65 protein-coding genes, 3 tRNA genes and 1 other RNA gene (2 of these 69 running past the window's edge) are annotated in these 56851 nt (G+C 34.9%); 17 read left to right on the top strand and 52 right to left on the bottom strand.

From position 1 onward, the window contains the following. The 5 genes in view from pheA to HYD3684_RS00645 are tightly spaced (at most 41 nt apart) and all read left to right on the top strand, a layout consistent with a single transcriptional unit that may run on beyond the window. Positions 1 to 30 carry the end of a prephenate dehydratase gene (gene pheA / locus HYD3684_RS00660; protein WP_015418770.1) on the top strand. 1041 nt of this gene lie to the left of the window's left edge, so the window shows 30 of its 1071 coding nt (coding positions 1042-1071); its start codon lies off the left edge, out of view; it ends in the stop codon at positions 28 to 30. Further along, positions 27 to 245 (top strand): AtpZ/AtpI family protein, encoded by a 219-nt coding sequence (locus tag HYD3684_RS00655; protein ID WP_015418769.1) that lies wholly within the window; start codon positions 27 to 29, stop codon positions 243 to 245. The genes pheA and HYD3684_RS00655 overlap by 4 nt, the downstream gene beginning before the upstream one ends. Beyond that, on the top strand, positions 241 to 996 hold the full coding sequence (trmD, locus tag HYD3684_RS00650; RefSeq protein WP_174256044.1) for a tRNA (guanosine(37)-N1)-methyltransferase TrmD: 756 nt from the start codon (positions 241 to 243) through the stop codon (positions 994 to 996). The genes HYD3684_RS00655 and trmD overlap by 5 nt, the downstream gene beginning before the upstream one ends. After that, positions 975 to 1106 (top strand): hypothetical protein, encoded by a 132-nt coding sequence (locus HYD3684_RS08475; RefSeq protein ID WP_255348075.1) that lies wholly within the window; start codon positions 975 to 977, stop codon positions 1104 to 1106. Before trmD ends, HYD3684_RS08475 begins: the two co-directional genes overlap by 22 nt. A gap of 41 nt (positions 1107 to 1147) precedes the next feature. Beyond that, a complete protein-coding gene (locus HYD3684_RS00645; protein ID WP_041112944.1) occupies positions 1148 to 1348 on the top strand; it encodes a CheR family methyltransferase in 201 nt (66 codons plus the stop codon). Between the two features lie 262 nt (positions 1349 to 1610). Here HYD3684_RS00645 and HYD3684_RS00640 read toward each other — a convergent pair. Beyond that, positions 1611 to 1684 (bottom strand) — tRNA-Met (locus HYD3684_RS00640). Between the two features lie 83 nt (positions 1685 to 1767). On the opposite strand from HYD3684_RS00640, the gene tsaE reads away from it, so the two are divergent. Then, positions 1768 to 2169 carry a tRNA (adenosine(37)-N6)-threonylcarbamoyltransferase complex ATPase subunit type 1 TsaE gene (tsaE, locus tag HYD3684_RS00635; protein ID WP_015418767.1) on the top strand — a complete coding sequence of 134 codons (402 nt, stop codon included), beginning with the start codon at positions 1768 to 1770 and terminating at the stop codon, positions 2167 to 2169. After that, positions 2160 to 3056, top strand: coding sequence for a tRNA (adenosine(37)-N6)-dimethylallyltransferase MiaA (miaA, locus tag HYD3684_RS00630; RefSeq protein WP_015418766.1), 897 nt, complete (start codon positions 2160 to 2162; stop codon positions 3054 to 3056). The genes tsaE and miaA overlap by 10 nt, the downstream gene beginning before the upstream one ends. On the opposite strand, the gene HYD3684_RS00625 is transcribed toward miaA, so the two are convergent. Continuing rightward, the gene (locus HYD3684_RS00625) at positions 3025 to 3303 is read right to left on the bottom strand and encodes a ubiquitin-like small modifier protein 1 (RefSeq protein ID WP_012513164.1); all 279 of its coding nucleotides are present in this window, start codon (positions 3301 to 3303) and stop codon (positions 3025 to 3027) included. The genes miaA and HYD3684_RS00625 overlap by 32 nt on opposite strands. Before the next feature lie 181 nt (positions 3304 to 3484). Between HYD3684_RS00625 and HYD3684_RS00620 the strand changes: the two genes are divergently transcribed. After that, on the top strand, positions 3485 to 3799 hold the full coding sequence (locus tag HYD3684_RS00620; protein ID WP_012513163.1) for a hypothetical protein: 315 nt from the start codon (positions 3485 to 3487) through the stop codon (positions 3797 to 3799). Positions 3800 to 3801: 2 nt separating this feature from the next. Here HYD3684_RS00620 and trpB read toward each other — a convergent pair whose 3' ends face one another. The 15 genes from trpB to HYD3684_RS00545 form a co-directional block, all read right to left on the bottom strand. Continuing rightward, a complete protein-coding gene (gene trpB, locus HYD3684_RS00615; protein WP_015418765.1) occupies positions 3802 to 5001 on the bottom strand; it encodes a tryptophan synthase subunit beta in 1200 nt (399 codons plus the stop codon). A gap of 14 nt (positions 5002 to 5015) precedes the next feature. After that, complete coding sequence (locus HYD3684_RS00610; RefSeq protein ID WP_015418764.1) at positions 5016 to 7064, bottom strand: DUF3536 domain-containing protein; 2049 nt, start codon at positions 7062 to 7064, stop codon at positions 5016 to 5018. After that, the gene (locus HYD3684_RS00605) at positions 7051 to 7668 is read right to left on the bottom strand and encodes a TetR family transcriptional regulator (protein WP_015418763.1); all 618 of its coding nucleotides are present in this window, start codon (positions 7666 to 7668) and stop codon (positions 7051 to 7053) included. The genes HYD3684_RS00610 and HYD3684_RS00605 overlap by 14 nt, the downstream gene beginning before the upstream one ends. Then, positions 7661 to 7924, bottom strand: a complete 264-nt coding sequence (rpmA, locus tag HYD3684_RS00600) for a 50S ribosomal protein L27 (protein ID WP_015418762.1) — start codon at positions 7922 to 7924, stop codon at positions 7661 to 7663. Before rpmA ends, HYD3684_RS00605 begins: the two co-directional genes overlap by 8 nt. A gap of 3 nt (positions 7925 to 7927) precedes the next feature. Continuing rightward, positions 7928 to 8218 carry a 50S ribosomal protein L21 gene (gene rplU, locus HYD3684_RS00595; protein WP_015418761.1) on the bottom strand — a complete coding sequence of 97 codons (291 nt, stop codon included), beginning with the start codon at positions 8216 to 8218 and terminating at the stop codon, positions 7928 to 7930. A gap of 96 nt (positions 8219 to 8314) precedes the next feature. Beyond that, positions 8315 to 8809, bottom strand: a complete 495-nt coding sequence (locus tag HYD3684_RS00590) for a GspH/FimT family pseudopilin (protein WP_015418760.1) — start codon at positions 8807 to 8809, stop codon at positions 8315 to 8317. 50 nt (positions 8810 to 8859) lie between these two features. Beyond that, a tRNA-Pro gene (locus tag HYD3684_RS00585) sits at positions 8860 to 8932 on the bottom strand. Then, on the bottom strand, positions 8933 to 9241 hold the full coding sequence (locus tag HYD3684_RS00580; protein ID WP_015418759.1) for an HU family DNA-binding protein: 309 nt from the start codon (positions 9239 to 9241) through the stop codon (positions 8933 to 8935). Continuing rightward, the gene (locus HYD3684_RS00575; protein ID WP_015418758.1) at positions 9238 to 10197 is read right to left on the bottom strand and encodes a sodium/calcium exchanger membrane region; all 960 of its coding nucleotides are present in this window, start codon (positions 10195 to 10197) and stop codon (positions 9238 to 9240) included. The genes HYD3684_RS00580 and HYD3684_RS00575 overlap by 4 nt, the downstream gene beginning before the upstream one ends. A gap of 102 nt (positions 10198 to 10299) precedes the next feature. Next, positions 10300 to 10986 carry a SprT family zinc-dependent metalloprotease gene (locus HYD3684_RS00570; protein WP_015418757.1) on the bottom strand — a complete coding sequence of 229 codons (687 nt, stop codon included), beginning with the start codon at positions 10984 to 10986 and terminating at the stop codon, positions 10300 to 10302. After that, positions 10970 to 14137, bottom strand: coding sequence for a type I restriction endonuclease subunit R (locus tag HYD3684_RS00565; protein WP_015418756.1), 3168 nt, complete (start codon positions 14135 to 14137; stop codon positions 10970 to 10972). Before HYD3684_RS00565 ends, HYD3684_RS00570 begins: the two co-directional genes overlap by 17 nt. Positions 14138 to 14172: 35 nt before the next feature. Beyond that, the gene (locus tag HYD3684_RS00560) at positions 14173 to 14463 is read right to left on the bottom strand and encodes a nucleotidyltransferase family protein (protein WP_015418755.1); all 291 of its coding nucleotides are present in this window, start codon (positions 14461 to 14463) and stop codon (positions 14173 to 14175) included. After that, on the bottom strand, positions 14460 to 15779 hold the full coding sequence (locus HYD3684_RS00555; RefSeq protein WP_015418754.1) for a restriction endonuclease subunit S: 1320 nt from the start codon (positions 15777 to 15779) through the stop codon (positions 14460 to 14462). The genes HYD3684_RS00560 and HYD3684_RS00555 overlap by 4 nt, the downstream gene beginning before the upstream one ends. 99 nt (positions 15780 to 15878) lie before the next feature. Further along, complete coding sequence (locus HYD3684_RS00550; RefSeq protein ID WP_015418753.1) at positions 15879 to 16991, bottom strand: Fic/DOC family N-terminal domain-containing protein; 1113 nt, start codon at positions 16989 to 16991, stop codon at positions 15879 to 15881. Beyond that, positions 16984 to 19422 (bottom strand): type I restriction-modification system subunit M, encoded by a 2439-nt coding sequence (locus HYD3684_RS00545; protein ID WP_015418752.1) that lies wholly within the window; start codon positions 19420 to 19422, stop codon positions 16984 to 16986. The genes HYD3684_RS00550 and HYD3684_RS00545 overlap by 8 nt, the downstream gene beginning before the upstream one ends. Before the next feature lie 201 nt (positions 19423 to 19623). Between HYD3684_RS00545 and HYD3684_RS00540 the strand changes: the two genes are divergently transcribed. After that, positions 19624 to 20025 (top strand): hypothetical protein, encoded by a 402-nt coding sequence (locus tag HYD3684_RS00540; protein WP_015418751.1) that lies wholly within the window; start codon positions 19624 to 19626, stop codon positions 20023 to 20025. Further along, on the top strand, positions 20018 to 21085 hold the full coding sequence (locus HYD3684_RS08235; protein ID WP_015418750.1) for a lipid-A-disaccharide synthase: 1068 nt from the start codon (positions 20018 to 20020) through the stop codon (positions 21083 to 21085). The genes HYD3684_RS00540 and HYD3684_RS08235 overlap by 8 nt, the downstream gene beginning before the upstream one ends. Here the strand turns inward: HYD3684_RS08235 and HYD3684_RS00530 are convergent. The 25 genes from HYD3684_RS00530 to speD all read right to left on the bottom strand — a co-directional run bounded on the left by HYD3684_RS00530 (position 21077) and on the right by speD (position 44631). Then, positions 21077 to 21149: transfer RNA gene (locus HYD3684_RS00530), tRNA-Pro, on the bottom strand. The genes HYD3684_RS08235 and HYD3684_RS00530 overlap by 9 nt on opposite strands. A 73-nt stretch (positions 21150 to 21222) precedes the next feature. Beyond that, complete coding sequence (locus HYD3684_RS00525; RefSeq protein WP_015418749.1) at positions 21223 to 22782, bottom strand: sigma-54-dependent Fis family transcriptional regulator; 1560 nt, start codon at positions 22780 to 22782, stop codon at positions 21223 to 21225. An 8-nt stretch (positions 22783 to 22790) separates the two neighbouring features. Beyond that, entirely contained in the window at positions 22791 to 23177 is a 387-nt protein-coding gene (locus HYD3684_RS00520; protein ID WP_012513151.1) for an SCP2 sterol-binding domain-containing protein, read from the bottom strand. 59 nt (positions 23178 to 23236) lie between these two features. Further along, positions 23237 to 23560 (bottom strand): DUF2173 family protein, encoded by a 324-nt coding sequence (locus HYD3684_RS00515; protein WP_015418748.1) that lies wholly within the window; start codon positions 23558 to 23560, stop codon positions 23237 to 23239. Between the two features lie 11 nt (positions 23561 to 23571). Then, on the bottom strand, positions 23572 to 23913 hold the full coding sequence (locus HYD3684_RS00510; RefSeq protein WP_015418747.1) for a DUF2173 family protein: 342 nt from the start codon (positions 23911 to 23913) through the stop codon (positions 23572 to 23574). A gap of 168 nt (positions 23914 to 24081) precedes the next feature. After that, a complete protein-coding gene (locus tag HYD3684_RS00505) occupies positions 24082 to 25170 on the bottom strand; it encodes a KamA family radical SAM protein (RefSeq protein WP_015418746.1) in 1089 nt (362 codons plus the stop codon). Continuing rightward, positions 25167 to 26966: a translation elongation factor 4 gene (gene lepA / locus HYD3684_RS00500; protein WP_041112942.1), complete on the bottom strand. Its 1800-nt coding sequence runs from the start codon at positions 26964 to 26966 to the stop codon at positions 25167 to 25169. Before lepA ends, HYD3684_RS00505 begins: the two co-directional genes overlap by 4 nt. 9 nt (positions 26967 to 26975) lie before the next feature. Next, positions 26976 to 28160: a formate-dependent phosphoribosylglycinamide formyltransferase gene (gene purT, locus HYD3684_RS00495; protein WP_015418745.1), complete on the bottom strand. Its 1185-nt coding sequence runs from the start codon at positions 28158 to 28160 to the stop codon at positions 26976 to 26978. 12 nt (positions 28161 to 28172) lie between these two features. After that, positions 28173 to 29300, bottom strand: coding sequence for a 1-deoxy-D-xylulose-5-phosphate reductoisomerase (dxr, locus tag HYD3684_RS00490; protein WP_015418744.1), 1128 nt, complete (start codon positions 29298 to 29300; stop codon positions 28173 to 28175). Beyond that, positions 29297 to 29695 (bottom strand): DUF4149 domain-containing protein, encoded by a 399-nt coding sequence (locus HYD3684_RS00485; protein ID WP_015418743.1) that lies wholly within the window; start codon positions 29693 to 29695, stop codon positions 29297 to 29299. The genes dxr and HYD3684_RS00485 overlap by 4 nt, the downstream gene beginning before the upstream one ends. Next, complete coding sequence (locus tag HYD3684_RS00480) at positions 29692 to 29973, bottom strand: hypothetical protein (RefSeq protein ID WP_015418742.1); 282 nt, start codon at positions 29971 to 29973, stop codon at positions 29692 to 29694. The genes HYD3684_RS00485 and HYD3684_RS00480 overlap by 4 nt, the downstream gene beginning before the upstream one ends. Continuing rightward, entirely contained in the window at positions 29970 to 30302 is a 333-nt protein-coding gene (locus HYD3684_RS00475) for a hypothetical protein (RefSeq protein ID WP_015418741.1), read from the bottom strand. Before HYD3684_RS00475 ends, HYD3684_RS00480 begins: the two co-directional genes overlap by 4 nt. Before the next feature lies 1 nt (position 30303). Further along, the gene (locus HYD3684_RS00470; protein WP_015418740.1) at positions 30304 to 31443 is read right to left on the bottom strand and encodes a nitronate monooxygenase family protein; all 1140 of its coding nucleotides are present in this window, start codon (positions 31441 to 31443) and stop codon (positions 30304 to 30306) included. A 63-nt stretch (positions 31444 to 31506) separates the two neighbouring features. After that, a complete protein-coding gene (purH, locus tag HYD3684_RS00465) occupies positions 31507 to 33027 on the bottom strand; it encodes a bifunctional phosphoribosylaminoimidazolecarboxamide formyltransferase/IMP cyclohydrolase (RefSeq protein ID WP_015418739.1) in 1521 nt (506 codons plus the stop codon). Then, positions 33027 to 34907, bottom strand: coding sequence for an acetate--CoA ligase (acs, locus tag HYD3684_RS00460; RefSeq protein ID WP_015418738.1), 1881 nt, complete (start codon positions 34905 to 34907; stop codon positions 33027 to 33029). The genes purH and acs overlap by 1 nt, the downstream gene beginning before the upstream one ends. A gap of 27 nt (positions 34908 to 34934) precedes the next feature. Next, a complete protein-coding gene (locus tag HYD3684_RS00455) occupies positions 34935 to 35633 on the bottom strand; it encodes a ComF family protein (protein ID WP_015418737.1) in 699 nt (232 codons plus the stop codon). Then, on the bottom strand, positions 35590 to 36843 hold the full coding sequence (locus tag HYD3684_RS00450; protein ID WP_015418736.1) for a hemolysin family protein: 1254 nt from the start codon (positions 36841 to 36843) through the stop codon (positions 35590 to 35592). Before HYD3684_RS00450 ends, HYD3684_RS00455 begins: the two co-directional genes overlap by 44 nt. Beyond that, positions 36836 to 37579 (bottom strand): ABC transporter ATP-binding protein, encoded by a 744-nt coding sequence (locus HYD3684_RS00445; RefSeq protein ID WP_015418735.1) that lies wholly within the window; start codon positions 37577 to 37579, stop codon positions 36836 to 36838. Before HYD3684_RS00445 ends, HYD3684_RS00450 begins: the two co-directional genes overlap by 8 nt. A gap of 259 nt (positions 37580 to 37838) precedes the next feature. Continuing rightward, the gene (locus HYD3684_RS00440; RefSeq protein WP_015418734.1) at positions 37839 to 38846 is read right to left on the bottom strand and encodes a substrate-binding domain-containing protein; all 1008 of its coding nucleotides are present in this window, start codon (positions 38844 to 38846) and stop codon (positions 37839 to 37841) included. Between the two features lie 19 nt (positions 38847 to 38865). After that, positions 38866 to 39666 (bottom strand): Tat (twin-arginine translocation) pathway signal sequence domain protein, encoded by an 801-nt coding sequence (locus HYD3684_RS00435; RefSeq protein ID WP_015418733.1) that lies wholly within the window; start codon positions 39664 to 39666, stop codon positions 38866 to 38868. 120 nt (positions 39667 to 39786) lie between these two features. Continuing rightward, positions 39787 to 40881, bottom strand: coding sequence for a hypothetical protein (locus tag HYD3684_RS00430; protein WP_015418732.1), 1095 nt, complete (start codon positions 40879 to 40881; stop codon positions 39787 to 39789). Between the two features lie 6 nt (positions 40882 to 40887). Further along, positions 40888 to 42543, bottom strand: a complete 1656-nt coding sequence (locus HYD3684_RS00425) for a 2-oxoacid:acceptor oxidoreductase subunit alpha (protein WP_015418731.1) — start codon at positions 42541 to 42543, stop codon at positions 40888 to 40890. Positions 42544 to 42579: 36 nt separating this feature from the next. Further along, positions 42580 to 43239, bottom strand: a complete 660-nt coding sequence (locus tag HYD3684_RS00420; RefSeq protein WP_015418730.1) for an RsmE family RNA methyltransferase — start codon at positions 43237 to 43239, stop codon at positions 42580 to 42582. Next, positions 43232 to 44257: a DNA-processing protein DprA gene (locus tag HYD3684_RS00415; RefSeq protein ID WP_015418729.1), complete on the bottom strand. Its 1026-nt coding sequence runs from the start codon at positions 44255 to 44257 to the stop codon at positions 43232 to 43234. The genes HYD3684_RS00420 and HYD3684_RS00415 overlap by 8 nt, the downstream gene beginning before the upstream one ends. After that, the gene (gene speD, locus HYD3684_RS00410; RefSeq protein ID WP_015418728.1) at positions 44227 to 44631 is read right to left on the bottom strand and encodes an adenosylmethionine decarboxylase; all 405 of its coding nucleotides are present in this window, start codon (positions 44629 to 44631) and stop codon (positions 44227 to 44229) included. Before speD ends, HYD3684_RS00415 begins: the two co-directional genes overlap by 31 nt. Before the next feature lie 213 nt (positions 44632 to 44844). On the opposite strand from speD, the gene gspD reads away from it, so the two are divergent. From gspD to HYD3684_RS00385, 5 genes are read left to right on the top strand one after another with little or no spacing between them, the layout of a single operon-like run. Then, on the top strand, positions 44845 to 46827 hold the full coding sequence (gene gspD, locus HYD3684_RS00405; protein ID WP_237698609.1) for a type II secretion system secretin GspD: 1983 nt from the start codon (positions 44845 to 44847) through the stop codon (positions 46825 to 46827). Positions 46828 to 46876: 49 nt separating this feature from the next. Further along, a complete protein-coding gene (locus HYD3684_RS00400) occupies positions 46877 to 47845 on the top strand; it encodes a lytic transglycosylase domain-containing protein (protein WP_015418725.1) in 969 nt (322 codons plus the stop codon). Positions 47846 to 47849: 4 nt separating this feature from the next. Next, on the top strand, positions 47850 to 48425 hold the full coding sequence (locus HYD3684_RS00395; RefSeq protein ID WP_015418724.1) for a molybdenum cofactor guanylyltransferase: 576 nt from the start codon (positions 47850 to 47852) through the stop codon (positions 48423 to 48425). Between the two features lie 55 nt (positions 48426 to 48480). Next, positions 48481 to 49104, top strand: coding sequence for a superoxide dismutase (locus tag HYD3684_RS00390; protein WP_015418723.1), 624 nt, complete (start codon positions 48481 to 48483; stop codon positions 49102 to 49104). A gap of 14 nt (positions 49105 to 49118) precedes the next feature. Further along, entirely contained in the window at positions 49119 to 49382 is a 264-nt protein-coding gene (locus tag HYD3684_RS00385) for a NifU family protein (protein ID WP_012513123.1), read from the top strand. A gap of 135 nt (positions 49383 to 49517) precedes the next feature. On the opposite strand, the gene HYD3684_RS00380 is transcribed toward HYD3684_RS00385, so the two are convergent. The 10 genes from HYD3684_RS00380 to ssrA form a co-directional block, all read right to left on the bottom strand. Then, positions 49518 to 50429, bottom strand: a complete 912-nt coding sequence (locus tag HYD3684_RS00380; protein WP_015471330.1) for an NAD-dependent epimerase/dehydratase family protein — start codon at positions 50427 to 50429, stop codon at positions 49518 to 49520. Positions 50430 to 50480: 51 nt separating this feature from the next. Then, positions 50481 to 50672, bottom strand: coding sequence for a 50S ribosomal protein L28 (rpmB, locus tag HYD3684_RS00375; RefSeq protein ID WP_012513120.1), 192 nt, complete (start codon positions 50670 to 50672; stop codon positions 50481 to 50483). Between the two features lie 54 nt (positions 50673 to 50726). Continuing rightward, the gene (locus tag HYD3684_RS00370; RefSeq protein WP_015418722.1) at positions 50727 to 51251 is read right to left on the bottom strand and encodes an HNH endonuclease; all 525 of its coding nucleotides are present in this window, start codon (positions 51249 to 51251) and stop codon (positions 50727 to 50729) included. Further along, positions 51248 to 52030, bottom strand: coding sequence for a 4-hydroxy-tetrahydrodipicolinate reductase (dapB, locus tag HYD3684_RS00365; RefSeq protein ID WP_015418721.1), 783 nt, complete (start codon positions 52028 to 52030; stop codon positions 51248 to 51250). Before dapB ends, HYD3684_RS00370 begins: the two co-directional genes overlap by 4 nt. Further along, positions 52027 to 52284 (bottom strand): hypothetical protein, encoded by a 258-nt coding sequence (locus HYD3684_RS00360; protein ID WP_015418720.1) that lies wholly within the window; start codon positions 52282 to 52284, stop codon positions 52027 to 52029. The genes dapB and HYD3684_RS00360 overlap by 4 nt, the downstream gene beginning before the upstream one ends. Positions 52285 to 52316: 32 nt before the next feature. Then, the gene (locus HYD3684_RS00355) at positions 52317 to 52985 is read right to left on the bottom strand and encodes a dihydrofolate reductase family protein (RefSeq protein WP_015418719.1); all 669 of its coding nucleotides are present in this window, start codon (positions 52983 to 52985) and stop codon (positions 52317 to 52319) included. After that, positions 52978 to 53601 (bottom strand): CDP-alcohol phosphatidyltransferase family protein, encoded by a 624-nt coding sequence (locus tag HYD3684_RS00350; RefSeq protein WP_015418718.1) that lies wholly within the window; start codon positions 53599 to 53601, stop codon positions 52978 to 52980. Before HYD3684_RS00350 ends, HYD3684_RS00355 begins: the two co-directional genes overlap by 8 nt. After that, positions 53598 to 54599, bottom strand: coding sequence for a ketol-acid reductoisomerase (gene ilvC, locus HYD3684_RS00345; RefSeq protein ID WP_015418717.1), 1002 nt, complete (start codon positions 54597 to 54599; stop codon positions 53598 to 53600). Before ilvC ends, HYD3684_RS00350 begins: the two co-directional genes overlap by 4 nt. 97 nt (positions 54600 to 54696) lie before the next feature. Further along, positions 54697 to 55161 (bottom strand): CZB domain-containing protein, encoded by a 465-nt coding sequence (locus HYD3684_RS00340; RefSeq protein WP_015418716.1) that lies wholly within the window; start codon positions 55159 to 55161, stop codon positions 54697 to 54699. Between the two features lie 82 nt (positions 55162 to 55243). Continuing rightward, positions 55244 to 55591: a transfer-messenger RNA gene (gene ssrA / locus HYD3684_RS08230) on the bottom strand. A gap of 148 nt (positions 55592 to 55739) precedes the next feature. Between ssrA and mazG the strand changes: the two genes are divergently transcribed. Then, on the top strand, positions 55740 to 56495 hold the full coding sequence (gene mazG, locus HYD3684_RS00335) for a nucleoside triphosphate pyrophosphohydrolase (RefSeq protein WP_015418715.1): 756 nt from the start codon (positions 55740 to 55742) through the stop codon (positions 56493 to 56495). 117 nt (positions 56496 to 56612) lie between these two features. Further along, a protein-coding gene (locus HYD3684_RS00330; RefSeq protein WP_015418713.1) for a S1 RNA-binding domain-containing protein crosses the window boundary here: on the top strand, positions 56613 to 56851 show its beginning. The gene runs 1336 nt beyond the window's last position; the window shows 239 of its 1575 coding nt (coding positions 1-239); it begins with the start codon at positions 56613 to 56615; its stop codon lies beyond the right edge, outside the window.

The raw sequence follows: 56851 nt of genomic DNA, 5'->3' as shown, positions 1-56851 counted from the left end.
ATAAAATTTTTGGGCTCTTATCCAAGATGAACCTAAAAGAGTTTAGTGCTTTAAATGTTGCTTTTAACATCCTTGGTGGTATAATAGCAGGCTTATTCGTTGGATATATGCTTGATAAGTTGGCTTTTGAATTTTTCCATAAAAACACATCCCCTTTGTTTTTGTTTATATTTTTAGCTTTTGGCATAATAGCTGGTTTTAAAAACGCTTACCAAGATTTTAAAAAAACGTTAAAAGATGATTAATTTTTTCGTAGTTAGCATATTTCCAGAAATAATAGAGTGTTATACTAAATTTGGTATCTTATCAAAAGCCATAAAACAAGGGTTTGTCAGTGTTCATACTGTAAACCCAAGAAATTTTTATGAAAAAGTAGATGATACCGCTTACGGTGGGTTCCCAGGGATGGTATTAAAACCAGAGCCTATAGTGGCTGCTTATGAGCACGTATTGTCTATCACATCTCAAAAACCCTTTGTAATAAAACCAGAGCCATGGGGCAAAACAATAAACCAGCACATATTAAACAATTTAAAAAATAAAAAAAATATTATAATATTATGTGGTAGATATGAAGGAATGGACAAAAGAGTAGACAATATAGTAGATTTGGACATATCCATAGGAGACTTTATACTAAGCAGCGGGGAATTGGTGGCACTTTCAATAATAGATGGTATAACAAGACTTTTAGAAGGGGTTTTGTCAGACAAAGAAAGTTTAGAGCAAGACTCTTTTTCAAACAAATGGCTTGGTTATCCAGTTTATACAAGACCAGAAGAATTTAAAGGTCATAAGATACCATGGGTATTAAAAACCGGAAATCACAAACTAATAGAGCTCTGGAGTCTATGGGAACGAATAGAGCTTACGGTAAAATTAAGACCGGATTTAATACCAAAAAAATTAACCAATATAGAAAAGCTATTTTTAGAAGCCATAAAAACAAATCTAAGTTTTGAGGAGATATTAGGTTGGAACAAGAAACTAGTATAAGTGGCAAATTCTTTGAAGAATTGAGAAAGATAATTTATGAGTTAACTGGCAACTACTATCCAGATGAGCGTTTGATGCTTTTAGCAAAAAAATTAAACATGTTTTTATAAGACAAATCTGCCACGACCAACAAGTCTGCCACGACAAACTGATGTTTGAAGCCAACGCTATACCATATCAAATAATAGGCTTTGATATAAATGAGACTTACTTAGAGAAAGCAAAAACTGGCATATATCCAAAAAGAGAAATGTTAGATATACCGCAAGAATATCATAGATTTTTAGATATAAAAGAAGATAGTTTCAAAATAAAAGATTCTATAATGAAAAAATACAATTTAAGCAGTTAAACCTCATAAGAAAAGAAGATTTTACAACCTATAGAGAAGTATTTGACGTGGCATTTTGCAGAAATGTCCTAATATATTTTAACGACGATTCGAAGCTAATTGCTATAAAGAATATAGCTTACACTATAAAAATGGGCAGTTTTTTATAGTATCTATGACAGAAGTGCTAAACCGTATACATACTCAGTTTTTCGAAACTATGAAAATAAACAACATTTTCTTTTACAAAAAGATTAAAGAGGTTTAAAAATCAAAAGTTAAGTTGCGAGGGAAGGATTTGAACCTTCGACCTTCGGGTTATGAGCCCGACGAGCTACCAAGCTGCTCCACCTCGCAATAAAATTTTATCATATTAAAAACTTAAATTCAATGATAATGCTCATGTTTAAAGCTTTGTACATCTGATATAATCAACACTTATGCAAAACAAATACATAATAGACATTATCACATTAGATAATTTAGATGAATTTGTAAATCTTGTAAAAGATTATATGAAAGTATCAGACGTAGTATGCTTAGAAGGTGATCTTGGATCTGGAAAAACTACGTTTGTGAAAGCTTTTCTTAAAAGCTACAACTTTTACGATGTATCAAGTCCCACGTTTTCAATAATAAACGAATACAAGTTGAAAGACTTTGACGTGTTGCATGTAGACTTCTACAGAGTAGAAAATGTAAAAAGTTTTATAGATTATATAAAAGAAAAACAAAGCGAATCTATAACCTTTGTAGAGTGGCCAAAAGAAATAGAATGCACAAAAAAACTTAGTATAAAAGATATAGGTCAAAATAAAAGGCTGTTTAAATTATGTCTATAGACGCCATAATAATAGGTGGGCCCACGGCATCCGGTAAAACAGAAATTGCTCACGAGTTGGCAAAGCTTTTAAACACAGAGATAATAAGCGCGGATTCCATGTGTGTATACAAATTTATGAACATAGGCACCGCAAAGCCAAGTTTAGAAAAAAGAAAAGAGATAAAATACCATATGATAGATGTAGTATTACCAAATGAATATTTTGATACTTATATATATGTGGAAAAAACAAAAAACATTATCAAGCAAATAAAAGAAAAAGGTAAAATACCAATAATAGTAGGTGGTACATACCTCTATATCCAAGCTCTCTTATACGGCTTACCTGAAACTTCAGAACCAGATTTTAAACTTAGAAAGAAATTAGAAAATATAGCAAACAAAAAAGGACTTCATTTTTTATATGAAAAGCTTAAAACCGTAGATAAAGTATACGCAGAAAAAATAGGAAAAAACGATAAAAAACGTATAATAAGAGCGTTAGAAGTGTTTATAAACACTGGAAAACCCTTTTCCACATTCCACAAATGGCATGAACCAAAAATGAAAGTTTTAGGCTTTTATACAAACCTTACTCAAGAAGAGCTAAACAAAAACATAGAAAAAAGAACATACTATATGATAGAGCAAGGGCTTGAAGCAGAATGTATAAATTTGCTTTGTTTAGGGTACAAAGAAGCCATGACATCTTCTCAGGCTATAGGCTACAAAGAGATGATACCTTATATAGAAGGTAAATCAAGCCTTAAAGAGGCTATAGAAAATATAATAAAAAACACAAAAGAGTATGCTTCAAGGCAAAGAAGATGGTTTCAAAAAACCACCTTCACACCAATAAGAACCATCGAAGATATCAAACACCACCTGCAATCGCTGGAACTATAGAAAGCGTATCTCCATCTTTTAGCTCTGTATCTATACCTTTTAAAAATCTTATATCCTCATCGTTTAAATAAAGGTTTACAAACCTTCTTAGCTCTCCATTTTCATCCACAAGCCTTTCTTTAAAACCAGGATAAGAGGCTTCTAAGGCATCTATAAGCTCTCTTATGTTTTTAGCCTCTACGCTTACTTCTCCTTGGCCATTGGCCAATCTTCTCAAAGGTGTTGGTATTCTAACGGTTATAGCCATATCCTCTCCTTAAAGCCAAAAGGCACCGTCACTTATATAGCGCTATACGGCAAGCGCTGGTTAGAGTTATAATTATAGCACAAAACTTAGTAAAGCAAATCTCTACACATATTCATGTTGCAAAATATTGCATACTTATTTTGATCATCCCTTTTTAAAGGTTATACAATATATTAAAAGCATGGAAAACTTAAATTATTCAAAATTTAACAGGATATTTTTGGCTGGTAAAGATAAGGGCGATTTATCAAAGGAATTAGAGCATCTACTTATATCTGTAAAAGTCCTTTACAAATCTTACATGATAGATATAGAAAACATGGATAAAGAGGATATAAAATACGATTACTTGGAACATAAAAACAACTATGAAAATACGATAAGACCATTTTTGATGAAAAAGGATATACTCATGGATAAAAATCTATGTGAAAAAGCAGATCAGATATCAAAAACTTATGAGGAATTCTTAGAAACTCTGGCGAAAAAGATATAAAGCTAAATGCCACCTTTAAACATATCAAATATCTGATTTACATCCTTATCGCCTCTACCGGAGAGGTTTATTATCATTAAAGAACCGGGGTTTTCTTTGGCAATATCTATAGCCTTTATAACAGCATGAGAAGATTCCAAAGCAGGTATTATACCTTCTGTTTTTGCTAAAAGCTTAAAACCCTCCAGCGCCTCTTCGTCAGTAGCATATATGTATGTAGCTCTTTTCGTAGCTTTTAAGAAAGCATGCTCAGGACCCACACCAGGATAATCAAGACCAGCAGATACAGAATGAGTACCCAATATTTGACCTTCTTCATCCTGCATAAAGTAAGATTTCATGCCATGAAGTATTCCCACTTCACCGTCCGATAAAGGTGCCGCATGTTTTTTACTAGCAAGACCAAGCCCACCCGCTTCAACACCTATAAGCTTAACCTCTTTATCATCAATAAAAGGGTAAAAAATGCCTATGGAGTTCGAACCACCACCTACACAGGCTATGACAAAATCAGGAAGTCTTCCCTCTTTTTCTATTATTTGAGACTTTGTCTCTTCTCCTATTACCTTTTGAAAATCTCTCACTATCATAGGAAAAGGATGTGGGCCTACTACAGAACCAACTACATAATGAGTGGTTTCAACGTTTGTAACCCAATCTCTCAACGCTTCATTGATGGCATCTTTCAAAGTTTTTGTACCAGAAGTCACCACTTCTACCTTTGCACCTAAAAGCTCCATTCTGAAAACATTTAACCTCTGACGCCTAACGTCTTCTTCACCCATATAAACAACGCACTCAAGACCAAGCAACGCACAAGCGGTAGCCGTAGCCACACCGTGCTGTCCTGCACCTGTCTCAGCTATAATACGGTGTTTACCCATCTTTTTAGCCAAAAGACATTGCCCTATAGCGTTGTTTATCTTATGCGCTCCTGTATGAAGCAAATCTTCTCTTTTAAGATATATCTTAGCACCGGCAAGATCGGAAAGTTTTTGGGCAAAATAAAGAGGAGTTGGCCTTCCAGCGTAATCTTTTAGGTAATAATTTAGTTGATTTTTAAAAGACTCATCGTCTTTGAGTTTTTTATAAAAATATTCAAGCTCTTCAAGAGCATACATCAACGTTTCAGGTAAAAACCTTCCACCAAAAGCTATATCTCCTTCTTTAAAATAACCTTTTTCGTCCGGTTGACTATACATAAAAATATTTTACATCAATAAGCTATGTGAAGTGCATCTAAGATAGATTTATTTTTTATAAGGTCTTTTTTAGCCCATACCTCATTTTGAGTACCCCATATACCTATCATAAGATTGTAATCTTTTTCATCTTTGTTATAAAGTTTTACAAAACCGAGTATCTTTAAAAATTCGTCTTCGTTGTTTGGTAACTCTTTTGCCTTTCTATATAGATATTTACTAGCTTCTTTTGTAATATAAACAGATTTTAAATTCACACCAAAATTTACAAGCTCAATATAAAAAGAAACAATATCTTCTATATCGTAGTTTTGTTTTAACATATAAAGTAAAACATTCTTCGCTATTTGCTCTATAAAAGCTTTTTGCTGTTCTATAAATGGAGAAAGGACTTCTATGTGTGATATATTTGAGATAATTTGTTTTATAAGCTCTTCGTAATGCTTTATATTCTCTTTAATTGTATTGTATATCAAAAACTCCGTTATATCTTTTTTAAAAGCCCCAAACATATTAGACACATCTAAATCTTTTATATTAAACTCAAAAGAATTTTGCTCAAGGGTTTCTTTATCTTTTATAAATACGTATATATAATTTCCAGAAGTGGAGATTTTATAATAAAATTTAACAAAATACCCTTCGTCCTTTATATAACCGTAGTGATTCATAATAGCCAAATAAGACGCTACATCTTCAAGGGTATACACTTTTGCATCTTTTATATACACATCTTTTGCGGTAGGTCTTTCCTTGGTATTGCCTTTGGCGTTTTGCAAAATGTTTATAAAAGGTATCTCAATATCTTCATAGTCTTTTAACAAGTATATAGCGTACTTTGCCATATCAAGAGCGTGTTTTACCTCAACTCCAGACACATCGTCAAAAAACCAAGCATCTGAAGAGAATGAAAACTGTACACATTTATAGGCGTTTAGAAGTTTGGCAAAAGCAAGCTTATACTCTTCATCGTCAATGCCCTTTTCTTTCAAAAACTCTTCTGTATCCTTTACACCAAGGATAACATCTACGTATTCAAATAAAAGTTGTTTTAAATCTATTTTAAACTTTTTAGCTATATTTTCTAAATTTTCTCTGACTTTTTGTCTTAGAAACTCTAAAGCCTCTCTCAAAGGTCCGCGCCAGTACTGATTCCAATCTGGATGAGCACCAGAGTTGCAACCACAATGCGTTCGCCAGCGCTCTATACCGTGAGGACAACTCCAAGAGGTATTTTCTACCAACTTAAATTCATAATCAAAATCTTTTAGCTCTTCCACAAGATCGTTTAGAGCTTTTAAAGGTATAAGCTTTGAAAGATAAGCAAGTCCCATCTCACCAAACTTTTTGTGATGACCAAAAGTTTCCCCATCAGTGGCAACTATTGGAATAATATCCCCAGATTGCTTGAAAACATCCACAAGTCTTTTTACATCTGTAAGAAGATCTTCAAAGGAAAGTTTAGCAGAGACAATACCATCGTATATAAAAACTTTTATATTACCGTTTTTTAATTTTATATAACCATAGTTTTTAGAAGTTTTGTTGGAAACCTGATGAGGAGCCAATATGACATACTCTATACCAAAAGCCTTAAAGACTTCTAACGTCTCATAATTTACAGCACACTCTGGTAGCCACATGCCCTTTGGCTTGACACCAAAATAATACTCGTGGGTTTTTATACCCCAATAAACTTGTATCTCTTTATCAAACCGTGGATCCAAAGGCAGTATCGTATGGTTAAAAGCCAAAGCTAAAGCGTTTTTTGAGCTTTTCTTAAGAATATCAAGAATATAAGGCTCGTGCTTTTCAAACCAGCTAAGTAGCGTATAACCTATGTTAAAGCTAATATGATCGTAGTTATTTACTATATCTATCACCAATTCGTCTTCTTTTATATGAGCGTAAGCGTTTGGAAGATAACATTCTCTAAGTATTCTTTTGTTCCAGTTTTCATAAGGATAGGCAGATGGTTCTAAATCAATTTCACCTAAAGATGGGCTTATCCTGATAGGTTGATAAAAATGTCCGTGAACTACAAAATACTTATGGACTTGCATCAAACAACCCCTCCTCAAATAGCATCTTCAATGTTTTTTTATCTTTTACTATGCTACCTTCTTTCCCCCTCAAAAACCATATAAACACTCTTGATTGTAAAAGCCCTAAAAATGTGAAGGCAGCCTCTTCTATGTCTAAATCTTTTTTTATAATACCTTCCTCAATACCTCTATGAAAAAGGATGCTTATAAGATCAAAATAGTTTTCCAAAAAACTTACAACAGCTCTATTATCGTATATGTTTGACCTTGATATCTCAAAGCACAGAACTGGAATAGCACCTTTACTTTTCTCAAGCATGTCCATATGAGTATCCATTATTTTGTCTATTTTTTGCTGGATCGATAAATCTCTATCAAATACTATACTTCTTATAGCTGTTAAACACTCTCCTGTATACTTTTTGACTACCGCTTGCACTATATCGTTCATATCTTTAAAATGCTTAAATATAGCGGCGTCGGTTATATTGAGCCTTGTGGCTATATTTTTTGCCGTAAAGCCTCTTAAACCTTCCTGAGAAATTATCTCAGCCGCTATCTCTATTATTTTGTCTTTCGTGCTCTCTCTTTGAGGCGTCTTTTCTTCTACTGTCTTATGCACTTGCTTCTACCGGCTCTATGCTGACAAACTTCTTTTTACCTTTCTCTTCAAACTTTACTATACCGTCTTTGAGAGCAAAGATAGTATAGTCGGATCCAAGACCCACGTTTTTACCTGGGTGCACCTTGGTACCTCTTTGACGGATTATAATAGAACCAGCTTTTACAAACTGTCCACCAAAAGCCTTAACACCAAGGCGCTTTGAATTACTATCTCTACCGTTTCTTGTTGAACCACCACTTGCCTTTGATGCCATAGCTCACTCTCCTATAGATAGTATAGAGATTTTTGTATAAAACTGCCTGTGTCCTCTTAGTTTCTTAGAATGTTTCTTTGGAAGATGCTTGAAAATAAGCACCTTCTTATCTTTAGCAGTAGATAAAACTTTTGCTTTCACCTTACCGCCAAACTTAACAGCACCGTCTTTTACTATGCTTAAAGCTGGAAGTTCTATCTCCTCGTTTTCTCCAAAAGGAAGCTTTTCCACCTTTAAAACATCGCCCTCTTTAACTACGTACTGTTTTGAACCAGTTTCTATAACAGCATACATAAGCACTAACCTCTCTTCAATTTAAGATTGATAATTATAACAAGTAAAATACTAAAAATCTATGATGTTTAGCAGTATACTAAAAATCTATGATGTTTAGCAGTTAGTTGGGCATATGCCAGTACCAGACGTATCCCTTATGCCAACATAGGACACGCATATCATATAGTATTGGTTTATATAAGAATCATAAACGCACACATTTCCATTTTGAGCACTTACACCTCTTGCATCAAAAGATATATAACCCGGATTTCCTGTATAGCTAAGATAAGAAGTCTCGTAAGAGGGTAAAGTATAAGACTCTACAATATTACCGCCACAAGAGGAGTTTGGATAAAGCCCCAAATTATAAATAGTTAAAGAAGAACTTGTAGTACATAAAGAAGTATAAACCGAGTTTGATATTGCATAGTTTTTTGCTTCCATAACAAGAGAATGTAGCCTTTGACCTTCAGAATAGAGTTTATATTGATGATACCACCTCATACCAGGCCCCATAAATACATATGTAAAGATGGCAAGTATGGCTATCACCACAAGAAACTCTACCAAAGAAAAAGCTTTATTTGAGTTTTTGGCGCTTTTCATAAAATCACCATATAAATATTATATCGTGAAAAAATTAAAATATTTTAAAATCGGAATGCCGGGACTCGAACCCGGGACCCCTGGCCCCCCATGCCAGTGCGCTACCACCTGCGCCACATTCCGTTAGACTTTTTTCTTGTGGTTTACTTGCAATATAAAATTTTGACTTGGTTTGAAAGTGAGGCTATACCTTATAGGTATCTTATACAAGTCACCAGTTTTTGGATTTCTTCCTATGCGGGGTTTTCTTTCTTTTATATAAAAAGTCCCAAAACCAGAAAGCTGAATCTTATTTTCCTTTTTTGACACAATGGTATCTTCTAATATATCTAAAAACATATTTATGATACGGGCCACATCTCTTTTTTTTAGTTTAGTATCTTGTTTTTGCAACTTTATCATAACTTGATTTAACAAATCTTTCTTTCTCATAATATATATAAAAAGTATAACACAATTATGAAAATTATAAATATGATACCAATTCTAAGATTTATAGCTTTTGATATACTAAGAGAAAATATCAAAGTACTCAAAATACTAAGAAACCCACCCACCATAAGCATATTTGGTATACGCCAATCGGTAAACCACAGACCCAAGCTCACCGGCATACAAGATTGAAAAACCAAAGACCCCACGATGTTGCCTATAGAAGACTTTATCCTTCCTTTTCTAGCCCAGATAAAAGCGTTTGAAAGTTCTGGAAGTTCTGTGGCAAGGGGAGAAAACACTATAGCGCTTTTGTAAGCATCCCATCCAAGTGAATGAGCTATACCCTCTATACTTAGCACAAGCCCATCTATTACAAAAGGAAGCGTGAAAATCACCAACAAACCTTGAACTACGGCAAGTGTTTTGGTATAGTCTTTTATTCCAAGTTTAGAGAAAAAAATAGAGAAAAAAAGTTTTTCATTCTCTTCTTCGTCTTTAGTTTTACGGCTTTTAAACTGAATATATACAAAATACGCATAGATTATCAGAAACAACAACACAAGAGGTTTTTTAAAGGATAGAAAATTAGCCAATAAGGCTATATTAAAAGCAAACAAGAAAAATAGTATGTTTGTCAAGTCGTACAAGTCTTTAAATCTCTTATATTTGGCTTCTATCACCAAAAGCATAAAACCAAAACCAAACATACTAAGAAACATAGGCCCACCGAATATAGAACCAAGACCGATATGGGTGGTATCCACAGAACCCTTTAGAAAAGATATAAGTGGCACCAAAAACTCCGGCAACGTAGTCACCAAAGATGCTATCACAGAAGAGCTAATGCCCTCTGGAATTTTTAACTCGTGAGACAAAACATCTATAGCATTTACAATAATTTCCGCCAATACGTATATTAAAATCATGTAAACTACTATAAGGATAAAATCCATGTGAATATTATACTGTATAAGTTCACTACATCGTGAACATATAATTTCTTTAAAAGGCTATTGAGACGATCTCATAAAGTAGTAAGCTGTGAACTAAAATATTTAAATATTCAACATATACCCGTTTTCTCTTAGCCATCTATCTTTTTCTTCATAGTCTGGCATTAAAACTTTTACTTTACTCCAAAACTTCTTACTGTGATTTTTTTCTTCTAAGTGAACTAATTCATGAATTACTACATAATCTATTACAGACAAGGGAGCCATTATTAGCCTCCAGGTAAAGTTTAGATTTCCAAGGCTGCTACAAGAACCCCATCTTCTTTGTGCGTTTGTTATGTTTATTCTGCTATAAGTACAGCCTTTTATTTTGGCGTAAAATTCTACCCTTTCAGATATTTTTTCAAAAGCTCTTTCTTTATACCAATCTATGAATATTTCTCTTGCTTTATGCAAATGGCTTTCTGAAATATGAAAATATTTATCTTTTAGTATTAAAGGCTCTTCTTGGTTTTTGGTTATTTGTAAACGGTAATGTTTTCCTAAGTATAAAAATCCTTCTCCGTTTACAAATTCTTTTTCTTTGAATTTTGGGTCTCTTGATTGTACTTTTTTTATTTTTTCTTCAATCCAAGATTGATTTTTTAAAATTACTTTGCTTATTGTTTCATTGGTTGCTTGCTTCGGTGCTTTTATTATGATCGTTCTCCTGTCTGTAATTTGTATGGCAATACTTTTTCTGTCTGACCTTATTATCTTTTCTACTATTAAGTTAATTTCTTTTGCCATGTATGTTCCATGCAAGCTCTAATAGTTTTTGAGTAATTTCATTTCTCTTGTCATAAATATTAGGAAATATATTTTCTTTCTCAAGAAGAAAATCTCTTATGCGACCTTTCAAAATTTTTTGTTTATGTTCGGAATCCCAAAAATCTACTTTTTTTGTTTCTTTTTCTATCAATGATATTATATCCTTTGTTAGTTCTATTAAAGCGTCTATCTCTTTGTCTGAAAGCTCTGCAATGTTTTTCTTGCCGTAAAGCTCTTTTTTTATTAATCCCAAGAATGGCATCTCTTTTTTTGGGTCTAATCCGAACGTTTCTTCAGAGGCTCTACCTATTTTTAGCTGTTCTCTCAAAGATTCAAGTTCGTTTGCTAAATTTTCCCAGCTTTCTTTGTACTGCTCTAAGATATCTTTTAATCTTTCTGAAAATCTTTCATAGAATTCTGGGTCTTCTTGAAAGTGGTTTTCTATGTGTTCATAGATAGCATGTTCTAACTCTTTTGCTCTTTGTTTTGGCGTTTCTTCTTTTTTAAGCTTTTCTAAAAACTCATCGCTAAGTATAGGGGTTGGTGGGACTTTTGGGTCTATTCCTTTTGAGATTAAGTGTTCTTCTATAATGCTCCTAAGTTTGTTAGGAGCATCGCTTATGCTTAAATTGGGATCTCTGTATCTGTTTCTTGCTGTTTCTTTTATAAAGCTTAGTAGTTTTAGGTCTGGTAGATACTTTAAAGCTTCTTTATCTGGAAAGAGTTTATCTAATGCTCTGTTAAAACTTCTGAATAAGTTTATAAACTCATTTCTTTTCTCTTTATCTTCAAGTAGGTCTATACAATCATCTTTATTGTCTCTCCAATTTGGTATTTGGTTTTTATTGAAAAATTCATCTATCTTGTTTTGATAGTGTTTAGCTTCATCTTTGATTTTAGCTTTGTTTATGATTGTCCTGCTTATTTCTTCAATATCTTCATCGGCGTATATTGATAGAGAATCTTTTAGATTTTTTAATACTCCTACGTAATCTACGACGTATCCGCAATCTTTTTTTTCGTATGCTCTGTTTACTCTTGCGATTGCTTGCAAAAGGTTATGGTCTTTTATTACGTTATCAAGATACATTGCTTGTTCTATTGGTGCATCAAATCCTGTTAGTAGCATTTGATTTACTACAATTATGCCAACGTCTCCCGATATTCCGCTTTCATCTTTTTTGTTAAATGGTGTTTTAAAGCTTTTGATGTTTTTTTGATGTTCGTTTGGGTTTGTGTATTCGTCTTTAAAAATATTTGGGTCTTCGTTGTTTGAGCCTTTTGAGATCACAACGGCTACTTTTAGCCTTTTTAGAGTTTCTATATCTATCTTGGTTGGGTTATTTTCTTCAAGCTGTTTTATTTTTTCTTTTATTGCTTCTTCAAGGGCTTGTTTGTATCTTACCGCTGCAAGCCTTGAAACTGCTACTACCTGGGCTTTAAATCCGTTTGGAAATATGTTATTAACATAGTGCTCTATCATATCCTTTGCTTTTTCTTTTATTACCTCTTGGGCTTCTAAGTAGGATCTCCAAGTATACTTTCCAAGTATTTCTCGTTTTTCTTCGTTGTCTGCATATTTAAAAACTTCTTCAAATTTTACGTTTGCTTTTTCTTCGTCTATTAGTTCTGCTGAGTGGGTTCTTCCTTCGTAAATTATACCTACCGTCACGCCGTCTTCTATTGCTTGTCTTATTCCGTATTTGTCTATATACTGTCCGAATGTAAGCTCTGTTTTTTCTATCGGGGTTCCTGTAAATGCTATTTTTACTGAGTTTGGAAGTGCTGTTCTTAAATTTGCTCCAAGTAGTTTATACTGGGTTCTGTGAGCTTCATCTATCATAACAAGAATGTTTTCTGATGTATTTAACACTGGAAATCCTTTTTCAATGTCTTTTTCTCTGAATTTATGCACCATTCCCATTATTAGGTCTGGTGTGTTTGTTTTTAGAAGTTCTTTAAAGTGTTCTATATTTTTTGCTTGGTGGACTGTAAAGCCAACGCTTTTTGATGTATCAAGGAGTTGTTTTTCAAGCTGTTCTCTATCTGTAATGAACACTATTTTGAATTTGCTAAGTTCTGGGTCGTGATAAAAGGCTCTGACCGTTTGCATCATTGTAAGGGATTTGCCTGAGCCTTGTGTATGCCATACTATACCACCTTTTTCTTCTGGATTTTTTCCTTTTTTGATTTTTTCTATGATTTTGTTGACCGTTCTAAATTGTTGATATCTTGGGGCTACTTTTTTAATGCCCCCTTTGTCATCTTCAACAAATAATATAAAATTTCTTATAATGCTTAGTAGGTTATTTTTTGAAAGCATTCCTTGGACTAATATGTCTTGGCTTGTAGGGTTTTTGTTTGCAATGTTTGGTATGTCTGATAATGAGTAGGGGTATGGGTCTTTCCATTCATAAAAATGCTCTGGGCTTGATGTGATCGTGCCGTATTTTGCTCTTTGGTTGAATGTGGCTATCATAAAAGCGTTATAATAAAATAGTTTTTCGTTTCCTTCTTTTTCTCCTCGCCTATTTGAATATCTCATTAGCTGTTTGATTGCTTCGTTCATTGGGTCTGATATGACAGGGGATTTGCATTCTATTACAACAAGGGGCAATCCATTTACAAAAAGCACAATATCGGGAATTATGTGTTTTTCTGTGCCGGGTACGTTTAGTTTGAATTGAGATATTGCTATAAATGTATTGTTTTCTGGGTTTTTAAAATCTATAAATCTAACTGTTGGGCTTTTTTCTCCTGTTTGTCTATTTTCTTGGACTGATGTACTTTCTAATAGTAAGTCGTGTATTTCTTTGTTTGCTTCAAGTAGAGAGTTTGCTTGTGGTGTTGTAATTTTTCTGATTACTTCTTTTATTTGGTCTTCTTCTATCCATGGGTTTATTTTTTTAATTGATTGGGCTAATACGTTTTCAAGTATGACTTCTTTAAAGGTTTCTCTGAATTTTTGGCTTTCGCCGTAATTAGGCTCACCATTACTATTGAATGTTAAAATCTCTTTTACATTTTCGGGGTTATCTTTGCTTTGTCTGTAAATCTTCCATCCCAACTGTTGTAATTGGGCAAGGAAGGGATTTTCTACATAGTGTTCTTCATCAAGTTTGGAATACATGTTTACTCCTTTTCAAGAAGAAATTTTTACGTTTTTTAGACATATATAGCTTCCTCAATGATGAAAGGTTTTATGCGGGGATTTATAGCCGATTTAATCACAAGGTCAACCTTTTTACCAAAAAGTTCTTCAAGGTAGAATTTTAAATTCATGTAATTATCAAAAGTTTTCCAGCCTTCTTTAAAATCAACTATGAGATCTACATCACTATCCTTGCCTTGTTCACCTCTTGCATAGGAGCCAAAGATAGCAATTTCAATTACTCCAAACTTTTCTACTAAATAATTTTTACGTTCTTGTAAAATTGCTTGTATATCTCTGTTCATTTTTCTTCCTCCTCAACAAGGTGGTTAACTCTAACTTTTCCTGTTAATAGGTCTTGCATAAGTCCTTGTTTCGTTCTTTGTAGTTTTTCTTTGTATTGTTGTTCTTTTTCAATTGTTTGGTCTGTTTGTGAAAGTATTTCGGCTATGCGTTGCTGTTCGGGGAGTGGGGGGAGGGGTAGGGGGATTTTTGAAAATGCGGATTTGTTAACAATAGGTACAGCTTGCAATCCTGCCTCTATTTTTAGTGGAGATTGAATATGAAAATTTATAAAATAATATAATGCTTCAGGGTCATAAAGTTTTAAGTTTGGAATTATAGTATTAATTTGTTGATTTGTAGAACATTCATATTTTGTTATTGCTATTTTACCTATTGTAGATCCAATACACACAACACAAATAGACATTGGTGAAATTTTTCTTTGTATATTCATACCAAGTTTTGTTAATTTTTTAGTTGTATTTACAATGTACTTTTTATTTTGTATATCTTCAGGAGAAATGAAGAGATATTCGTCTCCATAATATTCAGAATTTTCGGTTGGGGGCGTACTACCAGTAATTATCTCTCCAATCTCCCCCAATCTCACAACTTCCCACTCTTCTGGTATCCTGCCAAGTGTGGAGTCTTTAAACTTGTGAGTTTTTTCATCTCTAATGTTGCCGTTTTCGTCTATGCCTTTGGTGAGTAAATCCTGCATCAAGCCCTGTTTTATGCGTTTGTATTTTTCTATAATCTTGTCTGTCTTTTCTATAGCATTGTCAATTGTTTCAAGAATTTCAGCTATTTTTTGCTGTTCTGGTAGCGGGGGGAGGGGGATATATTCATTAAAATATTCTTTCAATATAAAATTTATAATTCCTGTTGTCTTTTGCTGATATTTCTCAGTAAGATTATTTTTAAAGTTGTATAACAATCTGTAAAACAGATAATAGCTATTGCAAGCATTATTATTAGGTTTTAAAATTTGAATAAAATTAGAGCATGTTCCTTCAAAATCTTGTTTTAAAATTGCTACCTTCCCTGCTGGAATATCTGTACTACCGCCTGATTTTTCTATTAAAATCATACCTTTTCTTAGCTTTAATTTTTCAATTTTTTTCTTGTTTAGTTTTCTTGGAATTGCTTTTGTAAAGTCTATTCTACCATCATAATCAATAGCAAGAGTGCTAAATACTGGAAAAATATTTTTGCTATCAGTTGGATTATCGCCCCATTCACCTGGATAAGTCTTCTCAATAACCTCCTCCAACCTTACCCACTTCCACCCCTCTGGCAAATTTTCAAATTCTTTAAACTCTTTATCACCACTCATAATTAAATCACCTCTAAACAAAATAAACTGCGTGCAATCAAATCAAAAACACCACACACAAAAATTTTTGCGTGCATTACACCACACACAAAACAATCTTTAAGCATTTATAATATCCAATATTTTAGCAAATTCATAAACTGCTGGATTGTTGCCTTTTGAAGGAGTTCTTAAAATTATCAAATTAGAATACACCAATTTATTAAGAACCTCTATTCCCGACTTTTTTGGAGCTTTTATTAATTCTAAAAACGATTTAGTATCAATAACAGGTTGCTTAAAAAACGCATCAAGAGCAGGAATAGCATATTGAGATTTAGTCGCCTGTATAAATCTATCTTTCATCTCATTGTAAAGATTTAAAAGCTTTTGAGCTTTATCGATATTTATTTTAGCCTGCTGTATTACTGCCGTCAAAAAGAAATCTATCCAGCCAGACCAATCATTATCTTTTGTTATCATTAGCAACCTATCATAATACTCAGTTCTATTTTTTTCCAAATACTCACTCAAATAAAAACTTGGACTTGATATTAGGCTTTTCCAATACAAAAACAAAGGAATTATAAGACGCCCAACTCTACCGTTGCCATCTTCAAAAGGATGAAGAATTTCAAACTGAGCATGCAATAAACCAAGCTGGACTATTTTATCAGGATAATCATCAGATTTTAAAAACTTCTCCCAATATTCAAGATGCTCTGGCAAAATAATAGGGTCTGGTGGTATGTATCTTGCATTTTCAATTGGTGTTCCAGGTGTACCAATCCAATTTTGTGTTTTCCTAAACTCACCAAGCAGTCTATTTCTTCCTCTAACATTAGTTAATAAAATCTTTTGGAGTTCTTTAATTAAAGATAGTGATAAATCTCTATACTCAATTGCCTGTGAGCCATAGATTAAAGCCTTTTTATAGTTTAAAACCTCTTTTAAATCCTCTTTTAAAGATGGAGATATGTTTTTAGGAGTTATGCCAGCCTCTTCTTTTAAAACATCTTCAAAAGTGGTTTGAGTTCCTTCAATCTTGCTTGATAATACAGCTTCATTTGTGATTAACGGAGCAAGTAAGATATCTGGATTTGGTAATGCTCTTAATATTCCATCAAATAGAGCTACTCCCCTGTTTGCTTCTACTATCTTTTTTATAAATGGCTCTAAGGTTAAATCTTTTGGTGGAAACTCTATAGGTATGTATGGCTTTGATTTACTCATTAACATATCCCAACATTTCTAAAAACTCATCTAACTTTTTAACTTCTAAATCTCTCTCAGCTTCAAGCTCTTTTAAAGAAACCTTATACTTATCCCAAAGATTTTCAAAAATCTTTATTAGCTCTTTCTTTTGGGCATTTAAATACCTTTCAAGATGCTGTTTTATAGTTTGATAGATTTTGTCTAAAATTAACTCTTTAGCCTCTTCTTCGGATATGGAATTTCTTTTTTCTTTTACTGCTTTAATTAAATTATCATTTATCTGTTTTATTTGCTTGTTGATATCTTTCTGCTCTTTTTCTTTTTTCTCAATATCTTTAAGCAAAGCTTCCCATTTTTCAGCTTCTTTAATGGAGTCTTGATTATTTGTTTTTAAATCTTTAATAAGAGCTTTTAGGTATGGTTTTACTTTACTGACTGATTTTTCGCCTTGGTCTTCTTCGTCCCAGTCTTCAATCTCTTCTAAAAGCTCATTTAACTCTCCTTCAATTTCTGATTTTTTTGCTTCAATCTCTTCTAATGTTTCTAAATCTTCTTTAAAGAAAGCTTCTTTAATTTTTTGGTCATCTATGATTAAGCTACTCCATCCTGATGTTATAATTGTTTTAAAGTCATAGCTTAAATCTTCCCACCAATTAACAAAAATACCAGTTAATTTAAACTCATCTAAAACATTCAAAGGAATAAACTTATCCTTTAGGCTGTTTAAAGCTCTAATTCTAAACGCCCAAAGATTTTTACTGTTTGGAAAGCTTTCAATCTCGCCTTTTATTTCTTCCCACCACTGATTAAGCTTTTGATGATGCAGATAAAATACATCATTTACACTCTCATCAGAATCTATAATCTCTTTTATCTGGCTTTTATCTATCAAATCATGTTTAAAATCAAACGAGCTTTCATCTTTTTCTATAAAGATTTTAAATATATCAAAATTTAGTTTGTCAATTTGAGATTTATAAAGCTCTACTTCATTCTTAGGTACGCTTCCCATTATATGATGATGGACGTTTTCAATTTCTGGCTCTGGAGAATTGTCAACGTATCTTCTGATATTTAGGTTAAAGTCGTTTTCTTCAATCTCTTTAATATCTACCAATCTTGAATATTTAGGTATTTCTAATTTTTTCTCAAAGACTGTAACGATTTTTTCAATATCTTCATGTCTTAAATAATTTTGATTTCTTCCTTCTCCATATTCCTTATCTGCATTTATAAACAATATTTTGTTTTTAAGCTCTTTTGGTTTGTTCTTGTTAATAACTATGATGCAAGCTGGAATGCCTGTGTTGTAAAATAACTTTGGTGGTAGTCCGATGATTGCTTCAATCAAATCATCTTTAATAATACCTGTTCTAATTACCTTTTCTTGATTACCTCTAAACAGCACTCCATGAGGCATAACGGTTGCCAGTATTCCATTGTCTTTTAAGCTTGCTATCATATGCTGTAAAAACATTAAATCGGCTTTTTTGCCTGTCTCTGGAGCAAAGCCATACTTAAATCTCTCTTCAAACTTCATGTTTGTTCTTGAGTAATTTTGAGAAAATGGAGGATTTGCGAGGATTCTATCAAATCTTTTTATGTATCCGTTTTCTAAATGTTTTGGTTCTGTCAAAACATCTTCATTTTCTATGTGGGCATCAGGTATGCCGTGAAGTATCATGTTCATTTTACAAATTGACCAAGTAACACCATTGAATTCTTGTCCATAAAGTCCTAAGTTGGTAGGGTCTTGTCCTATCTCTTCTACATAGTTTCTCGCTTCAATGAGAAATCCACCAGAGCCAACCGTCGGGTCGTATATGGTCATTCCTTCTTGCGGCTTTACAAGTCTAACCATTAAAGTTTTTACACCTGCGGGAGTATAAAACTCTCCGCCTTTCTTGCCTGCCGAGTCGGCAAAATCTTTTAAAAGGTACTCATAAGCTGCACCGAGCAAGTCAGGAAATTCAAAATCTTCATTTCTCAATCTATACTTGTTAAAATGATGAATAAGGTCAATAAGTTGTTGGTCTTTTAGCTTTGTTCTGCCTTTTACAGCGTTAAAATCTATATGTCTAAGAACACCTTCAAGACTTGGATTGGCTTCTTCTAACGATGCAAGAGCTTTATTTAGTTGGTTTCCTATATCTTCTTTTAAGTTTAAAATATTTTGCCATCTTGCCCTTTCTGGAACAAAGAAAGTATCTTCATAAGAAATAGGATCTTCTATTAAACTTTGTATCTTTTCTTCTGAATAGCCTTTTTGTCTGTATTTTTCTATAAGCTCTTCCCTCTTTGCTTCAAACTCATCGGAAACACGCTTTAAAAAAAGCATTCCAAATATATACTCTTTATACTCCGAAGCATCCATCTGACCCCTTAATATATCAGCAGCTTTAAATAAATGCTCTTCAAGTTGCCTCAATGTAATTTTGTTTTCATTCATAGCTTATACTCCTTAACTATTTAATTGTTTAAGCACCCACAAAATAACCTTTTTCCAATAGTAGTTCTGAAGTTCCGTTATTCTTCTTCATATCTATTATAGCATTCTTGGTTTTCTTTTGTAAAAACAGGGTTGTGTGGAATCTTTTCTCTAAACATTCCAAAGTCAAGACCGCAGACTAAGTTATGCTATAATATATATATGCCCATAGATGAAGCTTATAAGACCAAAGACCTAAAAAAACTTTTAGACTTCAAAGCTTATATCGAGCCTATTATAAAAGAAGAAATTGAAAACATAGATGAAGACGATTTGGAGTTTGGATACTCTTTTGAAAAAGAGCTTGACAAAAACCTTTGGGATGAGGCCGTAGAACAAAACAACTACTACGATGTAAAAACAGAAATATTGGAACACCACGACGGAGTTTATCTAAAAAGCACATTTGTAAACTCAATAGAAAATATAACTGCACAAAGGTACGTAAATATAAGATCAAACGCAAAAATAGAAATCTCTTACAGATGCTTTATAGATGTAGACAACATCAAAGCTATAATAGAGAAAAAAGATAAGTTTAAAATCACTTTAAAAAGTGGATGATTTATTTTTATCGGTAGGGGATTTATCGGCTGCCAACTACGTAGTAAATATATTAAAACATTTAAAAGATAAGCATCTAAACATATCAGGTATAACAGACACACGCATGGAAGAGCTTGGAGTAAAACCTATAGCCAACATAAAAGATTTAAATTTGGTGGGCATAATAGAAGTCCTTCCAAAGGTTTTTAAAATAAAAAAAATAATAAATCTTGCCATAAAAAAAGCCAACAACTCAAGATGGGCGATGCTTTGCGATGCTCCGGGGTTTAACTTTCGCCTTATGAAAAACCTAAAACACAACCATATAATATATTTTATATCTCCTCAGGTATGGGCTTGGAAACCCCAAAGGATAAAAGAGATCGTAAAGTATGTAAGACATCTTATCGTTATACTTCCATTTGAGCTTGATATATATAAACCCTATGAAAACGAGCACTTTAACGTCCACTATTTTGGTCATCCCCTTCTTGATATGATAAAACCCTCAAGCGTACAAAAAGAAAATATAATAGCAATGCTCCCTGGTTCTAGAAACTCTGAATTCAAAAGGCATATTGGGCTTTTAGAAGAGTTATCTTATTATATATATAAAACTTTTCATATGAAAAGCCTAATACCAATAGCAAGCACGGTAGACTATCCAATATACAAAAAAGATTATATAGAAACCACAAAAGAAAGTTCTTTGGATGTGATGAGAAGGGCAAAGTTTGGCATCATAGCCTCTGGGACAGCTTCTTTAGAAGCATCACTTTTAGGACTTCCTCATATAATATTTTATAGATTAAATCCAATAACCCTTCAAATAGCAAAACGCCTTGTAAAATCAAAATATATAGGCCTTCCAAACATAATAATGGATAAAGAGATAATACCAGAGCTCATACAACCATCAAAAGAAGATATTATAAACGTTGTAAGCTCTTACTTAGAAAACCCTTCAAAGGTAAACTCTATGAGAGAAAACCTTTCTTTGTTAAGAGAAAAACTTGGCCCAGAAAATGCTACCGAAAGAATAGCAGATTTTATAGAAAATATTTTAAAATCGGGGTAGCAGGACTCGAACCTGCGACATTCGGCTCCCAAAGCCGACGCTCTACCACCTGAGCCACACCCCGTAGTATATACATTATAGCATAAATTTTAATTTTGTAAAGGGGTTTTTATAATTTTTTATAATATAGCACTCTATTAGCCAATACCAAGCTCTTTTAACTTTCTCCAAAGAGTGGTACGGTGTATACCAAGCATTTTTGCCGCCAAACTCTTGTTGTAATTTACCTTTTCTAAGACAGCCTTTATCCTTTCTTTTTCTTCTTGCTGTTTATGGTTGTTGCTTTGAAAATCTAGACTTATATCTTCAATATTTATTATGCTACTTCTACATGTTATTACAGCCTTTTCTATAATATGCTCTAATTCTCTGATGTTACCTGGAAAATCATAACCAAGGAGTATTTTTATAGCATCACCAGATATTGATTTTACCCTTTTTGAATAGAGTTTTGAATATTTTTCTATAAAATTATTTATTAAAAGCGGTATATCTTCTTTTCTTTCTCTAAGAGGGGGTAGATATATGTTCACAACACTTAACCTGTAATAAAGATCTTCTCTAAAACGCCCTTGTCTCATAAGCTCTTTTATGTCTTTGTTAGTGGAAGCTATAATCCTTATATTTGTCTTTCTGGGGGTGTTTGAGCCAAGTCTTTCAAATTCTTTTTCTTCTACAAGGTGGAGAATTTTTGCCTGTAAGCTCAGTGGCATATCCCCTATCTCATCCAAAAACAAAGTTCCGCCATCAGCTATCTCCGCTTTACCGGGTTTATCTTTTGTGGCCCCTGTAAAAGCTCCTTTTACATATCCAAAAAGCTCTGCCTCCAAGAGGTTCTCTGGTATAGCAGCACAGTTTACTTTAACAAAAGGAGCATCTCTTCTTGGGGACAAAAGATGTATGTATTTTGCCAAAAGGCTTTTGCCTGTGCCGGTTTCTCCTTCTATAAGCACGTTTACATTGTGCTCTGAACAAGATTTCACTAAATCTAGTACTTTTTGAAATGTTGGACTTTTGGTAAAAATGTAATCTAGTTTATCGCAAAAAGACATATTATCTTGCTGGATCACATAAAAAGATACCACATAACCAAAACCAAGATTCATAGGGGATACAAGCGTTGATGCTTTTTGCCTACCACACGGAGTTTCTATGTATACATCTGTTCTTTCTCCTTGTGGAGGAAACTCTTCTAAACTCAGATTCACAAGCTCTTTTATATGCCTTCCTATCAAAGATTCTTCACTGGTTCTACAAAGCATTTTTTTGGCTATATTGTTGTGCTCTACTATATAACCGTTTTCATCCAAAACAAGTATTGCCTCTACTATAGAGTTTAAAATTGTTTCTTTGTAGGTTTTTTGTCTTTGAGATTCTAATATACAAGAAACTACGTTGCTTACATCTTTAAAGACCTCCACTACCCCCTCGCATTTATCACCATTAAAAAGAGGGCTCATACTCCAACAAGCATGAACATCTGTGTTGGTTTTTATATCGTAAACCTGCACGCTTTCTCTATCTTCCAAAACAAGCTTTAAGGGACAAGAATTACATATACTAAAAAGTCCTTTACAAAAATCGTTTTCTTTTACGTCAAGAAGCTTTTTAGCAGAATCGTTGGCATAAACTATCTTATAGTCTAAGCCTATTACCAAAACCCCGTCAAGAAGCTCATCGAATATACTAAAATCCATAAAACATATTAAGCATTCCAATCCACAGGTACGCTACCCATCATCCTCAAACTCTCCTCAAAAGCTCCCATATATTTCATAGCTGTTATCATAGAACCCTTAAACTTTAACTTCTTTGTAAGCATGGCAGCTTTTGGTCCCATTTGCCCTGTAGCAAGCGATTTCCAGTCTTCCAATGTAGCCCACATTTCAAAATCGTAATCTTTACCGTCTGCCATTCCACAGCTTATAGCCTCTCCATTTTTTATTATAAGCTCTACCGCTTCATTCTCTTTAGAGATTATATAATATTTTAGCTTAGCAGAGAAGTTTTTAAGATCATTTTTAAGTTTCTCGTTTTTGTTCCATTGATCTTTGTAAGCTTTTATAAAATCATAAGATAAAAATTTATACATAAATTCCACTCCTAAACAAAAAATGTGGGGGCTCCCCACCCCCAGTAACACCATAAACCTTAGGAAGAAAGAGCTTTGAACACTTCGTTAAAAGAAACTTCGTCGTTGTTTACAAAAACGCCAACACCCTTTCCAATACAAACAGAGTACTTTGGACCAGTAAGGGCAAAGCCTGCAAGAGGAGTCCATTCTTTGCCAGACATGGCTGTATAACCTTGGGTTTGCATCTCAGCCATCATCATATTGGCAGCACACATCATAGCTGCCATAGCAGCTTCTTCTTCACTTATGTTGCCTTTGTAAGACAAGAGTTTACCATCCTGAGAAAACTCACCAGCTGCCCATACACCTTTTATGCTTAAAAGTTGATCAAGGTTTGCCATATTACACCTCCTTAAATATGTTTTGATAGTACTTCAAAGGTCTTGTCAAAATCAGCTTTTGAAAGTTCCAAAAACACACCTACGTTGCCGAAAATACAAGCTACATACTTACCACCAGCCACCGCAAAGCCCTCTACTGGATAAAAACCATCTTTGCCAGTGTAAGTACTCCAACCTTTAGCCTGCATATTACCCATAAGCTTGTTGGCAGCACACATCATAGCTGCAATTTCGGCAGATTTCTCATCTATATCCCCGTAGTAGGCTACCAACCTACCATCGTCTGTAAACTCGCCCGCTGCCACAGCACCCGGGAGAGTCATGAGCTCTTTTAGCTTGCTAACTGTAGCCATAAGCCACACCTCCTAACGTTTGATACTATTTATATGGCAAATATCGTGCCATCATAATGTAATAAACTTTTAATAATAAACCATTGACATTCTAATGACTTTAAAAAATGCTAATGTTTCATGTTGCATCAATGTTGCATCAACGTTGCAATAGATGTTATTTAAGTGTTATTCTTCTATTATAACTTTCGTTTTATCAAAAGCTACAAACTCATATAAGCCGTTTTCAAGCTTTTTAAAATAAGATGGAACAAGTGGAACTTTGCCCTTACCACCAGGTAAATCTATAGCGTAAGTAGGTATACCAAACCCGCTTAGTCTTCCTCTCATATAATCCATTATCTCTAAGCCCTTTTCTATAGAGGTCCTAAAATGAATTGTGCCTGTGATGGGGTCACAGTGGAAAAGGTACTGAGGTTTTACCTTTATACTTAAAAGCTTTCTCATTAGTTCAAGCATCGTTTCTTTGTCATCGTTTACACCTTTTAAAAGTACAGCTTGATTGTTTACTGGCACACCAGCCTTTAGCAGATTTCTTATAGCTAATTTGGCATCTTCTGTGATTTCGTTTGGATGGTTAAAGTGCGTATTTATCCAAAGCTTGTCGTATTTGGATAGTATATCAAGAAGCTCCTCATCGTAAAGGCGCTGGGGAAGTGTCACCGGTACCCTTGAACCTATCCTTATCACCTCAAGATGCTCTATAGAAGATAGGTTATCAAGGATGTATTTTAATCTCTCGTTGTCAAGAGTGAGAGGATCTCCTCCTGATATTAGTACGTCTTTTACATTTTTATGGCTTTTAATATAATCAAAATAAACATCTAAAAGCTCTTTGGGAGTGGCATAAGTGCCCTCTTTGAAAATGCGCTTTCTCATACAATGCCTACAATAAACACCGCAGTAAGAGGTTACGCTTATTAGAACTCTGTCTTCGTATCTATGAGTAAGACCTTTTATAAAAGTTTCTTCGTTTAGGGCGTTTGGATGTGAGTTTTCTTGGGCTTTTTCATCTATTTCAAGAGGGCTTGGGACTATTTGAAGCCTTATGGGATCTTTTTTATCTTTGGGATCTTTGATAAGAGACAAATAATAAGGGGTCACGGCAAAAGGATATTCTTCTGAAACAGCATCAAAAAACTCAATCTCTTCTTTAGTTAGCTCTATATATTTTGATAATTCTTCTAAAGTGGTTATACGGTTTTGAAGTTGCCAACGCCAATCGTTCCATTTTGACTTGTCAGTTGTTTTTATCATTGGGCTTTTAAAACGCTTAAGAAAGCCTCTTGAGGCAAAGATACCTTGCCAAACTGTTTCATGCGTTTTTTACCTTCTTTTTGCTTTTCTAAGAGCTTTCTTTTTCTTGATACATCACCACCATAACATTTGGCCGTGACATTGGCTCTCAGCGGGGGGATGCGCTCTGAAGCTATAATTTTACTGCCTATAGCCGCTTGGACGTTTATTTCAAAAAGCTGTCTTGGTATAGTCTCTTTTAGTTGTTCCACCAAAGCCCTTGCCTTTCTGTAAGCTTTATCTTTGTGCACCAAAAACGACAGAGCATCCACTGGTTCTTTGTTTATCATGATAGTTAGTTTTACCAAATCAGATTCTTTATATCCTAAAAACTCATAGTCAAAAGATGCATATCCTTTGGAAGCAGATTTTATCTTATCGTGAAAATCCACTATAATCTCTTGAAGGGGCATCTCATATTCAAGCAACGCTGTGTTTTGATCAAGGTAAGAAAATTTTACCTGTATACCCCTTTTATCTTGGCATATATTTATTATATTTCCTACATAGTCTTTGGGGGTAATGATGGTGGCAAGCACATACGGTTCTTCTATATACTCTATAAGGCCAAAGTTGTCTGGTACATCGTTTGAGCTTTTAACCTCAAAAACCTCTGGTTTATTTTTAAGCTTTAACCTATAGACAACGCTTGGAGCGGTGGTGATAACATCTATGTTGTACTCTCTTGAAAGTCTTTCTTGGACTATTTCCATGTGTAAAAGCCCCAAAAACCCACATCTAAAACCCATACCTATAGCAGGGGATGTTTCTGGTTCATAAGTGATAGCTGCGTCGTTTATAGAGTATTTTTCTAAAGCATCTCTTAGCTCTTCAAAGTCTGAATCCTCGGTGGGATAAAGCCCTGCAAAAACCATAGGCTTTGCAGTTTTAAAACCAGGGATTGCCTCTTTGGTGGGGTTTGATTTTAATGTGATAGTATCGCCAACTCTTATATCTCTTACATCTTTTATAGAAGCTGCTATATACCCAACGTCTCCGGCTTTTAGTATAGGAAGCTTTGTCATTTTTGGCGTCTGGGCACCAACCTCAGTAACTTCAAACTCCTTGCCGGTAGAAAATAGCTTTATCCTATCACCTACTTTCAAAGACCCATCAAATATTCTAACAAAAGCCACAGCACCTCTATAAGGATCATAATAAGAATCAAATATGAGGGCTTTTAAAGGTGCATTTTCATCTCCTTTGGGTGGTGGTATCCTTTTGGTGATAGCCTCTAAAATCTCTTCTATACCTATACCTTCTTTGGCAGAAGCAAGTATAGCCTCATCTGGGTCAAGGCCAAGTATATCTCTTATTTGAAGTTTTATACGATCTGGGTCCGCTGCTGGTAGGTCTATTTTGTTTATTACAGGTATTATAACTAGGTTTTGCTCGACGGCTTTCCAAAAGTTTGCCACAGTTTGGGCTTCTATACCCTGTGAGGCATCTATTAAGAGCAAAGCTCCTTCGCAAGCTGCTAAAGATCTTGATACTTCGTAAGAAAAATCTACGTGTCCTGGTGTATCTATAAGATGAAGTGTAAAATCTTTGTTTTGTATCTTGCTGTGATAGTTTATTTTCACAGCTTGGAGTTTTATCGTGATGCCTCTTTCTCTTTCTATATCAAGAGTATCAAGCATTTGATCTTTTTTTTCTCTATCCGTGATAGCTCCGCAAAACTCTATAAGTCTATCGGCCAATGTAGATTTGCCATGGTCTACGTGGGCTATTATCGAGAAGTTTCTTATGTTTTCCATCGGATTATACTAAATGCTCTCTTCCAAAATCCTTACTGAATTGGCAACTTTTTTAGCGTTTTGACGGGCTTTTTCTATGTTCTCTGCCAACGCCAAAGCTACTCCCATCCGTCTTTTTGGTCTTGTGATGGGCTTTCCAAAGATCCTTAGCTTTGTGTTTGGTATAGATAAAGCCTCTTCAAGATTATCGTAAGCTGGTATTATACCGTCTGTTTTTGCATGAAAACAATAAGAGGCTCCGGCTCCTAAAAGCTCAATATGTATAGGGAGTCCAAGTATCGCTCTTAGATGTATCTCAAACTCAGGCATATTTTGAGAGATCATCGTCACCATACCAGTATCGTGAGGCCTTGGAGATATTTCGTTAAATATAACCTCGTCTTTTCTTACAAAAAGCTCACATCCAAATATACCGTACCCACCAAGCCCTTCTACAACGGTTCTTGCTATGTCTTGGGCTTTTTGTAAAAGCTTATCATCCATTGGATGAGGTTGCCAACTTTCATAATAATCACCTTCTACTTGTATATGACCTATGGGAGGACAAAACAAGATCCCTTGATTTTTTGTCCTTACTGTGAGCATAGTAATTTCATAATCAAAATCTATAAACTCCTCTACGATAAGTTCTTTTGAATCCCCTCTTGCCTTTTCTTTTGCTATATAAAAAGCTTTTTCTAAATCTTGTTCTTTATAAACTATAGACTGACCCTTACCTGAAGAGCTCATCACCGGTTTTACCACCACCGGATAACCAAGTTCTTTGGCAGCTTGTTTTAACTCTTCAAACGTATTTACAAATTTATACTTAGATGTGGGAAGTCCAAGTTCTTCAGCGGCAAAACGCCTTATGGCTATACGGTTCATCGTATATTTTACAGCCCTAGCACAGGGGACTATATTAAAACCTTCTTGTTCTAACTCTATAAGGGCATCTGTATTTATAGCTTCTATCTCAGGGACTATAAAATCTGGAGCCTCCCTGTAAGCTAAGCTCTTTAAAAGCTCTTTGTTCTTCATGTCTATAACGTAATATCTTTGGGCTAATTGTTGGGCTGGAGCGTGCTGATATGAATCCACCGCCACGACCTCTATACCAAGCCTTATAGCTTCTATAGCAAACTCTTTACCAAGTTCACCTGAACCAAGAAGCAGTATTTTTGTAGTGTTGTAAGACAATGGAGTGCCTATCATAATTATATTTTATCACATCCTATGATTTGATAATTCTAGTAATTTGTTTTTACCAAACTCCACAGCCCTTAAAATATCCTCAAGATTCTCTTCTATATGAAAGTTCACCGAAGAAAGCACATTCTCTATCAAAACTGGTATATCAAGAAATCCAATTTTGCCTTCTAAAAAAAGTTCTACAGCTTTATCATCAGCTCCTAAAAGCACAGATACATAAGGATTACCCATAGAGGCTACCCATTCACAAACATCGATAGCCCTAAACAAATCCCTTTTAGGCTTTTCAAAACTAAGACAAGAAATATATGTTAAATCTAACCTATTGAAGGTATAATTTACCATCTCTGGATAAAAAATAGCGTTTTGAATAGGAAGCCTCATATCTGGAAGCGACATATTTGCTATAAAAGAGCCGTTTTCAAGTTCAACTATGGCATGCACTATACTTTGAGGATGTATCAATATCTTTATGCGTTCAAGTGGTATATTAAACAATACACTGGCTTCTATGAGTTCAAATCCTTTGTTCATAAGTGTTGCAGAGTCTATGGTTATCTTTGGACCCATCTTCCAATTTGGGTGTTTAAGAGCCTCTTCTTTGCTTACAGTTTTCAGCTGTTCTTTGGAATACTCTCTGAAAGGACCACCTGAGGCAGTTATATAAAGGTTTTTCACAGTTTTGTGGCTTTTAAGAAGCTCAAAAGCGGCATTGTGTTCGCTGTCTACTGGTATTACCAAATCAAGGTTTTCTCTTATCAGATTAGGCATACAAAGAATTGATTCCTTGTTGGAAGCAAGAAGTATTTTTTTAGCTTTTAGTATATTGTAAGTGGCTTTTATGCCAGAGGTCCCAGATATAGCGTTTAAAATCCTGTCGGAGTTTTCTATAATAGCCTGAAGCCCCTCCTCTTCGTCAAGGTACTTAGAATATTTTGAAACCTCATCAAGCCAATCTTTTGTAGGGGTTTCTACGCTAAAAACAAACTTAGGTCTAAACTCTTTAACCTCTTCCAAAAGCTCTTTGGATGCTCGGTATGCACCTATGCCTACAAGCTGGATTTTGTCCTTGTGCGCTCTTACAACATCTAGTGCATTTTTCCCAATAGTCCCCGTAGAACCTAGTATGCTAAGCCTTATCATAGCAAACTTAGTATTATAAAAAAGCTATTTATCATTTGTATAAGATTTAATACCATACTAAAAGCGTGTAAACGAAGGAATGCATGATAATCTGTATGTTTTAAAAAAGAAGCCTCCGGCAATATAAAAACAAGAAAAGCTATAAAAATAACTATGTTTATAGTAAAGAAAAAAAATGTCTTTTTGAAAATAGGTTTTTCACTTAAAAAAAGCAGTAAAAAAGAAAATAAAAAGATAAAAAGCCCAATACCAAAATACATTGGAAATATTCTTGCCACCACTTCACCGGCCAATATGGTAGAAAGCGTATCAAAAAGCGTTGGAGCCACATCAAAGCTAAAAAACAAACTAACGCCAAACCATGTGCTTATCATAAAAAGTACAAGATTACTCATATCAAAGAAAGTATATCCTTATATATGTTGTTTATATTTTCCAAGTTTACAGGCTTTTCCAATAAAAAAATACTGTTTTGTATATCAAGGACATTTATCCTATCTAAATCGGAGTCTTTTATAAAAACCTTGGCCCCATCAAAAGAAGCAGTTTTCTCATAGGAAGGCTCATTTTTTATATAGGATATAAAGCATTTTATATTGTTTAAGTTTAAAAGCGTCCAAAGGTATATAAGCTCTCTTAACTTATGCTGTCCTACCATTACAAGATAAATCATTCAAGCACTATACCCTTTTTATAAACTTTCCATCTTGGAGGAGGTAGCGTTGTAGAACATCCCAATGAGCTCGTATCGTATATCTTAAAAGCCCTTGGTTCTTCTTTATCCGCCACAAATACAAAAATAGTATTGTTTGGCATAAGGGTAAGAGTTTGTTTCCAATTTTTTATCTCATTGGCAATGTCTAAAAGACGGTTTTTTATTTGATCTTTTGAAAGCTCTTCTTTTGTTTTTGATTTTGTATCTTCTATAATCCAATTATCACCAGAGATTTTTTGCACAATATTTAAAAAATCTTCATCTTTTAAAAGCCCATAAAACCTCAACTTATACCACCTCTGTAAATGTCTCTTTGTTTTCTACAGTAGGATCTGGTATTTTGCCAGTAAGCATATCTATAAGCTCACAAACAGATATAATACCTTGCTTTTTCAACTTGTACCCGTTGGCACCGCTTATAAAAATACCTTCTTCTACGTTGCCAAGACAAGCAGCTCCAAGTCTATCGGCTATACAAAAACCTACTTTTTTAGCCTCCTCTCCGTGCTTACAAGGGGCTACACAATCAGAGACACATCCTTTCCAGCCGTTATACCCGTTTAAAAGCCTTTCCACAAAAGGAGTTTTTATAACCCTCAAAGGATATCCCACTGGGGATTTTAGAAGTATTATATCCTTTTCTTCAGCGTTCAAAAGAAGCTCCTTATATACAAGCGGTGCATCGCTTTCTTTTGTAACTGCAAACCTGGTAGCCATCTGTACACCGGCTGCCCCTCTTTGAATGTATGTTTTTATATCGTTGTAATCCCAAACACCACCTGCCACTATAAGAGGTATATTACCCCATTCTTGAGCCTCTTTGTAAACCTCATCAAACAAATTTTCAAGCTGAAACTCCGGCTTAAAACAATCTTCATACTTAAAACCTTGATGACCACCAGACATGGGGCCTTCTAAAACGACAGCATCTGGTAACCTGTTGTAGCGCTTTTTCCATGTTTTGGCTATAAGGTTTAAAGCCCTAGCAGAAGATACTATAGGCACTAACGCAGTATCATAGCCTTCTGTATACTCTGGCAACTTCAAAGGAAGCCCTGCTCCAGATATGATTAAATCAGCTCCAAACTTGGCAGCTTCGTTTGCCACTCTACCGTAATCATTTATAGCAGATAGTATATTCACACCTATGGCACCTTTCCCACCAGCTATTTCTTTAGCTTTTTGAATAATAAGCCTTAAAGCTTCGCTGTTGTGAGCATTTTCAGTGCCTATTGGCCTTCCAAACTTATCTTTTTTAACAAGATCTAAAAATCTATAGCCTGTACCCACAGAGGAGACAACTCCAATTGCACCGCAGGAAGCAACAGCTCCTGCTAATTTTTCCCAAGAAATACCTACGCCCATACCCCCTTGTATAATAGGTATCTCCACCTCTATATGCCTTATTCTAAGCGGTGGTAATTTCATAAAAACCTCTCACGTTATTGGATATAAATAAAATATAAAAACAATTTTTAAATTTGCAAAGCTTCAATGTCTGAAATGCCTCATATGGGTAAATATCATAAACATGTTATGCTCGTTTACAGCCTCTATAACTTCTTTGTCTCTTATGGAACCGCCAGGTTGTATTGTACCAGATATTCCTTCTTGAGCAGCTATATCTATACTATCCCTAAATGGGAAAAAAGCATCTGAGGCCACTACTGCACCTTTTAAATCGTGCCCAAAGTTTTTTGCTTTTCTTATGGCACTCCTCAAAGAATCTACCCTCGATACTTGACCAGCACCTATCCCTATAGTTTGATTGTTTTTAGCTATCACTATAGCGTTTGATTTTGTCCATTTTGCCACTTTCCAAGCAAATATAGCATCCTCTAGCTCTTGCTCAGTGGGTCTTCTTAACGAAACTACCTCTATAGATTCATAAAGCTTATCATCTATGTCCTGTAATAAAAACCCACCGGATATACTCCTTACATCAACCCTCTGATTGTAGTTTTCATACCTTACCAGCCTTAAATTTTTCTTTTTAGAAAACTCCTCAACAGCTTCTTCGGTAAAATCTGGAGCTATGACTATCTCATAAAAATGCTCTACAATAGCTTTTGCAACATCTTTATCCACCACTCTGTTAAAAGCTACGATACCACCAAACGCAGCTTCAGGATCACAATGAAAAGCTTTTTTGTAAGCTTCTAGAATGTTGATATCTGTAGCTACACCGCTTGGATTGTTGTGTTTTACGATAGCACAGCAAGGATTGGAAAATTCTGATATAAGCTTTATCACAGAATCAGCGTCAAGATAGTTGTTGTAAGACATCTTTTTACCTTGAAGCACATCTGCTCTTGCAATACCATTTTCTTCCAATGGATTTTCGTATAGATAAGCTTGCTGATGTGGATTTTCACCGTATCTCAATTCATCTTTCAAAAACATAGGTATAGTATGATGCTTAAAATCTTTTTCCGAAAAGCCAAATACTTTAAAGAAATAATTAGCTATAACAGCATCGTAATAAGAAGAAAGCCGAAAAGCTTTTAGCGCAAGGTATCTTCTATCTTTTTGAGATATAGCATTCATCTTTAGCTTTTCTATAAACCATCCGTAATCTTCTACATCTGTAAGCACACTAACCCTTTTATGATTTTTAGCAGCGGCTCTTACAAGAGCAGGACCCCCTATGTCTATAAACTCTATAAGAGCATCTATGTCTTTTAGCTCTTTCATCTTCTTTTCAAAAGGATACAAGTTCACCACTACGATATCAATAGGTTCTATAGAGTTTTCTTTTATTTCTTCTAAATCTTTTTCTACGTCTTCTCTAAACAAAATACCACCGTGTATAACAGGGTGGAGGGTTTTTACCCTACCACCTAAAATCTCTCTAAAACCTGTTACCTCAGACACTTCTATTGCATCAATCCCAGCATTTTTTAGATAAGCATATGTCCCACCGCTGGATAGAATCTCATACCCTTGGTTCAAAAGCTCCTTAGCCAGTTCTAAAATACCAGTTTTATCGTATACAGATATAAGTGCTCTCATCAATCCTCTAAGGTAGATACATCACCTACATCAAGGCCGAGTTCCTTAGCCTTTAATATCCTTCTCATAATCTTTCCGCTTCTTGTTTTTGGTAGTTTATCCACAAACTCTATCTCCTCTGGATAGGCTATAGCCCCAAGCACATGTTTTACATGCTCTTGAATACTCTTTTTTAGCTCTTCAGAAGGTGTGTATCCTTGTTTTAGTATTACAAAAGCCTTTATATGTTCGCCCTTTATTGGGTCTGGTTTACCTATAACAGCAGCCTCAGCCACAGCTTCGTGATCTACTATGGCGCTTTCTACTTCCATAGTACCTATACGATGACCAGCCACAGAAAGTACATCGTCGGCTCTACCCACTATCATAATATAACCTTCTTCATCTATAGAGCCTAAGTCATCGGCGTTGTAAACATTGCCTGGTATCTCAGTCCAATATTTTTTATAGCGTTCAGGTTGTCCCCAGCAATCTCTCATCATAGATGGCCAAGGATTTTTTATAACTATATAACCTACTGTGTTAGGAGGTACGGGATTACCATTTTTATCCACTATAGCTACTTCAACACCTGGAAGTGGCTTACCGGCTTTACCTGGTTTCATAGGATTGCCTGGTAAAGTAGTTATCATGTGAGCTCCGGTCTCTGTTTGCCACCAAGTATCTACTATGGCGCAATTTTTATGTCCTATATGCTCGTAGTACCAGTGCCAAGCTTCAGGATTTATAGGTTCGCCCACAGAACCAAGGATTTTAAGAGAAGATAGATCATGAGCTTCTGGCCATTGCTCTCCGTATCTCATAAAAAGTCTAACAGCTGTTGGAGCAGTATAAAACTTGTTTACTCTATATTTTTCTACTATCTTCCACCAAGTGGATGGGTCTTTATAGTCTGGAGCTCCTTCAAATATAACGCTTGTAACACCCACAGACAACGGCCCATAGACTATGTAAGAATGCCCTGTTATCCAACCTATATCAGCAGTACACCAATATATATCGTTTGGCTTTAGGGCAAATACGTTTTTTGTGGTAAAATGCACATTTACCATGTATCCACCGGTGGTATGTATAACACCTTTAGGCTTACCGGTGGTACCAGAAGTATAGAGTATAAACAGTGGATCTTCAGAATCCATATGTTCTGGTTCACATTCTGGTTTTTGGCTTTTAACAATATCGTAAAAGCTGAGCACACCCTCTGGAAGGCCAGCGTTATCTCTATCCCAACATATTACATGTTTGATCGAATCAAGACCTTTTATAGCTTCTAAAGCGGTGGGCAAAAGCTCTACTTTTTTACCACGTCTTTTTGTGTATGTAGCGGTTATTATAGCGCTTGCTCCAGCATCTCCTACCCTTGTTCTTAAAGCACCTTCACTAAACCCAGCAAACACCACTTGATGTATGACTCCTATGCGAGCACAAGCCAGCATGCTTGCCACAGCTTCAACTGTGTTTGGCATGTATATAGAAACTCTATCGCCTTTTTTAAGGCCTAAGCTTTTCAATCCATTTGCAAGTCTATTTACAAGCTCAAGAAGCTCCCCATAGGTAATTTTATGCTCTTCTAAATCTTCGTTTACTCCTATATAAGCTACTTTGTTTCTATGCCCTTCTTCTATATGCCTATCAAGACAGTTGTAAGAAGCGTTTAATTTAGCATCTAAAAACCATTTGGCGTATGGGAAATTCCATTCTAAAACCTTTGAAAATGGTTTAAACCATGTAATGTCTTGTGCTACTTCTGTCCAAAAAGCATCTGGATTTTCTATTGATTTTTTGTAAATAGACTCGTAATCTTTTATATGAGCCTCCTCCAATATGTGGGCTGGTGGATTTATCTTCTCCTCCACTTTTAAAAGTACTTCGTTGTTCATAACACACCTCCAAGTTAGTTTTATATATTATAACATATTAACATGTTTTTTGTGGGAGGCTATAAAATAAAAATAAACCTCTTTTACAGCGTGCATCTTAAGGATTTTTGCTATTTGAGTAGCAGTAGCTCCTGTAGTTAATATATCATCAAAGACTAAAACTTTTTTACCTTCCAAATTAAATACAAACTCTTTTTTTATCTTAAAAGCCCCAGAAACAATATGTTCTCTTTGATTTTTGTCAATGCTAAGAGATAAAGGTTTAGCGTGTTTTATACGTTTAAAAATAGATATGTATTGAGCGTTTAAGGCTTTTAACAAGATATCATTCTGGTCATAACCCCTTTGCCAAAATCTAAAGAAAGAAACTGGCACATAGGTAACAATATCAGGGTTTATAGATTTTACAAAAGCAAAAAAATCATCTTTTACAATATCCCCTATTATTTTTGCAAACAAAGAGGCTTTCTTAAATTTTAAGGCGATTATCATTTCTTTTAAAGCTTTGTCGTAGCTACTAAAAATCCTATAGGAATCTATGTAAGGAAGAGTTTCTTTTTCAAAAAGCATAGGTTTTATAGATGCTATACAATCATCGCAAACATAACCCTGAAGCGTCGGCTTAAAATAGTTGTTACAGCTAAGACAAACGTTGTCTGGTATGTAAAGTTTGTCAAAAATCTTAGCTATTTGGCTCTTTATCCGTTGGTATTTTGATAAGTACATGCTCTATCTTTTTACCATCCATTTTATCTACTATAAACTTAAAACCTTTGTATTCAAACTCATCGCCTTCTTTTGGAATTTTACCCATGTTTGCCATTATAAAACCGCTCAACGTATCGTAATCGTAGTTCTCAGAGAGTTCAAAACCAACGGTAGCGGCGACTTCTTCTATGGAGGCAGAACCTTCCACTATATAAACATCTGAAGACATCTTGGTAAATTCATCCTCATCTTCCCACTCCTGAGGTAAATCTCCTGCCAACCATTCAAGCAAATCATGTTTCGTAATGAGTCCAGATATGGCACCGTGCTCATCTACCACCATCATTATTTGACTTGAAGATTTTTTCATCTCTTGAAGTAGATTTTTTATGTTCATAACCTCCGGTATAAATTCAATAGGTCTTAAAAAAGTCTCTAACTTATCATCTTTGTGTTGATAAACTGGCATAAGGTCTTTTATGTGTATATAACCAACCACGTTATCTTTTGTGCCTTTGTATATAGGTATCCTACTATGTTCATGCTCTAATATTTCGTTTATAACTTCCTTTACGGTTTGGGTTGCTTCTAACATAAATATATCAAGCCTTGGAGTCATTATTTCTCTTACTATAGTTTCTCTCATCTCGGATACTTTTTGTATCATCTGAGTTTCTTCTTCTGAAAATTCCTGAGCGTTTGCTGGACTTTGCATTATGTAAACTATATGCTCTAAAGAAAACTTCTTTTCCAAGCTTATATTTTCAACACCAAAAAGTTTTAATATCTTTTTTACAGGGGCTACAAAAATATAAGTAAAAGGCTTTGTGGCTACAAGATATGGATAAAATATGATTGCGTAAATCTTTAAAAGCCTGTCTTTCAAGAAAAGAGCAACATTTTTAGGTATAGTTTCACCAATTAAAAATATCAATATACTGACAAATATGCTAGATAAAAATACCCATCTTTTGCCTACCAGGTTTATTACAAAACCAGAACTCACTGAAGATATTAAAACATTTACAAATTCATTTCCAATGAGCATTGACACCAAAAGAGCTTGCGGGTCTTTAAATATTTTATCTATCAGTTTCTTATAAAACGCTTTATCCTTTTCTTCTGATATATTAGAAGCACCAAAAAACACCACTTCGGAAGACGCAAAAAAACCAGATAAAAATATGAGAAAAAGTATTAAAAGGCTGTAAAGCAAAATACTATCCATAGGAATACTGCTTGCAATCCAAAGAGTAGCTATTTAAAAGTGTTTTTGTAAACGCATGTTTTGGATTTTTAAAAATATCCTCGGCATCACCTACCTCAACTATATTCCCATTGTACATAACCCCAATTTTATCACAAATTTTCTGTGCAAATTTTATATCGTGTGTAATTAGAAAAAGTGTTTTGTTGCTTTTAACTTTCAAGAATAAAGAAGCTATGTTGTTTTTATGAATAGCATCCAAAGAAGAGGTGGGTTCATCGGCTATTACAAGCTTTGGGTTTGCTATGAAAGCTCTTGCTATTGCTACCCTTTGACGCTCTCCCCCCGATAAATCTCTTATCTTCTTATTAAAAAGCTCCTCTTTTAACCCAAGTGCCAAAATATCGTTTATTATATTTTTTATATTAAAAGCCAAAGACATTATACGAAGTGGTTCTAATATTGCGTCTAAAACCTTAAAACGAGGGTTTATAGAGGACATTGGGTCTTGAGGTACAAAAGATACATATCTTGGATAATCTTTTATAGTGTATATATCTTTCCCATTAAAATAAATTTTTCCAGAATCTGGCTTAATAAATCTCAGTATACATTTTCCTAAGGTTGATTTACCAGAGCCAGATGGCCCTATCAAACAAAAAGATTGGTTTTGCAATATTTCAAGATTTATATTGTTTAAGATATAACGACTTTTATCAAAGGATTTATTTAGAGCTTCTATCTTTAATAAATTCATAAATTAGAAAGGCACCGCAAAGATGCGGTGCAAAAAATCTTGGGAGGGGGAGGGAGGGAGTATTTAAACTCACCTTCGCTTTTTAACTTCATCTCATAACTTGAATATTAATATAATAATACAACTTTAACAAAATGTCAATATGAAATTAAGCACATAAATATATCACAAAAATTATGAAAAATAGATGAAGTTTTTAAAGATAGCATTATATAGATTAATAAGACTAGCCCACCTTAAGGCGAGCTAGTCTGAGAAATTATCTTTTTCCTTCGTAGGGTTTGAAGCCGTAGAATTCAAATACTTTTAGAGCTGCTGGTGTCTTTAAGAAGTGCAACCAATCTTTAGCTGCTTGTGGGTGTGGAGCACCTTTTACTTCAGCAGCAGCGTATATAGCTTCATAGTTGCATTTTGCTGGTATTGGCACACCTTCAAGAGGATTGTGGTATTGTTTCATTTGAGCTTCTACTTCAGAGTGCCATACAACACCGGCATCGGCTATATGCTCCATAATTGCAAGCGGGGTTTGTCTGTGGTGTATTTCTGTCAATATTGCCTTACCGTGTGGACCAAATATGGCATCTTTTAACTTCTTACCACCACATTTTTCAAGGGCAGCTTCTATTCTTCTTGCTATACCTTCAAACTTTGGATTTGGCATGATTACTTTCACATCTTTTCTTGCCAAATCTTGGAGGCTATGTATATGCTTTGGATTGCCTTTGTAGACTTCTATAGCAAGTGTGTTTGTAACATATGGGGTAAATGTAGAAGCTTCACAAAAACCATCTTTTATACATTTTTTCACACCAAAAGCACCGCCAGCATATATATCTGGTTTGGCGGTAAATGTCATATCGCCTATTGTAAACGTATCGTGGTAATGTTCTATTGCTTGTAAAAGCTTACCTGGAGGTATTGTTATTATAAATACCTTGCCTTTGTATTGAGGATATTCTTTTTCAAAAGCCTTTATAAGTCTTGTAACAGCAAAATAATAGTTACCGCCTACATACACTACCAAACCATCTTTGTTGGCAGCGTTTAAATCGCCGTGAAAGTCCACAACATTATCCACTGGGGGTATTGTAAAATCAAAACCCTTGTAAACAGCTGGATTATTGGCACTGTGAACATCTGGGCTAACAACTGGTTTTCTGCTCCATGGTGGTGTGTGCGGTGGCATTTCATAAGGGTTTAAATCTGTGGTTGCAAAAGCTGCGGCGCCTAACGCCATTACACTTAAAGCTAGTAAAGCTTTTTTCATGCTTCTAACCTCCTAAAATTTATTTTGGAAAATCTGCCGTGCTTATATAATGGAAACCTCTCATTTGAAGCTCTGGTATTGTAGCTACCACGCCTGGGGTTACTATAGCTTGTGGTATTATGTGGTTTGTAAGATCTGCAGAGAGTTCGTCGTGGGTAAGATGATGTGGATTTATACCAGCTTTTAAAAGTGCACCTGCCATTTCCCAGGTTTGATTGTGGCAAGCTAAAAATACAGCACCTCTTTCTATAAGAGCTTCTACGCTGTTATCAGCTGGTGAGAAAGCACCAGACTCATCTGTGGGGCTATCTTTTTCAAGCATACCTGGTTTCATTTTAAGCCACACATTTTTCTTTAACTTTCCTTTTGTTAAGGGTGTTATATACGTTTCCCATACATAATCATCGTATATAGCAAAGTGTGCATTACCATGGCATGCGCTTACACAAAGGAAATCTGGATTTTTATAAGACCATATTTGAGCATTCATAGCATTTCTCATAACGTTTAGCCAAGCGCTGTGTATATCGTAATTGTCCCATACTTGTTTTGGACCACCTCTGTAGTTGAACACTTCGTCCAAAGCTTCCCAGTCCCATTGATTTTTATCTGTTAAAACCATTGGTAGAGACTTAAAATTTCTTCTTCTTGGGGCTTTTGCAAGTCTTTCTGCCAGCTCTTTTAATGTCCTTGCACCTTTTGGTATCAAAGCGCCCACTTCCTCAGCCTTGGCAGCCGTTGGGTTTAAGGCTGAAGCTACCATTCCTGCTCCTAAGCCTAGTATGGCTCCTTTTAAAACATTTCTTCTGCTTTGATCCATAACGTTTCCTCCTTTTTAGAAAGTTATCTTATAGTTTAACCCTCATAGCAAATATTATATTATAGTTTTTTCTTAAGACTCAATAAGATATAGTTATATATTTATAAAGTTTTCAAGATTTTAAAAGCCAAAAAACAAAATATAAATAAAAAACGATATTATAAGAAAAACCAATATGCTAAGAAAAGCCATCACTGGACTTATAAAAGACATCACAAAAAACAAAATAGGACCAAACCCAGAAGAAAACCCATATATAAAGCTTATTCTAATACCTACGTTATCATCGTTGAATTTAAGAACGGTGATAGCTTTAAAAAATGTCCAAAAAACACCGGTAGCCATACCCCCAAAAACCGCAAGAATTACTCCGTAAAAAAATGGATAACCTATATGCACAAAAAACCTCCATATAGCAAGTAGATATACTATAAACCACAAAAATACCGTTATATAAAAGCCAGTATTTTCTTTTTTCCAAAAAACACCAAGCACAAAAGAAGAACCTATGGCAAATAAAAGCCCTATAAACATAAGGATATAAACCTCTTTGTCTGGCAACAAAAGATAGGTTTTAAGATACATGGTCATAGAGTTGTTGAAAAATTGAGGGGCTATACTTAAAAAAAGTAAAGAAATTGTATATTTTAAAAAAATATTATCCTTAAAAATACTTAGTTTTTGAGCTTTTAGAAAAACATTTTTATTAGAATATTTATAAAACAAAAAAGCACAGGTTATATAAACAAAGATACCAAACCCTATAAGCATCCTCTTGTCTTTTACAAAAAACATCGATACAACAGCCAAAAAATAACCCAAATATCCTAAAATGCTACTAAAAGAAGATGATATTTTTGGATCTTTTGTTTCTAATATCGATATCTGATAAAACAAAAGAGCTTGCATATGAACGATTGTAAATAGCATAAAAGATAGAGCAAACAGATATTCATTTTCTGTTAAAAGCCCAAAACCAACCAAAAACGTCAAACTAGAAAAAAGAAAGAGCTTATTTAGGACTCTTAGGGGTTTTCTTAATAAAAAAATATTTATTAAAACACCTATTAAATTTGAAACACCTATTATAAAAGAATAGTCATATATGTTTATACCAAACTGATAAAACAAAATAGGAAAAAGTACAAGCCCTAAACCGTTGGCAAGAAAAGATTCACCAAACTCGTATAGGGCAAAAAGTTTTGTATTATCCACCAAAATTTAGTTTATATAGCTTTTTACAAGCTCTAAAGCCTCATCTTCAAAAAACGGTCTTCCATTGTATTTATTTATATTTACATCAGGTCTTATACCGTACATATGAAGAAGTCTTTCAAACTGTTTTGTGGCAGAGCATTCTACAGCTATAAGCTTTTTACCAGATACCTCTTTTTTAACATCCTCTTCTGGAAAAGGTTCTAAGTATATAACATGCACAAATTTTATATTTAGGGCATTTGCCACTTCTTTTAACACATGCTTGTTAGAACCCCAAGAGATAAGGCATACATCCGAATCTTTGTTGCCAAAAACCTCATAAGTTTTTTTGGTATTTAAAATATCGTTTTTTAGCTTTTGATATTTTCTAAGTCTTTTATCTTGCATAAGCTTTGTGATGTGGGCATCTTCTGTAGTAATACCAGCTTCGTTGTGCTCATAGGAGTTTGCCTTTACCACAGCATCTTTTGTACCAGGGAATAAAAGAGGCGATATGCCATCTTCTACATTTTGATAGCGTTTGTAAAGCTTTGGATCTCCTTCATACATTTTGGGCGGTCTTATATCTTTTATTCTGCTACACATTTCGTTGCAAGAGGATATATAATAGTTTTCTGCAGCGTTTTTATCGCTTAATACTATAACAGGCACTTGATATTCCCAAGCTAAGTTTAAAGCTTCTTTGGTAAGAGAGTAAGAATCTTCTGCATCTGACACTCCAATCACAACCTTACCAAAATCCCCATGCCCTGCAAAAATAGCAAAAAGCAAATCTGACTGGGCACTGTAAGTGGGAAGTCCAGTGCTTGGGCCTGGTCTTTGAGCTTCATATATTACCACAGGAGTCTCTGTCATACCTGCAAGGCTTAAAGCCTCCACCATAAGGGCAAAACCACCCCCAGATGTACCTACCATAGACCTTTTACCTGCGTAAGCGGCTCCTATAGCCATGTTTATAACGGCTATCTCGTTTTCTGGGTGTATTACTTTTATACCAAGTTGATCTTTTTTAGCCGCTAACGTATGTAAAACCGAAGAAGAAGGAGTCATAGGATAGGCAAAGTATATATCAAGCCCACCATCCACTGCACCGTTGGCTATTGCATCGTTTCCAGATACAAGTTCGCCTTTTTTCTCACCGCTTGGTTTTACATCAAACTTTACCACACCAGCTTCATAGGCATCTTTGTAGATGGCTTCGTTTTTGTCTGGTTCTTTTAATTTTCTTACGAAAGGCAAGCCTACTTCGTAATCTATGTTTAAAAGCTTTAAAACACCACCAAATACCGATGTACTTTTAAAAAAGCTTGGTGCTACCTCTTTAAAAGGCATCACGATAATCTCTCTTGCCTTAGGTATCATATCTTTGTCAGTCACTTCATTTATTATCCAAAGGGTATCGTCTTTTGCATCCTCAAGGTGCTCTTTAACAGAACGCTTGTCTGTAGCTATTATGATGTCTGCTTTTTTATGAACGCTGTTTATAGGAAAATCTGCCAATCTTATACTGACGAAATTGTGTCCTCCCCTTATAAGAGATGGGTAATCCACATACATAAAAACATAATACCCAAGCTCTGCCAAAGCAGAACATATAAGCCTACCAGCTTCTTTTATACCAGCACCCGCTTTTCCTCCAACTATCATAGTCAAATCCATATTTACACCTCCACTTATATAATTATATCATACAAACTAAAACTTACATCTTATCATGAAAATACCAGCAAACACCGCAAGCTCTTCCCTTAATATGTTATCCCCCAAAGAATGAGTATTAAATCCCAAAGCTTTTAAAAACTCCACCTCCTCCTTGGAAAGTCCTCCTTCTGGACCAAAAACAAGGGTATACTTGTTGTCTTTTAATAAATCGTTTTTGGGCTTTTCAAAACTATCAAAAACAATACCGTATCCTTGTAATGTTATATCCTTTAAAGAAATAGGATAGTTTAATTTTGGCAAAAAAGACGGTCTACTTTGCTTTATAGCTTCTTTTAAAATTTTTTGAAGCCTTTGATACTTTTCCAAAAGCTTAGAGCTATCTTGAAAACTTCTTTTGCAAAAAACAGGGGTTATCTCAAAAACACCGCCTTGTACTGCATAATCTATTATTGTTTCTAGCGTTTGAAGCTTTATCGGTATACATACGTTTGCATATATTTTTACATCTGGGGGTTTTGTTTTTTCTTCTAAAAGCTCAAAATTTTGCCCTGTGAATTTAGCTTCGTATATTTTGTCTTCTATAACAAGCTCTAAAAGTTCGTTTTTTTCTATTCTAAGTACTTTAAAATGCTTTTTATCTTCATCAAAAAGCTCTATTGTGCCATTTTTTCTAAAAGCAAAAAACCTATGCATTTTTTACAAAATAAGCACCGTCTTTTGATATATAGCCTTCTATTTCAAGCATGGTAAGCTCCATTGTAAGTTTTTCCTCGTCATAGTTTGTTTTTACTAAAAGTTCATCAAAAGTGCATGGTTTATCAAGAAAAGAAAGTATGGAATTTTGTTGGTTTTCTGGCTTTTCAAAAGATAAATCTAGGTCTTTAAAAAGATGGGATTTATTTGTAAAAAGCTTAGCTACATTTTCTCTTACTAAGTTTACACAACCCTCAAATTCTTCCACCGGGTTTCCCACATATGCAAAAACTTTTTTGTTTAATTTAAAAGCCCAATACGCACTTATAAGAGCACCGCTTTTAGAAGAGGCTTGCATAACCAAAAGATATTCCCCTAAAGAGGCTATTATTCTGTTTCTCATTGGAAACGTATATTTTGAAGGTTTTTCAAGAGGTAAAAACTCCGTTAACAAAAGACCGTTTTTATCTAGAATCTCTCCAAAAAGACTTTGTTTTGCATACAAAAATCCAAAACCAAGAACAGCTATAGTGGGAATAGAGCTTTCCAAAGCACTTTGATGAGCTTTTGAGTCTATGCCATCAGCTCCTCCAGATACCACAGTTTGTCTTAGTTCTGATACAACAGATTTTGTCATATTTAAAGCGCTCAAAGCAGCTTTTCTTGAACCTACTATGCTAACAGATTTTTGACAAAGCAAAGATTTATTGCCTTTTAAAAATATCACAGGAGGAGGGTCTGGAAGGTTTAGTATGTTTTTAGGATATGTTTCATTTTCATAGGTTATAGCTTCGACGTTTAGCTGTTTTAATTTAACAATAGCGTTATTTACATAATCTCTGTCAAAATCTCTAGAAACTATATTTTTAGCCTTGGAGCCAAAGATTGGCTCCAAAGACGTTTTATCGGCTTTTAATATAGCTTCGGCACTACCAAAATGTCTAAAAGCCTTATACAATAACTTGTTGCCTATTCCTTTTACGGATTTTAGCAACAACCAGCTTTCGACATTATCCAAAGCACATCTTTTTCTTTTGAATCTTCTATGATACCTCTATCAAAGACTTTTTTGTCTACGTGAGTAGGGGATAAAGAGTTTATTATATAGTCCATAGCTCTATAAGCCTTTGATGGGTCTCCACAGGTAAATACATCCACGGTAGCCGTTTTATGCTCTGGCCAGGTGTGAATGGATATATGAGATTCGGCTAACAGGATAACTCCCGTAGCTCCGTGAGGGTTAAACTGGTAAAAATGAGAGGAGATTTTTGTAAGCTCTCCTGCTTTTACTGAATTTTCAAGAAGGTGTCTGATATCTTCTTCCCTGTCAATGAGATCAGGGTTAACTCCATAAAGGTCTGCTATAATATGGAGTCCGAGGGTTTTTGCCATTTCAATACCTCCCTTGGTATCAACACAACAGAAGATGTGGAGCAACTAACTTGCTCAAAATTACCAGCGCCACCCACACGCTTTCGGAATTTGCTATCCTGCTCACTCATAAAAATACCTCCAGAAAAAAGATAGATTAATCATTATAGCATATTTTTATTTTTGTCAAGGATTTTATATTTTAAAAGCAAAAACTTATGTATAATGGTTATAATGAAGATTTTAAGAAAAATAAATTGTTTGAATATATTTTTCATTTTATTGATTTTTATAGTATTTGGAATATCAAATGGAAAGGAAAATAACAAATACTTCAACAACATGGTGGTACTAAACTTCCAAAACCAAAGCATAGAAGATATAGCTCATTTTATGTCAAAGCTCACCGGTAAAACTATAGTGGTGGGGATAAATGGAAATCTTCCAAAAATCACCGTTAGCTCCAAAAAACCTGTAAGCGTAGAAGACGCTTGGCATCTTTTTTTAACAAGCTTAGCTTTAGATGGGTATACTGTTGTAAAATATAAAAACTTTTACAAGATACTACCTATAAAAGAAGCATCTTCTTTTAGCACAAATGTGACAAGGAAAGCATTTCCAAGCCCATCAATAGAAACCTACATATACTTTGCCCACACAAACGCCCAAATACTTTTAAACGCCGTAAGACCTTTTCTAAGTCAATATGGAAATGCCACCGTTTATATGCCCTCAAACGCCCTCATTATATCTGATATAGGAGTGTCTGTTGATAAAATCCAAAAACTTTTAAAGAGTATAGATATACCAAATTTAGCTTTTAGTCTAAAAATGTATCAAACAAAGGATACAAACGCTGTGGTAAAAGCTCTAAGCCCATTGGTAAACCCTGTAAGCCAAAAGTTTGGTATACCTATGGTGGTATCTTCTGTTCAGAAAAAACACTCCAAAAGCGGTTTTGTGCTTGTATATGCACCCAAGCTTATGCAGGCCTCTATAAAAGAAATTATACATAAAATAAACGAAAGCGCCTCTCACTTTAGAAGACATTATTATGTGATACCTCTTCAAAACGCTTCTGTAGGAGAGATGGCAGAAACACTAGCAAGCCTTTTTGGAAGCGCAAGCGCCATTTCTTCTACTACAAAAAGACCTACACCAAACCTAAACACTATGCAAAACCAACACCAAACAATTCAAAACAACACAGCTTCTAATCCTAATATAAACGTAACATCCTCCAACAAACCGATAGGCTCTATATATCTTTCTGATGGCACGAGAATAGGCTTTGACCGAGCCACAAACAGCGTCATACTTTATGCTACAAAATCCCAATACAAAAATCTAAAAAACCTCATAAAAAAACTAGACGAAAAACGCATTCAAGTGTTGATAGCGGCTTCTGTGGTAGAGGCAAACCTCACCAAACAGCTAACCACAGGTGTAAATTGGCAAGCTTTAGGCAAAAACGGCGGTATAGGATTTAACCCGGCATCTCTTCAAACCATATACCAAGGACTTTTATCTGGAAACTTCGTAGTAGGTGTAACAAGCTCAAGCAGTATAAGTGCAAACGTAGGTGGTAATACAATTATATTTCCTGATTTAGCGGTGTTTTTAAGCTTATTAGAGCAAGGAAATGGATTTAAAATCATATCAAACCCCAAAGTGCTAACCCTTGACAACGAAGAGGCTATTATAAAAGAAGCTCAAGTTTATCCTTATGTAACAGGTACCCAATACAACATAAACGGATATCCAATACTCACATACGACTACAAAGATATAGGTTTAGAGCTTGATGTTATACCTACAGTATCAAAAGACAACATAAGACTTGGCATAAATCTAAATCTTCAAGATATCACAGGCTTTACAAATACAAACGTGGCGGGTCAAACGGTGCCAATACCTATTACCACAGATAGGGTTTTAAATTCTGAAGTAGTCGTTAAAAGCGGTCAAACAGTGATATTAGGAGGGCTTGTGAGCAACAACACTATAAAAAACATAAGCGGTATACCAATTCTTCAAGATATCCCAGTTTTAGGAAATCTCTTCAAATATCAAAACAGAGAAAATAAAAAAAGCACACTTTTTATATTTATAACCCCTTACATTATAAAAAGCCCAGAACAACTTGCCAAAATTACGAAAGCAAACGAAGTAATAGCACACAGGATATACGAAAGTGTGAAAAAAGCAAAAGAATAATATATATCATATAAAGTTTAACACTTTAATGGTATCTTAAAATACCGATATGTATGCTATGAACGTAAAAAGGCTTCTTGGTTTGGGGCTTTTATCAATAATACTTAGCTCTTGCAGTGCAGAGATTACAAACGCATCTTTGTATGGAAACAGCTACGCTTACAAAAAGCCAAACTACGTAAGCTATGAAAGACCCCAAATAAGTTATCGTCCCACATATCAAAACAACCCTCAATTTCTAAATCTTGTATATACACAAGATGTTCAAAAATATATAAACTACTTTTTATACCAAGATAGAGGTTTTATAGAAAGGGGCATAGAAAAAGCCATTTATTACTCACCTATAATATTACCAATACTTAAAAAATATAACCTTCCATCGGATTTTATATATCTTCCCATCATAGAAAGTGGGTATAATCAATATTCTGTGTCAAGCGCCGAAGCAGCCGGTATATGGCAGTTAATGCCTCAAACAGCAAGAGATTACGGTCTTATAGTAAACAACCAAATAGACGAGAGATTTGACATAATAAAGTCCACAGAAGCAGCAGCTCATTACCTTAGCGATTTATATAACCAATTCGGAGATTGGAACAAGGTTTTAGCTGCTTACAACTGCGGTCCTTATTGTGTATCGTCGGTGTTTAAACAAGACCCAAGGGGAAGTTTTTGGGCTTTTAAAAATTCATTCCCACCAGAAACTCAGCAATATGTACCAAGATTTTTAGCGCTTTTAGATATCATAAAAAATGCAAAATATTTTGGTATAAAAGTAAAGAAGCAATACTTTAACTATACGCTTCATATATATAGAACAAATTCCCCGCAAGAGCTTAGAAATATAGCTCTAGCCTACAACGTAAACTACTATCTCTTAAAAAGATTAAACCCTCAAATAAGACAAGATTTAGTTCCAGCTGGAGGATACGTTTATATACCGTCCTTTGGAAAATCAATTTACAAAGAAGCTTCCGCAGATGGCTCTATAAAAGGATTAATAGCAGGTAAATGATACCATGGATGCTTTCATACTAGCGGGAGGCCAAAGCAAAAGGTTTAAAGAGGATAAAACGCTTTTTTTACTAAACGATAAGCCAATGATAGAACATGTGTTTGGAACATTGTACAGCTTTTCAAAAAATATATATATAGTTTCTAAAAACCCAGAAAAATACTTATTTATAAAAAATGCAAAATCAATAAAAGACATATTAGATATTCAAAACCCGCTAAGTGGTCTTTATACAGCGTGTTTTTATACAGAAAAACCATTTTTGTTAGTGGGAGCAGATATGCCTTTTATAAAAAAGGATCTTGTAGAGTATATGATAAGAAATCATAAAAAAGAAGCAACGATATTTAAGATAAATGGTTTTTTTGAACCACTTCTTGCCATTTACGATCCTTCAGTAAAAGATAAAATAAAACAATCTATAGAAAACCAAAGAGCATCTTTTCAAAAGCTTATAATTAATCTTGATGTAAACATATTAACCGAAGAGCAGGCAAGGAGTGTAGATAAAGATTTGATATCTTTTTCAAACATAAACACCAAAGAAGATGTAAAAAGATTTTATAATATTGGTCATTGACTAGTGCTCATAAAACTTTAGATTTTTCTAAAAGCCAAAAAAGGAGGTAAAAAACATGAAGTTAGAACCAAAGAATCATCTAAAACCATCAAACCTAAACGGTATATCCAACGAACAGATAGAGCCACACTTTGAAGCTCACTACAAAGGCTATGTGGCTAAGTTTAATGAAATCCAAGATAAACTGGCAGATTTAAACTTTTCAGACAGGTCAAAAGCCAATCAAAACTATTCAGAATATAGAGAGCTAAAAGTAGAAGAAACCTTCAACTATATGGGTACAGTCTTGCATGAGCTTTACTTTGGACATCTAACCCCAAAGGGTGCTCCATCAGAAGCTCTCAAGAAAAAAGTAGAAGAAGATTTTGGCTCTTGGGATAACTGCGTAACAGAGTTAAAAGCAGCAGGTATAGCTTTTAGAGGATGGGCTATTTTGGGTCTTGATATATTCTCAGGTAAGCTCATGGTAAACGGTCTTGACGCTCACAACGTTTACAACCTTACAGGGCTTATCCCACTTATAGTGTTGGATACCTATGAACACGCATACTATGTAGACCAAAAGAACAAACGCCCACCTTACATAGACGCTTTCTTAAATTCTCTAAATTGGGACGTAATAAACGAAAGATTCGAAAAAGCTATAAAAGCTTACGAAACACTAAAAGGTTTTTGTTAATAGGAGGTAAGCTTATGGCTTTGCCAACTGTAGAAGAGGTAGAAGAAGCTTTAGATGAAATAAGACCAGCTTTGAGATTTGATGGGGGCGATATAGAGCTTGTTAGCATAGAAGAAGATGGTACAGTATTAGTAAGGCTTATGGGTGCATGCTCTGGCTGTGGTATGTCCACTCTTACATTAAAAGCTGGAGTAGAAAGAGCCCTTAAGCAAAAGTTCCCGGATATAAAAGAAGTAAAGGATGTGAACGCAGATTTAGGTTTTAGTTTTGGCTTTTAAAAGCTTAAAACCACTAAAAACAAGGCCAGCAGGATGTTATGGCTGGCTTTAAACTTCGAATATTTGCACGAAAAGACGGAGCTGTAACCACCACCTATCATTTACAGTATATGGTAAAACTACTGGGATTATACGTTAGCTCTTCAGACCATGTTTTAAATGTGATTTGTAGTTTTCTATAGCCCATTTCAAAGATTCTTCGTAGGGGATTGGTTCTTTTCCTATCAATGGCCATGGATCTTGTCCTTGGCAAACGTTGTTTTTGTACATCATAAGTATTTGGTCTTTGCTAAAAGGAGGTGGTTCTAATATTTTCTCAACCAAAGCACCGCTTACATACATCAGAGGTTTTGGTAGTCTTAATACAAAAGCATGTCTTCCTAAAAGCTTAAAACTATCTTTTAAAAGTTTATCAAAAGAAACAGGCTTTTTACCGCAAAGCTCTATAATCTTATTCTTTAAATTTGGATCGTCTATAGCTTTTACAAATACAAAAGCAACATCTCTAACATCCACCGGTGCAAAATAATAGGGCAATATACCAGGATGAGCCATAATATGAAAGTATTTTCCAAAGAAATCAAGATCTTTAAAAAGTCTTTGCTCAGGTCCTATTATCAAAGAAGGTCTTACAATGGTGTAATCTATCCCCAAAGACATGAGAAATTTTTCTGCTAAAAGCTTGGTGTGATGATACATAGACGGGGTTTCTTCTGAGACCCCTAAAGCGCTCATATGTATGATGTGTTTTATACCGTATTCTTTGGCGACGGTATAAAGATTTTTTGGTATAAGGTAATGAATATTTTCAAAGGTTATACCTTTAGAAGGCTCTTCTACCAAAATGCCTATAAGATTTATCAATACATCTGGTTTTTCTTGTTCAAAAGCTTTTTTAAGGCTTTCTTCATCGAAAAAATCCACAACGACATGAGGCTTACTTACTTTTTTGCGCGTCAAAAGTGTGTAAGAATGAGTAGACTTCTCCAAAGCCTCTACAACATATTTGCCAACAAAACCTGTGCCCCCTGCCACTAAAACTTTCATAAGAAAAATATATATTTATTTTATCTTTTCAAAATGCGTTAAATCAGTATATTAAACGGCTTTTACCACCTTCCCGGCTTTTAGACACTTTGTACATACCATAACGCGCTTTGTGCTACCATCTGGCATCCTAATCTTTACACTCTGGAGGTTTGGTTTAAATACTCTTGAATTTCTTTCTGCTGAAAATGTAACGCTTTTCCCATAAACAGCCTTTTTATTGCAAACAAAACATGCCGCCATATCATAACTCCTTTACAAATGTTTTAAGCTAATATTATAGCATAAAACTAAAGCTCAAGAAATCTCTTTTAAATATTGATAGCAATAAGGCTTTATAATATTTAACGTAGTTTCATCAATTTTCTTAAGATGCTCTTTTAAAAGCAGCGTAAAATATTGAGGTTTATGGGGTTTAATATAAATTGGCATTATGATATTGTCTGATTTTTTAGCGTTGCAAGATTCACAAGCAGTAACAAGATTATCCCAAGTCCATTTACCACCTTTTGACACTGGGACTATATGGTCTACCGTAATCTCGCTATCATCACACACCTTGCCGCAATAACCGCAGGTAAAGTTATCTCTTACATAGACGTTGTATCTAGTGGGTATATTCTTATAAAAGGTTTTTGATAAAGCGTTTGTTTTTAGTACAATAGGTACTTTGTAAGTCCTGTAAGTAGATCTTATCACAGCTTCTGGGTGGTATTCCAGCACCGTAGCCCTTTGAGTATATTCTAACAAGAAAGATTTTCTATAATCAAGGAGTGTCAAGGGCTTATAAGTCCTATCCAACAAAAGGCTATATAACTTCATAAGCCAAGCACATCAAACATTGAATAAAAGCCTGCAGGTTTTCTATAAACCCATTTGGCAGCCTCCAAAGAGCCCTTCGCAAATATCCTTCTATCTGTTGCTCTATGGGTAAGCTCCAATCTCTCTCCCATACCAAACATATAGACAGTATGTTCACCCACCACATCTCCTCCTCTTATAGCAAAAACGCCTACTTCATTATCCTGCCTTGGTGCTAGCCCTTCTCTTCCAAAGGTTTCTTTTAAATTCGGAATCTCTTTTTTTACTATTTCCAACAGCCTTAAAGCGGTTCCAGAGGGTGCGTCCTTTTTAAAACGATGGTGAATTTCTGATATCTCTATGTCATACCCTTTGTCCTTTAAAGCTTTTGTAGCTATCTCTAAAAGCTTAAAAAGTACATTGACCCCAAGACTCATATTTGGGGAAAATACTATAGGTATTGATTTAGAGAGTTCTTTCATTTGGTCTAACTGATGCTGATCAAACCCAGTAGTGCCTATCACAATAGGTTTATTATGTTCTTTGCATATGTAAGTATTCTTTATGGCTGTATCCACACTACCTGTAAACTCTATGACGACATCTACATAGTCAACAACATCTTCTAATTTAGATGATACATATTCTAACGCAAAAGTTTTATCTTTAATAAGCTCTTTTTTGTCTACGCCTGCTTTTACAACTAGGTCTTGATAGCTTTTAGAAACTTCTATAATACTACTACCCATGCGGCCCAAAAAGCCGCATAAGGCAATAGAAACAAAAGAATCTTTTGTCATTCTTCTCCTTCGCCCATAATAAGATCTTCAAGCTCGTTTACCGCTTCTACAGCTTGATCTGGTGGCACTACTCCAGGATATAGAGCTACGTTAACTCCAGAGGTAAAAAGCATTTTAGCTACAATCTCTTGGAGTTTTTCAAGTTCTTCAGGGCTTATCTCCTCCCTAATGCTTTGCTCCACATCCTTGTTTGTAAGAAACAACCCCACTATGCTAAAAGGTACTGCGTAATAGTCTTCTTGATTTTCTTGCATTTTAAATACCTCCAAAAAAAATTATACCTTTATTATACCACTTCCCATTCGGTAATGAGATGGTATCCTCTTTTAAAATGCGCCCTAAGCCTTAGATGAAGTATATTGTTTAAAGTCTTGAAACCCTCTCCGCCTACCAACGTAGGAACATTTTCACCACCAACAATTACAGGAAGATGTATAATACGAACCTCATTTACAGCTTTTAACTTACAAAGTTCCCAATTTATAGAAGAACCACCTTCTACCATCAAGCTTTTTATATCTTTTTCTCTTAATTTTTTTAATAAAAGCTCAAAATCCACTAGGTAATCTCCTACCACAAGCACTTCTATACCCATTTCCGTAAGTTTTTTGATTTTTTCTTCTGGGGCTCTTTTGGTGGTGGCTATGATCGTATGAGCATCCTTTGATAAAACGTTTGCATCAAACGGTATGTTTGCCGTAGAGCAAGGGATAACCCTTATTGGGTTTTTACCTTTTACATATCTTACCGTAAGGCTCGGATTGTCTGTCCTTATTGTTTCACAGCCTACCATTATGGCGTCTACTTTTGCCCTTACCTCATGAAGGTATCTATAAGCCTCTTCATCCATAAGAGTCATAAGTTCTTTAGAAGATGCCCCTCTATAAAGCGTTAACTTACCATCCAATGTCGACTCAGAAACTATAATCACATAAGGTTTGTCTTGGTTATTCATAATCCTTCCCGTATTTTTTCAAAAGATACAATATTCTTATTAAAAGCGAACCAAACGTAAAGAGCACTATAAGTTTTATACCAAGATGCAATCCAAAAATAGGATTTATGCGCTCTAATATACTAAAAAATACTATACTTATATGAGTCTCAGGCCTTCCAAAAAACCCAATACCTTCCAATGGATCATCTATCTTGCCTTTTTGTCTTTCGGAAAAACCAATCTCAGCATACACCACTGGCTTTATAAAAGTATGAAGCATCGAAAATGTAATGGCGCTTATTGCTATAAAAGGAGAACCATAAGCAAAACCTATACTTCCAAGTATAAAACCATCTACAGTTTTATCTGCTATCCAGTCAAAAGCTGCCCCAAATTTTGAAGCTTTATCCTCAAGCCTTGCCACCACACCATCCATCAAATCTAAAAACCCTGATATTATTAAGAAAGATGCCCCAGTAAGTGGTTTATGTATATAAAAAAAGTAAGCGCTTGTAAGTCCAAAAGCCAAAGACAAAAGGGTTATAACGTTTGGGGACATGTGCATCTTTACAAACACATGCCCCATAGGAGCGTAAAACTTTTTTAGTTTATAACGTTTTTTGGTAAGATTCATTTTAACTCTTTACCAGATAACCACGGCATCATCTGCCTTAGCTCTTTACCTACTTTTTCCACCAAGTGTTCTTTATCTTTGTTTAAAAGAGCGTTGTAAACAGGTCTGTTGGCTTGATTTTCCAATATCCATTCTCTGGCAAACTCGCCATCTTGAATTTCTTTGAGCATCTGCTTCATAAGAGGTTTAACAGCTTCGTATATTCTAGCACCTCTCGTCACATCGCCATACTTTGCGGTATCCGATATAGAATATCTCATACCAGCTATGCCATGTTGGTATATAAGGTCGACTATTAGTTTCAACTCATGAAGACATTCAAAATAAGCCATCTCAGGTTGATAACCGGCCTCTACAAGCGTTTCAAAGCCAGCTTTTATAAGGGCTGTAGCACCACCGCAAAGCACCGCTTGTTCACCAAATAGGTCTGTTTCAGTCTCCTCTCTAAACGTGGTTTCTATAACCCCTGCCCTTGTGGCGCCTATGCCTTTTGCATAAGCTAAGGCTATATCTCTACAAGAACCTGTAGCATCTTGATGTATAGATACAAGAGCTGGTACTCCCTTACCCTCTTCATACATCCATCTTACCAAATGACCTGGTCCTTTTGGAGCCACCATAAATACATCTATATCTTTTGGTGGAACTATCTGACCAAAATGTATATTAAAACCATGGGCAAAGGCTATAGCTTTACCCGGTGTTAAATTAGGTTCTATACATTCTTTATATACAGCTGGCTGAACGGTGTCTGGAGTTAATATCATTATTACATCGGCCTCTTGAGTTGCTCTAGAGGTGGTATATACGCTAAAACCATCTTCCATAGCAGTTTTTCTATGAGGGCTTTTATCATCTAAAGCCACTATAACCCTAATACCACTGTCTCTTAGATTTAAAGCATGAGCGTGTCCTTGAGAACCATAACCCACTATGGCTACAGTCTTCATAGCCAAGATACCCAAGGATGCATCTTCATCGTAGTAAATTTTCGCCATCTATTTTACCTCCAAATAGCTAATATCTTTTATTTTAACCTATTGAGATTGTTTGTGCTATGAAAAATTGTTATTTTTCTATAAGCTTTGACTTATTTCAGTTTCTTGATAGTGTTGCCGATAGCCTCAACGCCATATCTACCAGCATACTACTTTTGGAAGCCAACTCTACGATTAGCATTTTAAATTCTTGGTTATTTTTACACTTAAGACACTCCTCAGCAGTTTCATGAAAACTCATATGAATATTGCCAATTCTTTCAAACATAGAAGCAGCAGCTTCTCCGTAAGTCTTTGAAATATAGCTTTTATCAATGCTGTAGTATATCTTGCCAAAATTGCATTGTGTATATTTTGGCGGTATCCAATCAATCTCACCGTTTAAGAACTTTTTAAAATTTAATATATACAATTCATGCATGCGTATGCCTTCTACAAGCTTATTTAATAAACTATCACTGTTAAGTTGTTCTTTAATACTATTCAGTTTGCTTAAGGTATCCTCACAATATCTAACCAATATATCAAGCCTATACAAAGCATCTCTATCTAGACTGGACATGGCAAACCTCCTAATTAATAACTATTATATCTTTTTTTTATTGATTTTTGATTAAGATATTGCAGTCCGTTGTTTATTATTATGGTGGAGGCGGCGGGAATCGAACCCGCGTCCGTCAGAACCGGGATAGATGACTTCTACAGGCTTACATAGGTTTTATGATGCTGGGTTTGGGGTAAAACCTATGAAAAACCACAAACCTCAGGCTGTCTTAAGTACTGGTTTGGCGCAAGACAGCAAATCACCAACCAGGACACCTTTCTCTGACGCCCTTTGCCGGTCAAGGTGTCAAAACCAGCAAGGACGCGCTGCTTTTAGTTAAGCAGCGAGAGAGAGTTCAGCTTCGGGAGCTGTTTGTTTTGGCTATCGCAGTCGCCACCTGGCCTGCTATCATCTACCCGGCGCTCCAACGTCGAAACCGTTCGCCCCCTCTTTACGAATATATTTAAGTTACTAAAATATACGTAAATTTGTATGATATATATCATTATTTTACAAAGATTATCTAAGTATTTGTAAAAGCATAGAAAATAAACATTGATTTTTAAGGTGTAAAGCCTTAAAATAAGTTTTTTAACATGAGTTGTATATTGGAAGAACTTATCAAAACCTTTGAAAAAGTAAGACAAAATTGTCCGTGGGACAAGAAACAAACCCATGAAAGCCTCACAAAATACGTCTTAGAAGAAGCTTACGAATTGGTGGACGCCATAGAATCCAAAGATAAAGATGCTATAAAAGAAGAACTGGCAGATTTACTCCTTCAAGTAGTATTTCACTCACAGATAGCAAAAGAAAATAATGAATTTGACATAAACGATGTTTTTGAGCTTTTAATAAAAAAACTTGTAGAAAGACATCCACACGTCTTCGGAAACGAAGATCCAAAAGCTGTTTTAGAAAATTGGGAACATAAGAAAGCGGAAAAAAGAGAACACTTTTTAGATGGTATACCAAAATCGATGTGTGCCCTTATGAGATGCCAAAAAATCCAAGACCGCATGGCTAAGGTAGGTTTTGATTTTGAAAATGTAAATCAAGTGAAAGAAAAGCTAAAAGAGGAACTTGAGGAACTAGAAGATGCTTTAGAAAATGGCAATTTCCAAGATATAGAACACGAGTTTGGTGATATACTTATAGCTATAGTAGAATACGGAAGGTTTTTAGGTATAAACGCTGAAAAAGCGCTACAAAAAGCAAACGATAGGATGGTAAAAAGGTTTAATTTTGTTGAAAAAAGCCTAAAAAACGAAGGAAAATCTCTAAAAGATGCTTCATTAGAAGAAATGGATACCTATTGGAAGGAAGCAAAAAAGTTTGACTATGAGTTTTAGAGCGATGAAATTGCATTTTACTTTGTGGATAGATAAAAGAACAGACACTGGTAGTGTAAGAAATGCTTTGCACACTAAATTTTATGATAAAATATCTCAACTGGAGGCAGATTTGGCATGGTAACAGAGTTTGAAGAGTTATTAAAAGCTCAAAAGGAGCAGTTTTCCACAGGAAGCGTAGTAAAGGGTTCTGTGGTAAAAATTACAGATTCAAACGTGTACTTGGATATAGGTTATAAAATAGAAGGCGTTATAAGGCGGTATGAAGTAGGTGATGTTGAGATAGGCCAAGAAATAGAGGCGGTTATTGTAAAGTTAAGAGGACTTGAAAATCCAATACTTTCCACGAAACCTTT

It is taken from the genome of Hydrogenobaculum sp. 3684, assembly GCF_000213785.1.
Lineage (GTDB): Bacteria > Aquificota > Aquificia > Aquificales > Aquificaceae > Hydrogenobaculum.
Note: the sequence above shows the minus strand (reverse complement) of the source record. Positions and strands in the feature narration are given on the sequence as shown.

Coding starts and splice junctions, on each gene's coding strand:
- HYD3684_RS00655 (WP_015418769.1), top strand. CDS start 27: ATGAACCTAAAAGAGTTTAGTGCTTTAAATGTTGCTTTTAACATCCTT.
- HYD3684_RS00645 (WP_041112944.1), top strand. CDS start 1,148: ATGTTTGAAGCCAACGCTATACCATATCAAATAATAGGCTTTGATATA.
- tsaE (WP_015418767.1), top strand. CDS start 1,768: ATGCAAAACAAATACATAATAGACATTATCACATTAGATAATTTAGAT.
- miaA (WP_015418766.1), top strand. CDS start 2,160: ATGTCTATAGACGCCATAATAATAGGTGGGCCCACGGCATCCGGTAAA.
- HYD3684_RS00625 (WP_012513164.1), bottom strand. CDS start 3,303: ATGGCTATAACCGTTAGAATACCAACACCTTTGAGAAGATTGGCCAAT.
- HYD3684_RS00620 (WP_012513163.1), top strand. CDS start 3,485: ATGGAAAACTTAAATTATTCAAAATTTAACAGGATATTTTTGGCTGGT.
- trpB (WP_015418765.1), bottom strand. CDS start 5,001: ATGTATAGTCAACCGGACGAAAAAGGTTATTTTAAAGAAGGAGATATA.
- HYD3684_RS00610 (WP_015418764.1), bottom strand. CDS start 7,064: ATGCAAGTCCATAAGTATTTTGTAGTTCACGGACATTTTTATCAACCT.
- rpmA (WP_015418762.1), bottom strand. CDS start 7,924: ATGGCATCAAAGGCAAGTGGTGGTTCAACAAGAAACGGTAGAGATAGT.
- rplU (WP_015418761.1), bottom strand. CDS start 8,218: ATGTATGCTGTTATAGAAACTGGTTCAAAACAGTACGTAGTTAAAGAG.
- HYD3684_RS00590 (WP_015418760.1), bottom strand. CDS start 8,809: ATGAAAAGCGCCAAAAACTCAAATAAAGCTTTTTCTTTGGTAGAGTTT.
- HYD3684_RS00580 (WP_015418759.1), bottom strand. CDS start 9,241: ATGAGAAAGAAAGATTTGTTAAATCAAGTTATGATAAAGTTGCAAAAA.
- HYD3684_RS00575 (WP_015418758.1), bottom strand. CDS start 10,197: ATGGATTTTATCCTTATAGTAGTTTACATGATTTTAATATACGTATTG.
- HYD3684_RS00570 (WP_015418757.1), bottom strand. CDS start 10,986: ATGGCAAAAGAAATTAACTTAATAGTAGAAAAGATAATAAGGTCAGAC.
- HYD3684_RS00565 (WP_015418756.1), bottom strand. CDS start 14,137: ATGTATTCCAAACTTGATGAAGAACACTATGTAGAAAATCCCTTCCTT.
- HYD3684_RS00560 (WP_015418755.1), bottom strand. CDS start 14,463: ATGAACAGAGATATACAAGCAATTTTACAAGAACGTAAAAATTATTTA.
- HYD3684_RS00555 (WP_015418754.1), bottom strand. CDS start 15,779: ATGAGTGGTGATAAAGAGTTTAAAGAATTTGAAAATTTGCCAGAGGGG.
- HYD3684_RS00550 (WP_015418753.1), bottom strand. CDS start 16,991: ATGAGTAAATCAAAGCCATACATACCTATAGAGTTTCCACCAAAAGAT.
- HYD3684_RS00545 (WP_015418752.1), bottom strand. CDS start 19,422: ATGAATGAAAACAAAATTACATTGAGGCAACTTGAAGAGCATTTATTT.
- HYD3684_RS00540 (WP_015418751.1), top strand. CDS start 19,624: ATGCCCATAGATGAAGCTTATAAGACCAAAGACCTAAAAAAACTTTTA.
- HYD3684_RS00525 (WP_015418749.1), bottom strand. CDS start 22,782: ATGGATTTTAGTATATTCGATGAGCTTCTTGACGGGGTTTTGGTAATA.
- HYD3684_RS00520 (WP_012513151.1), bottom strand. CDS start 23,177: ATGTATAAATTTTTATCTTATGATTTTATAAAAGCTTACAAAGATCAA.
- HYD3684_RS00515 (WP_015418748.1), bottom strand. CDS start 23,560: ATGGCAAACCTTGATCAACTTTTAAGCATAAAAGGTGTATGGGCAGCT.
- HYD3684_RS00510 (WP_015418747.1), bottom strand. CDS start 23,913: ATGGCTACAGTTAGCAAGCTAAAAGAGCTCATGACTCTCCCGGGTGCT.
- HYD3684_RS00505 (WP_015418746.1), bottom strand. CDS start 25,170: ATGATAAAAACAACTGACAAGTCAAAATGGAACGATTGGCGTTGGCAA.
- lepA (WP_041112942.1), bottom strand. CDS start 26,966: ATGGAAAACATAAGAAACTTCTCGATAATAGCCCACGTAGACCATGGC.
- purT (WP_015418745.1), bottom strand. CDS start 28,160: ATGATAGGCACTCCATTGTCTTACAACACTACAAAAATACTGCTTCTT.
- dxr (WP_015418744.1), bottom strand. CDS start 29,300: ATGATAAGGCTTAGCATACTAGGTTCTACGGGGACTATTGGGAAAAAT.
- HYD3684_RS00485 (WP_015418743.1), bottom strand. CDS start 29,695: ATGAGTAATCTTGTACTTTTTATGATAAGCACATGGTTTGGCGTTAGT.
- HYD3684_RS00480 (WP_015418742.1), bottom strand. CDS start 29,973: ATGATTTATCTTGTAATGGTAGGACAGCATAAGTTAAGAGAGCTTATA.
- HYD3684_RS00470 (WP_015418740.1), bottom strand. CDS start 31,443: ATGAAATTACCACCGCTTAGAATAAGGCATATAGAGGTGGAGATACCT.
- purH (WP_015418739.1), bottom strand. CDS start 33,027: ATGAGAGCACTTATATCTGTATACGATAAAACTGGTATTTTAGAACTG.
- acs (WP_015418738.1), bottom strand. CDS start 34,907: ATGAACAACGAAGTACTTTTAAAAGTGGAGGAGAAGATAAATCCACCA.
- HYD3684_RS00455 (WP_015418737.1), bottom strand. CDS start 35,633: ATGTACTTATCAAAATACCAACGGATAAAGAGCCAAATAGCTAAGATT.
- HYD3684_RS00450 (WP_015418736.1), bottom strand. CDS start 36,843: ATGGATAGTATTTTGCTTTACAGCCTTTTAATACTTTTTCTCATATTT.
- HYD3684_RS00445 (WP_015418735.1), bottom strand. CDS start 37,579: ATGAATTTATTAAAGATAGAAGCTCTAAATAAATCCTTTGATAAAAGT.
- HYD3684_RS00440 (WP_015418734.1), bottom strand. CDS start 38,846: ATGAAAAAAGCTTTACTAGCTTTAAGTGTAATGGCGTTAGGCGCCGCA.
- HYD3684_RS00435 (WP_015418733.1), bottom strand. CDS start 39,666: ATGGATCAAAGCAGAAGAAATGTTTTAAAAGGAGCCATACTAGGCTTA.
- HYD3684_RS00425 (WP_015418731.1), bottom strand. CDS start 42,543: ATGGATTTGACTATGATAGTTGGAGGAAAAGCGGGTGCTGGTATAAAA.
- HYD3684_RS00420 (WP_015418730.1), bottom strand. CDS start 43,239: ATGCATAGGTTTTTTGCTTTTAGAAAAAATGGCACAATAGAGCTTTTT.
- speD (WP_015418728.1), bottom strand. CDS start 44,631: ATGGCAAAAACCCTCGGACTCCATATTATAGCAGACCTTTATGGAGTT.
- gspD (WP_237698609.1), top strand. CDS start 44,845: ATGAAGATTTTAAGAAAAATAAATTGTTTGAATATATTTTTCATTTTA.
- HYD3684_RS00400 (WP_015418725.1), top strand. CDS start 46,877: ATGTATGCTATGAACGTAAAAAGGCTTCTTGGTTTGGGGCTTTTATCA.
- HYD3684_RS00395 (WP_015418724.1), top strand. CDS start 47,850: ATGGATGCTTTCATACTAGCGGGAGGCCAAAGCAAAAGGTTTAAAGAG.
- HYD3684_RS00390 (WP_015418723.1), top strand. CDS start 48,481: ATGAAGTTAGAACCAAAGAATCATCTAAAACCATCAAACCTAAACGGT.
- HYD3684_RS00385 (WP_012513123.1), top strand. CDS start 49,119: ATGGCTTTGCCAACTGTAGAAGAGGTAGAAGAAGCTTTAGATGAAATA.
- HYD3684_RS00380 (WP_015471330.1), bottom strand. CDS start 50,429: ATGAAAGTTTTAGTGGCAGGGGGCACAGGTTTTGTTGGCAAATATGTT.
- rpmB (WP_012513120.1), bottom strand. CDS start 50,672: ATGGCGGCATGTTTTGTTTGCAATAAAAAGGCTGTTTATGGGAAAAGC.
- HYD3684_RS00370 (WP_015418722.1), bottom strand. CDS start 51,251: ATGAAGTTATATAGCCTTTTGTTGGATAGGACTTATAAGCCCTTGACA.
- dapB (WP_015418721.1), bottom strand. CDS start 52,030: ATGACAAAAGATTCTTTTGTTTCTATTGCCTTATGCGGCTTTTTGGGC.
- HYD3684_RS00360 (WP_015418720.1), bottom strand. CDS start 52,284: ATGCAAGAAAATCAAGAAGACTATTACGCAGTACCTTTTAGCATAGTG.
- HYD3684_RS00355 (WP_015418719.1), bottom strand. CDS start 52,985: ATGAATAACCAAGACAAACCTTATGTGATTATAGTTTCTGAGTCGACA.
- HYD3684_RS00350 (WP_015418718.1), bottom strand. CDS start 53,601: ATGAATCTTACCAAAAAACGTTATAAACTAAAAAAGTTTTACGCTCCT.
- ilvC (WP_015418717.1), bottom strand. CDS start 54,599: ATGGCGAAAATTTACTACGATGAAGATGCATCCTTGGGTATCTTGGCT.
- HYD3684_RS00340 (WP_015418716.1), bottom strand. CDS start 55,161: ATGTCCAGTCTAGATAGAGATGCTTTGTATAGGCTTGATATATTGGTT.
- mazG (WP_015418715.1), top strand. CDS start 55,740: ATGAGTTGTATATTGGAAGAACTTATCAAAACCTTTGAAAAAGTAAGA.